Source organism: Pontibacter brevis (assembly GCF_054779655.1).
Map to the genome: position 1 here is coordinate 1 of NZ_BAAGXV010000083.1, position 56,647 is coordinate 56,647.

Below are 56,647 nucleotides of genomic sequence, written 5' to 3' on the forward strand. Positions count from 1 at the left end.
GCACAAGGTCTTTTACCCTTTCCCATTGCTCGTTTGTCAACTCCATGAGAAACCAACATATTAACTCAAGCTGGGATTCCCATTTTTGAGATAGCCTCTAGTGTTGGTTTGCCTGCCCCGGCAGCGGCACAAACAAAACTGAAGATGCAGGCTGTGCGCTTTAGTAGCCTGTGCCGGGGAAATAAGTTTACCAGATAGTCTGTAATGGTTTATGTATAACAGGCAAAGCTAATGTTATAGAGGGAGTAAAACCAGAATAAGCTTCGGAGAAGGCTGTTCGATGAAGCGGCCTGTCTGCGGTATGGACGGGAAACACAGCTGGAATCAGTTGTGTGAAGGCAGCCAGTTGATATATTCTGCTAGCTGCTATAAACCTTTTTTTCTGCTTCGTTACGTATATGAGAAACCAACATTTACATAAAACTCAGCACCCCATGATAGAAGACCTTTGGTATAAGAATGCAATTATCTACAGCCTGGACCTGGAGACCTTTATGGACCTGAACGGGGACGGCGTCGGCGACTTTGAAGGGCTTGCCCGCCGCCTCGATTATCTCCATGCCATGGGCATAGATACCATCTGGCTGGCACCATTTCAGCCCACACCTAATCAGGATAACGGCTATGATATCCGCGATTATTATGGTGTAGACCCGCGGCATGGCTCCAGCGGTAACTTTGTAGAGTTTATGCACCAGGCCAAAAAACGCGGTATCAAAGTTCTCATCGACCTGGTGGTGAACCACACTTCTGATCAACATCCCTGGTTTCAGGATGCACGGAGCAGCAAAGATGCAAAACACCGCGAGTGGTACGTGTGGTCTGAAAAAAAACCGTCTGACTGGGATGAGGGCATGGTGTTTCCGGGCGTGCAGGAAGCTACCTGGACCTACGATAAAAAAGCCAAAGCCTATTATTTCCACCGCTTTTATGAGTTTCAGCCCGATCTGAATATAGATAACCCTGAAGTGCGCGCCGAGATCCGCCGGATTATGGGCTATTGGCTGGAGTTAGGAGTGGCAGGTTTTCGTGTAGATGCAGTACCTTTTATGCTGGAAACACAGATTCCCGGCAAAACAGAGCGTAAGATCAGGTTTGAATACCTGCAGGAGATGCGTAAGTTCCTGCAATGGCGAAGGGGGGATGCCATTCTGTTAGGCGAAGCCAACGTGGCACCCGATGAAAGCCAGCAGTACTTTGGCGAAGATGGAGATGGCATTCACCTGATGTTTAATTTTTATGTGAACCAGTACATGTTTTACGCCCTGGCCTCCGGCGACACTGAGCCCCTGGCTGAGGCACTGGAGGCTACACGAAATAAATTACATATAACCCAATGGGCCCAGTTTCTCCGCAACCACGACGAGCTGGACCTGGGGCGCCTTACGGAGGAGCAAAGGCAAAAGGTGTTTGCCCGTTTCGCCCCCGAAAAGCACATGCAGTTATATGACCGCGGCATTCGCCGGCGGCTGTCTACTATGCTCGGCAACCGGAAGCAGTCTGAGTTGGCCTATAGCCTGATGTTCTCACTGCCCGGCACACCCGTTATCCGTTATGGCGACGAGATAGGCATGGGAGATAACCTTGAGCTGGAGGAGCGGAATGCAGTACGCACGCCTATGCAGTGGTCAGGTGATGCACAGGCGGGCTTCTCTAAAGCAGAAAAGCTGGTGCATCCTGTAGTTGACGAAGGGCCTTATGCTTATCAACATGTAAACGTGGAAACCCAGCGTCGCGAGCCAAATTCCATGCTTAACTGGATGACATCGCTGATCCGCCTGCGCCAGGAGTGCACAGAGATAGGGTGGGGCCAGTGGCAGATACTGAAGACAGGGCTTACCCAGGTGTTAGGAATGCACTACAGCTGGGAGGGCAGTTCCCTGGTGATACTCCACAACTTTGACGAAAAAGCCCACGAGGTGACCCTGGATCTGAAGCAGGAGAAAGAATCAAAGCTGGTTGACCTGATGGCCAACGACGAAAGCGAGGCCGATGAGAAAGGCATTCATCATATTATGCTGGATGCATACGGCTACCGCTGGTTTCGTGCCGGGGACCTCAGCCACATGTTTCGGAAGGGCTAAAGAACAGTTCAGGGCCTAACCTAATCAAGAAATAAATAAACCGGAAGCGCCTGCTGCAATTTGCAGCGGGCGCTTCCGGTTTTACTGTGGGAAAAACTTCCCTATCTTTTTTTAGAGAGTGCCGGAAACTTCATTTTATAGTCAGCGTCCACGTCTCCCTTCGAAATTTTAGCCAGCTTGTTCTTGATAAGCCGCTTCTTCAGGCTGTTCAGGTGGTCCGTGAACAGGATACCTTCAATATGGTCGTACTCATGCTGGATCACGCGGGCCGTCATGCCATCGTAAGTGTCTTCGTGCTCATTCCACTCTTCGTCAAAGTAGCGGATCACGATGCGCTCGGGGCGGTATACAACCTCCCGCACACCCGGTATGCTCAGGCAGCCTTCCTCAAAGCCCCATTCCTCTCCGTCTTCTTCTACAATCTCAGGGTTGATAAAGGCTTTTTTCACACCTTTTCCTTTGTCCTCGTCGTCCATCATAGGCTCGGAGTCGATCACGAAAAGGCGGATGCTCTTGCTGATTTGCGGAGCAGCCAGGCCTACGCCATGTGCGTAGTACATGGTCGAGAACATGTCTTCGATAAGTTCCTTCAAGTCCGGGTAATCCTGAGGGATATCTTGTGCTTCTTCTTTTAAAACTGGATCGCCGTAAGCGGTAATCGGGTAAATCATATAGTTCTGCTTTCTAAATACGATTGTAAAATAATGGCTGCACTCACACGGTCTACCGTGCCTTTGTCCTGGCGGTCTTTCTTCTTCAGTCCACCAGCCAGCATGGCTGCCTGGGCCATTTTAGATGTAAAGCGCTCGTCCACGGTATGTACTGGTATGGCCGGGAATTCCTTCTGCAGCTTCCGTACAAAACCCACTACATGCTGGGTAGCCTCGGTGTCCTCGCCAGAGAGGCGGCGCGGCATTCCCACCACAATGGCCTCTACCGGCTCGCGCTGTACATAGGCCTTCAGGTAGGACAACACATCTTTGGCATGAACGGTTTCTAAAGGGCTGGCGATTAGCTGCAGCAGGTCGGTAACTGCTATACCCACGCGCTTTGTCCCGTAATCAATTGCCATTATTCTGCCCATTTGTCTGTTCTTAAGCCACAAAGGTAGGGAATTTTATCTTTTCTTACAGGTGGCCGTGTGGCTTCCTCTGTGCCTTGGCTCCCTGCACAGCCCCGCTGTCCGCCCTGATGCCGCAGCAGGGTGGGTGGCAAAGAGGTGGTAGACGATTACCTGGTTCCGTGGAAGGAAGCACCGACGAGCAGGGGCGGCATGCCAAAACAGCGGTATTCAGGGGGAAGGGGAGGAGGAAGTATTAATTAAATTATTTTAAATTAGATGGTGTTATAGTTACAGAGGAGGTATAACATAGCCGTAAAACTGCGCAACTTTCGCAACTTGTACTTGTATAGCTATATACCCCCTCGGTATAATGATTAACTTGTGGCACTAATATATAACAGTAGCACCGGCTGCTGTAGTGTTTCTGTGAAGACAGGTATAGGCACTTTAAACTTAGAAGATTATGAATAACATGGAGCATGGGGAAGAAAAGAGAAACATCCGGAACTCTCAATTTCAGATAAAGCTGCCGCTGTTTATTGCAATAGCACTGGTTGTAGGGGTGCTGATAGGGGCTACGAATTTCTCGCCTTCCACCAATAATCCGCAGGGTACCGCTAAAAGCTATCTGAAGTTCCGGGATATCCTGAGCTATATAGACCGCGACTACGTGGACACAGTGGATATAGAAGAGCTCTCGGACTTTGCCATCACCAAAATGCTGGAGAAACTGGACCCGCATACGGCCTACATCCCGGCAGATGAAATTGCCATGGCCCGCTCTTACCTGGAGGGCGACTTTGAAGGCATTGGGGTGGAGTTCAATATCATCAAGGATACTATTTATGTGATTACGCCCCTGAGCGGAGGCCCTTCAGAAGCAGCAGGCATACAGCCTGGTGATAAAATAATTGAAGTAGACGGTGAAAGTGTGGCCGGCATCGGCATCAACAACGAGGGCGTATTCCAGCGGTTGCGCGGACCGAAAGGCTCAAAAGTAGATCTCACTATCAAACGGGAGGGAACAAAGAAGCCGCTGAATTTCACCATACAACGCAGCAAAATCCCGACACACTCTGTGGATGTGAACTACATGGTGGATGATAAAACGGGTTATATAAAAGTGAGCCGGTTCTCGGCTAACACATACGAAGAATTCAAGCAGGCGCTGACCGAGTTGAAGCGCAAAGGCATGCAGCGCCTTATGCTGGACCTGCGCGGCAACCCAGGCGGCTATATGGACCATGCTATCCGGATGGCGGATGAGTTTATCTCAGGAGAAAAAATGATTGTGTATACCGACGGCAAAGGCAACAAGTACGACTCCAAGACTTATGCCCGCACCAAAGGAGAGTTCGAGAATGGGCCGCTCATCGTGCTGCTCGACGAAGGTAGTGCCTCCGCCGCCGAGATTGTAGCCGGAGCGCTGCAGGATAATGACCGTGCCCTGATAGTAGGGCGCCGTTCCTTTGGCAAAGGCCTGGTGCAGATGCCTATTCCGCTGAGCGATGGCTCCGAATTGCGCCTCACCATATCCCGTTACTATACACCGAGTGGCCGCTCTATCCAGAAACCCTACACAGCCGGGGCGCAGGAGTACGAAATGGACATCCTGCACCGCTTTGAGAACGGTGAGTACTTCCACCCGGACAGCAGCCTTTTTGTGGATTCGCTGAAATACCATACGCTGCGCGGGCGCGACGTGTATGGCGGCGGCGGCATTATGCCGGATGTGTTTGTGGCCCGTGATACCATGGAGCTTTCACCTTACCTGAGCGAGTTGTACAACAAGAACATCATTCGGGAATACACCCTCGAGTACTACCGGGATCACCGCAAAGAACTGGACAAGATGCCGTTTGAGAAGTTTAACAGGAACTTCCAGGTAACAGACAAAATGCTGCAGGAGGTAGTGCAGATGGCGAATGCCGCAAAGGTGGAGTATAAGGAGGAGGAGTTTAAACGGTCAAAAAACCTGCTGCGCAACAACATAAAAGCGTTTATTGCCCGCAGTATATATGGCAACACCGGATTCTTCCCGGTGCTGCACGAGTCGGATGAGGAGTTTCAGCAGGCGCTGAAGCACTTTAGCCAGGCCATGAGCTTGGCTAAAGGCGGAGCTTAAAGTAACGGGTTCCTGCGGGTAATGCCGGAAAGAGTCTGGCTTTCTGCCTTTACTTTTAGGGGAGGGCAAAGCTTCCTGTTGTGTATCAGGGGAAACTGAGTTTGCTGAGGCGGGAGCATGTAAACCGGCAGGCAAAGCAGGCGTTGTCTATGAGCAGCACAGCATGGCTTGGTAGCCAAATGCGAAAAAATGCATTTGTGCACTCCGGCAGGTTTAGAGTAAAGTCTTAACAGCAACCACATAGCACTACCGTATGGCTTACTACTATAGGTTAGGAGAAATTCCCCCTAAAAGACACACCCAGTTCCGGCAGCCGGATGGCAGCCTCTATGCGGAGCAACTGGTCGGGACGCTTGGCTTCAGTGGCGTTTCCTCTTTGCTCTACCACATTCACCCGCCTACACAAATCAGCCGCATCGGAGAGCCTAAACCCTATGCCCCTAAAAAGGCAGAAGGCATTAAGCTGGCGCCGCACCACCTGCGCACCCTTCATATGAAGACAACAGGCCCGGACTACCTCAGCGCCCGAAAAACCATGCTGTTCAACAACGACGTGGCCATCAGTATCTGCAATCCATCAGAAAATGAAATGGATTATTACTACAAGAATGCGCAGGCCGATGAGGTGGTGTTTGTGCACGACGGTAGCGGAGACTTGCTCACGCAAATGGGGCGTATTCCGTTCAGGGCCGGCGACTACCTGGTGATTCCGCGCACTGTTATTCATAAATTCCGGTTCGATGCAGGGCAGGTGCGCCTGCTGGTTATAGAGTCTTTCAGCCCGGTGGAAACGCCGCGCCGCTATCGCAACCACTTTGGGCAGTTGCTGGAACACTCGCCATTCAGCGAGCGCGACATCCGGCCTCCTGTGGAGCTGATTACAGAATCAGATCGTGGTGAGAGGCTGGTACAGATTAAGAAAGAGGGGGAGCTGCATCAGTATTACTACGACTTCAGTCCTTTTGATGCTGTAGGCTGGGACGGGTACTTCTACCCTTATGCGTTTTCCATCTATGATTTTGAACCGATAACAGGCCGCATACACCAGCCACCACCGGTGCATCAAACCTTTGAGGCGCATAATTTTGTTATCTGCTCTTTTGTGCCGCGCCTCTTCGATTACCACCCTCTTTCTATTCCGGCTCCTTACAACCACTCCAACGTAGATTCTGATGAGGTGCTGTATTATGTGGAGGGTAATTTTATGAGCCGGAAAGGGGTAGACAGAGCTTCTTTCACCATCCATCCGGGTGGTATCCCGCACGGTCCGCACCCGGGCACGGTGGAGGCAAGCATTGGTAAGAAAGAAACAAATGAATACGCTGTGATGGTGGATACTTTCAAGCCCCTGTATCTGACAGAGGAAGCAGTGCAGCACATGGACCAGAACTACCCGATGAGCTGGAACGAGCACAACGAGGGGTGAGCACATAAAAGAGATAAGATAGAGTAAAATGCGCAGGCATTTGTAAATTAGCGGCAGGGATGCCCGGTGAAAACCGTTATTCCTGCCGCTAATTGTATTTTACTACTTACATCTCACCCTTATTTTATGAAAAGAATAGTTTTAGTACTAGTAGTTCTGCTTTCCTTCTGGGCTATGGCCTGCGAGAAAGTGGATGATTTACTAACCTTCTACATTGAAGAAGAGGAGACAATCACCATTGAATCCTGGTTCCCGGTGGGGGCGCTGGTACCGCTCACACCCATCACCGTTACTACTAACTCAGAAGAAACTTTCAGGAACAACAAGACCCGTGCAGAGCTGGTAAAAGACGTTACATTAAACAGGCTGAACCTGACAATTACAGACCCGCAGGGAGAGAATTTCGACTTCCTGAAAAAGATTGAGATTTACATCTCCAGCGAAGACAAAGCCGAAGTAATGATTGCGTACTTAGAGGAGGTGCCAGCGAATGTAACTTCGCTGAACCTGAAGTCAACCAATGCCGAGCTAGATGAGTTTATAAAAGGAGAGACATACAGCATCCGTACAAAGGCGGTGCTGGCTAAGCCTGTTTCAAGGAATATAACCATCAAAGCTGACATGCGCTTTAAAGTGACAGCGGACCCATTATAAAATGCATACTTTACCGATGAGGATTTCTGAGAAGAATAAGTTAGAGAAGATCATTATTGTTGGCGATCGTGTCCTGATTAAGCCAAAGACTGTTCGCGACCAGACAAAGAGTGGCCTGTACCTGCCACCCGGTGTGCAGCAAAAGGAAAAGGTGCAGGAAGGCTACATTATGAAGGTTGGCCCGGGCTACCCCATTCCGGCGGACTATGGCTACGAGGATGAGTCGTGGGGGCAGGAAGAAGAGGAGGTGCGCTACATTCCGCTACAGGCCAAAGAAGGCGACCTCGCCATTTACCTGCAGCGCGACGCCATCGAGATCAGCTATTTAGACGAGCGCTATTTTATTGTACCACAGTCGGCGGTGCTGATGCTGGTGCGTGAAGAGGATTTGTAGCGTCATTTGTGCCATACATGAATCAAAGGGCCATGCTTTTCTAAAAGGCGCGGCCCTTTTCTGTTGCTCCGGATTTCTCTTATCCTCCATCAACCTCTATTTGAATCTTGCTGTACTAAAACTTCGGTAGCATACCCACTGTGGCCTGTACACTGAGCAGGTATCTTTTATAAAATCTTTCATATCTTGGCAATACAACTCTAAGCAAACCTCTTTTATATGACAAACTACCGGCAGCTACTCTCAACTTTCCTTCTGGCGTTTATTACCGTCAGCACCTTTGCCCAAGGTGCCACCAGTGTAAAGTTAGAACCGCAGCAGTACCAGGACAGCCTGTACCTGGCGCAAAACTACGAGCACCGCAAAGAGATGATCCCAATGCGTGACGGCACGAAGCTTTACACCGAAATCTTTGCGCCCAAAGATGCTTCCAAGGCAAAGAAGTACCCTTTCCTGATGACCCGGACCCCCTACAATGCAACGAGGGTTCATGGACGCCTGTACAGCAATGCTTCTTTTGCCAGGTTAGTCCGGGAAGGCTTCATATTTGTGGAGCAGGACGTGCGCGGCCGCTGGCGCTCGGAGGGCGAGTTCTCGCACGAAAGGCCATTAGTGGCCAATAGCAATAAGAAAAAGCAAAAGCAGCCAGACGAAGCCACAGACACCTATGATGCCATTGACTGGCTGCTGAAAAATATAAAGGGCAACAATGGCAATGTAGGTATACACGGAGTATCCTATCCGGGCTTTTACAGCACTACTGCCGCCATCAGCAACCACCCGGCTTTGAAGGCTGTGTCGCCACAGGCCCCGGTTACGGATTGGTTTATTGGCGATGATGTCCACCACAAAGGGGCTTTTTTCTGGATGGACTTCTTTGACTTTCTGCCCCGTTTTGACCAGGACGAGCCGGACAAGCCCGCAACCCGTACGTTTGGTGTCACAGACAGTAAGAACCGCGACAATTATGATTACTTTCTCAACACGATAAAAACACCGAAGCGCGCCAATACAGAGTTCTTCAAAGACAGCATACCGTTCTGGAACGACATCCTGGCGCATCCCGATTACGATTCCTATTGGAAAAGCCGTAACCCACTCTCGCATGCAAACAACCTGAAGCCAGCCATTCTAACAGTTGGCGGTTGGTATGATGCCGAAGATTTGTTCGGGGCGCTGGAAACTTACCAGAGAATAGAAAAGCAAAACCCGGGAGCCACTAATAAGCTGGTGATGGGCCCATGGTGCCATGGGTGCTGGTGGTCAGAGGCTGAATCGTTGGGTGACATTAGCTTTGAGCAGCCGACAGGACAGTATTACCTCGAGCACATATTCCTCCCTTTTATGAATTTGCATTTAAAAGGGCAGGGCAACACACCAAAACTAGCTGAGGCCACCGTATTTGAGACCGGTACTAACCAATGGCGCACTTTTGATGTATGGCCACCAAAGGCTACCCAAGACAGAACAATGTACCTGCTTCCGGATGGCAAAATCGGGTTTACAGCGCCAACCGCAAGTAATTCGTTTGATGAATATGTTTCTGATCCGGCAAACCCGGTTCCGTACCAGGGGCAAATACATCGCCGCCGCACCCGGGAATACATGCTCGACGACCAGCGCTTTGCTTCCAGGCGACCTGACGTGCTCACGTACACCTCTGATGTCTTAACGGAGGATCTGACCCTGGCCGGGCCTGTGTTAGCCGACCTGGTGGCCAGCCTTTCTACCACTGATGCGGACTTTGTAGTGAAACTGATTGATGTATACCCCGAAGACACTCCTGATTCTGTTGCCGCTGAAGGAAGCAATGCAGTGATGGGTGGCTACCAGCAATTGGTGCGGGCGGAGATTCTCCGGGGCCGGTACCGCAACAGCTTTGAAAAGCCGGAGGCATTCAAGCCAAATGAACCAACCCCTGTTAAGTTTGAAATACCAGATTTGCTGCACACCTTCAAAAAAGGTCATAAATTAATGGTGCAAATCCAGAGTTCCTGGTTCCCGCTTGCCGACCGCAATCCGCAGCAGTTTATCAACATCTATGAGGCCGAACCAGAAGATTACATCAAATCCACCATTCGGGTGTACCATGATGCTCAGCGGCCTTCCAGGTTACAGGTTAAAGTACTGCCTTAACTATTAAAAGCGTCTAAAGCCGGAGAAGGGACTAAACAAATACTAAGACCCATAAACTAAAAAGAGCAGCCCTACATGTAGGGCTGCTCTTTTTAGTTTATGGGTCAAGGCTTAGCGGCGTATCAACAGCTTCCTTGTTTGCAGTGTGTCGCCGTGCTGCACACGCAGCATGTACATGCCGGAGAAGTGTGTTTTCAGGTCGATTTCGCCCCTGTACTGGCCATTGAACTGTTTAACCTCCCCTTTATACACCTGTCTGCCCATCAGGTCCACTACCTCAATAAAGATGTCCTGTGTGCCCTCGGTCTCCAGGGTCAGCTTAAATTTGCCGTCCTTGCTTGGATTCGGGAACGCCATCAGATCGGCGCTTATACCTCGCTCCGAAGTATCAAAATCGAAACGCAGGGCAGCAGAAGCTTCCGAGACACAACCGTCTTTTGTCACTATTACGGTATAGTTTCCGGTAGACAAAGGCGTAAATTCTTTGCCTGTGGCGCCTTCTATCGCCCTGCCATCCACAAACCACTGGTTGCCTGCTGGCGCACTTGATACCAGTGTCAGGCCATTACGTGAAACTACTGGCTGTGCCAGGGGCGCTCCGATAACCATTGGCACCTCTGCACGCTCGCTGCTGCAACCCAGGCCACGCACCTTCAGGTCGTAGAAATAGTAGTAGTAGTCCAGTGGCGTGGTTGTAGCCGTGTTGCCTGTAATGGAAAGCACGTTCGGTATTTCAAACGGATAACCTGTTACACCTGTATTGTTCCGGAAGATGGTAGCACCTTCTTCGTAGGAGATAGCAATTCTATAGTTGCCAGCCTCCGGCAGTTCCAGCCCCAGGTAATAAACAGCGCCCTCGTCAGCCGGGTCATCTGGTTGCGCACCTGCAGCAGGCGTGGTGCGTGTAGGGGAAACTGCCAACGTGCGCGAAGATACTGGAGAGCCATCTGAATCATAAGCCGTGAAAGTTATCCTGCCGCCATGGCCAATATACAACCGGGCTGTTTCGAGCACCATGGGAGCTTTGGTGTTGATAGTCACATCCGGAGAAAACTGATTATAACCACCACCTGAGGCAAATGACTTATTTGGTGCTCCTATGGTTCCTCTAAAGTCGTTATAAGCCGCATAAAGCTTGCCGTTTACCTGGCTGGCTGGTAACTGTAACTGGTTGCCTGCTGCCAATGGCTGTGTGGCTGTAAGAGAGTTGTACCAAAAAATCGTGCCTGCACCCTCGTGTGTTAGGGTATAATGCGGGGCATCGCCACAGCGTGCCGCCAATACGTTAACCGGTGCTGCCATATTCTCCGCCACATTAAAGGTGCGCTGCATGCGGTTGTTTGCCGTTACAGCATCGCCCTGTAGGTTTGATAGCGCAACCAACTCATATGTTTTGCCTGCTGTTGTGGCAAAGCTGCCATTCAATAGCAATTCTGCTTTTGCAAATGGCTCCAGCCGCCCGGTATAAGTGCCTGTTAGTTGCTGCACCTCCGTTCCGTTTTCACGCACACTGATAGTGACAGGTATGTTGGTTTGTGCCACGCTGCCTAAGTTACGGATAATCACCGCCACCGTTTGAGCCGGGCTGGCGCAAAGGGAAGAACCGCCGAGCGGTGTGATGGCGGTTACGCTGATGTCTTTGCCTGGCTGCGAGAACTGCACCAGGTAGTCCTGTGTTTCGCCGCGGCTATAGGTACCACAAGGTGTTACGCTGGCAGCCTGCTGTGTCTCCTGCAACACCACACGCAGGCGCACTTTATTTCCGATTACAGCACTGGAAGGTGCTTTGATGGTTCCTGTAAAGGTAGCTGCGCCATTCAGCACACCGGAGGTGGCTACCGTTTCACCGGCATCTTCATAATCCCCGTCCCCGTTCCAGTCAGCAAATACCTTGGCTATCTTGGGTGCGTCTGTAGTGCAGGTGCCTGTGGCGATGCTGAATGTGCTGCTCTGGTCCGGCTCCAGTGTAAAGACATTACTGGTCAGGTCCCGGTAGGTTGTGCAGGCAGTATTAGAAGCCACTGTTTTAGTGCCGATGGCAAACTGGGTTATCTTAGCGCCTGTGTCGGAGGTGGGTGCACTGGCGCAGACTGCTGTACCACCCACACCGCTTACAAGTACGGAGTATGCCTGCGGGCCTTTCTGTAAAGTGCCTTTATGGCTAACCGTAATAGTATACACTTTACCGGGTACAGCATTTTCAACCAGGATCTGCTCTACATTGTCCCGCACGTTATCGCCTGCTACAGCGGCAGCGTCGGGTGTGGCGGGGTCTAGTGTCCAGGGCATGTGGGTGGTGCCTGCACCGCTTACCCGTACGTCCAGGTCACTCACCAGGCGTGGCGTACGGTTGTTCAGTGCATTGACACTTGCCGGTGTCACGCTGCCTTCGGGGTCAGTCCAGGAAACAGTTACCTTTAAAGGACCTGCGCCGGAGGCACGCACCTCTATTGTTTGCGGCTGCCCCTGCTCCAGTGATTTTTCCTGTAAAAGGTGGGTGCCGTTGCTATTAGAGAGCAGCGATGCTGCCCGCTCGGCATTGAGGAGCCCCCAGCCATAGACATAGTCCGGGCCTTTGGTTGCGCCTGCCTCATCTGCGGTGTGTATGGCCAGTCCTTTTAGTGTGGCGGCACGCATCACCTTGCCGCTGTTCAGGTTGGCATAATGCTCCTGTAAAAGTAGTAGGGTTCCGGCAACATTGGGTGCTGCCATGGAAGTGCCGCTCAGGGTTTTATAATCGCGGTCGCTGTTAGAAGAACTGGACAGTACCGCTACGCCGTTGCCTACTATGTCTGGCTTTATGCGGCCGTCATCCGTCGGGCCATAGCTGCTGAAGGAAGATATCCGCACATCTTCAGCCCTGGTGTAGCCATCAGAGAGAGGGGAGACTGCACCTACGGCAAGTATGTTCTTCGCATTTCCGGCTGTGGAAATTACATCATAGCCGTCGTTGCTGCTCATCTTAGAGGACCGTGAGCTTACCAATGTAAATTTCCCATCGCTTTTGCGCTGAAAGTATGGCTTGCCACTTTCCGGGCCCCGCTCGCCGCGGTTGTTGCCAACGGATTTCACGATCAGGTAATAGGGGGCATTATAGGCAATCTTATCCCAGCTGGCAGCCTGCTTATCGTAGTAGCCAAACCGGTAGTCTTCTGTCTTGCTTATGTCTGTATCGCCCCACCACTCCCAGTAAGGGTCCTCTTCGGTGCCCTGGCGGTCGGAGTTGTAGCGCCAGCCGGCAATGGAGCCGTACGAATGATTGGACACGAGGAGTTTTTGGGCAGCCTTGGCCATCTCCGCCTCATCATTGTCAAAATCATAGGCCTGCAGGTTAGCGCCATAGGCCATTCCTCTTGACATGGCATTAAAGCCACTGGCTATCAAAGTGCCGGCCACATGCGTGGCATGCTCACTTGTTTCAGAGGCTTCGTCTTTAAACTGTACGCGTTCTCTCAGTTCCTGGTGCGATGCCCTGATGCGCCCTCCATCCCACATGGCAAGTTTCGAGACTACAGAACTGCTGGCCCCGCTCAGGCTCAGGCCAAGCGAGCCACCTGCCCAAAGCTGGTCTGTTTTGGTAGTAGCGGCTGCTCGTGAGTTGTTATAGGTAATGTAGTAAATGGGCACGCCTCTGGAGTCAAGGCCTTGCAATGATATGTACGTACCGTCTTTGTAAGTCTTTTCAATAACCCAACCGTTTTCCTTTGCCAGTTTAATTGCCCTGGTCCGGTCAGATTTGTAATCTTTTTCTGCGGATACCGCTATTCGTTGTAACGCCTCAATGTTGGTTTTAATAGGGGTAATATCCTGCTGTGCCAGCGCCGGAGTAGCAGCAGCCAGCCCAAGGGCAGCAAGCCAAAGGCTCAGTCTTTTCATAAACAAAGGGTTGGGTAGAGTTTTACTATGCTCAAGTTACATCAAAAGCGCGATAATGGCAAAGTCGTTCCATTGCAGGCAGATATTTTACAGCCTTGAGAGAAAGGCAATTAGAGCCTTATGTTTCCTGCGGAACCTGTACCTGAAGTCCAGCAAAAGAATCATAAAAGGGTCGGGTTACAGTTTAAAAAGAAGGGTGCAGTTGTAGGAATAAACTTATTGATTGGCAGCTTAAAACCATTGGAAGCGAAAATAAACCTGCTGATTTTAAAAAATTACTCAATTGCACATACTTAGGCTGATGCCTGTCGTAATTACCACTATTGTAGGCGTTTTTGCTGGAGTTCCGGTTTAAATTAACCGGAGAAGGCAAAACACCTGATCCTAACCTGTAACCCTTTTACTTTACAGCCATCTTCCAACTTCAGAACAAAGTGGTAGATGGTGAATTTTAATATGAAGACTTTCTTAACCCACCTCTTATTATTTGTCAGCGTTTCTGCCTGGTGCCAAAAGCAAATGGTCATTACATTTGATGATCTGCCAATGGCTACCCCAAAGATTTCCTTGGAACATGCTGTTGAAATAAATAAAAAAATACTGGCTCAGTTAAAGAGGTACAAGGTGCCTGCGATAGGCTTTGTGAACGAATCCAAAATCAACGTTACAGGAGAGGTTGATGAACGCATCGATATCCTGAGGTTATGGGTGAATCAGGGCCTGGAACTGGGTAACCATACCTACAGTCACAGAGATTACGCGAACACACCCTTTGAAGTATATACAGAGGATATAAATAAAGGGGAGGTTTACACGAAGTCGGTACTACAGGAAAAGAATAAGGAAATAAGGTATTTAAGGCCTCCTTACCTGAACACCGGGAATACAGAAAGTGATAGAAACAGGCTCGAACTATTCCTCAAAGAAAAAGGATATGCTATAGCACCTGCTACTATTGAAAACTCAGACTTTATTTTCAATCTGATTTACTTGAAAGCTAAAGTTGAAAGCGATTCTACTCTAATGCGAAGTACTATTGCAGATTACCTGGACTTTACGGCTCAGCGACTGCAGTTCTATGAGGATGTTGCTTTGGAGGTGACAGGGACTCTAGCTGTGCCCCAGATATTTCTCTGCCATGTTAACGCTTTGAACGCAGACTGCCTGAGCCAACTTCTGGACTTGTTTCAGACAAGAGGATACACCTTTGTTTCCCTGGACGAAGCATTGAAGGATACTATCTATAGCAGTGCTAACACTTATGCAGGTGACAGGGGTATATCGTGGCTCCTGAGATGGGATGACACGAGCCGGGAAAATCTCCTGGCTGAAGAACCAAAAGTGAATAGTGCTACATTGGCAAGTTACAAGGAAGTAGGAGAGAGTCAGTTTTGGATTTTCTTAAAGCCCCGGATCCTGGGATATAATCCAAAAATTTTAATTTTAGGAGGGGCTTTCATCTTTATGGCATTTCTCTTTATGCTGTGGCTGCTTTCCTTCAGGAGCAGTTCGCGATCTGTATAAGTTTCATGCTCCGGAAAATCCTGACCGAACTATTGGGGTATAGGTTCTGCTGTTAAAAACAAAAGCACACCAGCGGGGGCTGATGTGCTTCTTGTAATGTACTGTATCTATAGATTATTTCTTCAGGTACTGGGCGTATTCTTTGGCAAAATAAGAGAGAATCACGTCAGCGCCTGCCCGCTTAATGCTGATGAGTGTCTCGATCATTGCCTTCTCGCCATCTATCCATCCTCTTTCGGCAGCGGCTTTTACCATGGCGTACTCTCCACTCACGTTATAAGCAGCAATAGGCAGGTGTGAGTTTTCGCGCAGCAGCTTAATGATATCTAAGTAAGCGAGGGCCGGCTTCACCATCAGGTAGTCAGCGCCCTCGGCTGTGTCCAGTTCTGCCTCAATCAGAGCCTCGCGGCTGTTGGCCGGGTTCATCTGGTAGGTTTTCTTGTCGCCCATTTTAGGGGCAGAGTCCAGGGCGTCGCGGAAGGGGCCGTAAAAAGCGCCCGCATACTTTGCCGTATAGCTCATGATAGCCACTTTCTGAAAGCCGTTCTCATCGAGCACGCGGCGAATGTGGCCCACGCGGCCATCCATCATATCCGACGGTGCCACGATGTCGGCGCCAGCCTGTGCCTGCGTCAGGGCCATTTTACCCAATACCTCCAGTGTCTCGTCGTTCAGGATCTCGCCGTTCTCCACAATTCCGTCGTGGCCGTCGGAGCTGTAAGGGTCCATGGCCACGTCTGTTACCAATACCACATCCGGAAAGTTCTTCTTTACCTCCCGGATGGCCCTGGCAAAAAGGTTATCGGGGTCATAGCTTTGTGTGGCATACTTATCCTTTAGTTTATCCGGCATACCCGGGAACGGCGCAAAAGCTTTCAGCCCCAAGTCTACGCAGGCACCTATCTCCTCCAGCAGAGTATCGATGGAGAAGCGGGAGATGCCCGGCATAGAGTGGATGGGAACGCGCTGGTTCTGACCTTCTATGATAAAGAGCGGGAAAATAAAGTCGTGGAGGCTCAGGGTCGTTTCCTGCACCATATTGCGAATTACTTCGTTCTGGCGGTTACGTCTTGGTCTTCTGTTCATAAGTATATTTTTTACAGAAACGTTTTCAAAATCAAACTAGGCAAAGGTACGGGTTAATTGTTGATTGTTAAATTGCCTGGTTGCTGGCCTGCCATGCTATACCTCTCTCATGGATGTTAGGCAAGGGCAATGCTTACAACTCTTAATTCCGACGGAATGCCCCATGTTTTAGCAGGTGCTTTTTAGCCCTAACCTCAAGGGGAGCATCTATCCGGTTTATTTTTACAGGCCGCTCCTCTGGTGCTTTTTCTTGAAATCAGCTATTCATAGCTATACGCGGAGGCAGTAGTTCTCTTCTGTTAAAGTATAAAAGGCGACACTGTTTGTAGCAGCATCGCCTTTTATATTATTCAGCTTATGAAGCCAGCTTTTAAAAACCCAGAATCACTTCCTCAATAATATCGCAGCAGTCCTGCAGTTGCTCTTCTGTCATCACCAGCGGCGGTGCAAAGCGGATGATGTCGCCGTGGGTTGGCTTTGCCAGCAGGCCATTGTCTTTCAGGGCCACACACACATCCCAGGCTGTACGGCCGTCGGCAGTTGGTTGCACTATAATGGCGTTAAGTAAACCCCTGCCGCGTACGAGCGTTACCAGCTCAGGGCGTTTCGTCATCAGGCGGTGCATGCGCTCGCGGAATATCTCGCCCAGCCTGTTTGCATTTTCTGTCAGATTTTCTTCCTTGATCACTTCCAGTGCGGCAATGGCCACTACGGCAGCCAGCGGGTTACCGCCAAAAGTAGAGCCATGCTCCCCAGGTTGGATGCAGAGCATTATTTCATCGTCGGCCAGCACGCAGGAAACAGGCAGCACACCGCCGGAAAGTGCTTTGCCGAGTATCAGGATATCGGCTTTTACATCGTCATAATAGCTGGCCAGGAGTTTACCCGTACGTCCAATGCCTGTTTGAATCTCATCCGTAATCAGGAGCACGTTATATTCTTTGCACAGGGCATGCGCTTTTGCCAGGTAACCTTTATCCGGGACTACTACGCCAGCCTCACCCTGAATAGGCTCTACCATAAAGGCGCAGATGTTCGGGTTCTCTTTAAACGTCTGCTCCAGTGCCTCCACATCGTTGTAAGGAATTACTTTGTAGCCCGGCATATAAGGGCCAAAGCCTTTGGTAGAGTCAGGGTCCGTAGAGAAGGAGATGATACCGGTGGTGCGGCCATGGAAGTTATGGTCTACTACCACAATCTCGGCTTTGTGCGGCGCAATGCCTTTTTTCATATAGCCCCACTTGCGTGCCAGCTTAATGGCTGTTTCCACAGCTTCGGCACCAGAGTTCATGTACAGCGCCTTATCGTAATTAAAGTACTCGCAGATGTATTTCTCAGCGGCACCTAATTTATCATTGTAAAAAGCGCGTGAGGTGAGGGTGAGTTGCTGTGCCTGCTCTATCAGTGCGTTGATGATTCTAGGATGGCAGTGGCCCTGGTTCACGGCACTGTACGCTGAGAGAAAGTCATAATAGCGGTTCCCTTCCACATCCCAAAGGTATACGCCTTCACCACGGTTCAACACCACAGGTAGCGGGTGATAATTATGCGCACCATACTGATGCTCGATGTCAATGGCTTGTTGGCTGGAGGTTATTGTTAGCGTGTTCATAGTTTTAGGTTTTCGTTTCTTCCGAGTCTTCAGGTGCAGGTCTAGTTGAGAGCCCGCCGCTTTTTTTACTACAGATTCTATCATTTATTGTTGTAAAAGTAGCGATTTTGGGGCTGGTTTAAAACTAAGCAGGCGGGGCTGGCTCAGGTGCTTTTTCCTTTTGCTGTTTTAAAACGCCTGAACACCGCCTCAAAGCCTTCCGGGTCATACTCGCCATAGGTGCTTGTCATCAGGCCTAGTGTCAGGTCACCGGCACGTAAGCCGTAGACCTCGCGAGTGCCGGATATGGTATCGGGGGAGGGCACCTGGTGGCTCTCTACCAGCGTGAGTTGCTCGGGAGGAACAGTTGTGCTGAGCTCCGGGCAGAAAAGCTGGCCATTCTGGATGGTAAAGGTATGGATGTAGCCCCGGTCGCGCATGGCGCCTATGGCTTCGCTGAAAGTTTTGTACTGAGGCATAGACATATTCAACAATGAGGTGCGCGTTCGATTAGTGGCAGCCAGGGCCATAGCACTTTAACGTACGGACAGCGGTATGTGGTGTTGGGAAGGCAGGTTTTGGCATAAGCTTTATTATTATCCATATTTGTATGCTAAACCAGCTTACAGATTTGAGCCAGAAACTAACAGAAGGAGAAGACTATTACCTGAATGAGCAGGGCCTGATGGTGTTTACAGCAAAGTACCACCTCAGGCGCGGCTACTGCTGCCAGAACGGGTGCAGGCACTGCCCTTACGGCTTTCGGAAGCAGCAGCAGGAGGCGGGGAAGCAGAAAAAAGTATAAAATCTGTTACCTTTATCTGCCCTCCTGCGGTTGTATACACAATTTCAGGAAAAATATTTTCTATCCCCTTGAATTTCTGTATCCTTTTTAGGATATTTGCACCCCTATTGAAATAAATTAGAAGAAAATACAAGATGGCACGAGTTTGCGACATAACAGGAAAAAGACCACGCGTAGGTAACAACGTATCACACGCGAACAATAAGACGAAGCGTAAGTTCTATCCAAACCTTCAGAAGAAGCGTTTCTACATCCCTGAAGAGGATGCATGGGTAACTCTTAAAGTTTCTACATCTGCAATCAGAACAATCAACAAGAACGGTATTTCTGCCGTGTTGAAGAAAGCAGTAGAGCAAGGCCATATCCTGTTCTAGCATTTAGGCCGAACTCCGGCAGTGTAGTGTCCGCTTCTCAGCCTTTGGGGCACAGCAGGCAGCATGCATCCGGAAAGCCATCTGATACTTTAGATAAATTTCACCGGCAACGGAGAGAGGTGATACGGCAATAGCTGCACCCCGCTCCGTTGCCGTTTTATCTCTTACAAAACACAGGCCCCCGTTTCAGCATGAACGCAATGCGGTGATGGAGGTGAGGTTGGTTTAGAGGATACGGCGGCAGCTGCAATAAGTCATAAATGTACGTGTGGCTTTCCGCTGAAACTAAGCAAAACCTGTTCGTGTTACAGATGTATGTAAAACATGTGAAGCGGCTGCAAAGTCTTTCACAATAAATATTTTACATTGTTTGTAATTAGAGATTTAAGCTTTTATATTTGCAGTCCCAAATAAAAAATTACACATAGAGATGGCTAAAAAAGCAAAAGGTAATAGAATCCAGGTTATTATGGAGTGTACAGAGCAGAAGACTACTGACATACCTGGAACTTCAAGGTACATCACTACCAAGAACAGAAAGAATACGACTGAGCGTTTAGAGCTTAAGAAGTATAACCCGAATTTGAAGAAAGTAACTGTACATAAAGAAATTAAATAACCATGGCTAAGAAGGTAGTTGCAACCCTAAAAACCGCTACAGGTAAAGACTGGGCAAAAGTGATCAAGGCTGTGAAGTCTCCAAAAACTGGTGCTTATAGCTTTAAGGAAGAAATGGTACCTGTAGACAAAGTACAAGATTACTTGAAGAAGTAATAAGCCTACTCTACTATATAGATAGATTACATGAAGAAGTCCCATTATTGGGACTTTTTTAGTATATTGGCACTTTCGCAAAACGCTCCTGCTGCATCTTTTCACCAACAATCACTGGCAGAAAGATGCAGCAGGAGCGGCGCGCATTCAAGCTAATGCAGCATTGCTCCGTGAAAATGCGTAAGACTGAGTATTACCGTTTCACCGAAAGCTTTTCATCCTTACAAAATCATCGGAATGGGCATTTTTGATTTTTTCAGCAAAGAGAAGAAAAAAGAATCGCTGGACAAAGGGTTAGAGAAAACTAAGACCAGTTTCTTTGGTCAGCTAAGCAAAGCAGTTGTAGGTAAATCTACGGTAGACGTAGAGGTGCTCGACGAGCTAGAGGAAATCTTGGTGCATGCTGACGTAGGAGTAGGTACAACGGTGAAAATCATCAACCGCATCGAGAAGCGTGTGGCCCGCGATAAGTACGTCAATACTGAGGAACTGGACCGCATCCTGCGCGAGGAGATCGCGGCGCTGCTGGAGGAAAACAACTCCGGCGACGGCACCGACTTTGACCTTCCGGAAGGCATAAAGCCTTACGTAATCATGGTGGTGGGCGTAAACGGTGTAGGTAAAACCACTACGATTGGAAAGCTTGCCGCGCAATTCCACAAAGCAGGCAAAAAGGTGGTGCTTGGCGCTGCCGATACCTTCCGTGCCGCCGCTGTAGACCAGCTGATTATCTGGGGAGAGCGTGTGGGCGTACCGGTAATATCGCATGGCATGAATACTGACCCTGCCTCCGTAGCCTACGATGCGGTGAAGAAAGGGGTGGAGATGAATGCCGATGTGGTGATCATCGATACAGCCGGACGACTGCACAACAAAGTAGGCCTGATGAACGAGCTTGCTAAGATCAAGCGCGTGATGCAGAAGGTAACAGAGGATACCCCACACGAGGTACTACTGGTGCTGGATGGCAGCACTGGTCAAAACGCCCTGTTGCAGGCCCGTGAGTTTACCAAAGCCACAGACGTAACAGCCCTTGCTATTACGAAGCTGGATGGCACAGCCAAAGGCGGTGTGGTGATTGGAATTTCAGATGAATTTAAAATTCCGGTGAAGTATATAGGAGTTGGCGAGAAAATTGAGGACCTGCAACTATTCGACAAGCACGAATTTGTAGAGTCTTTCTTTTCACGCTAATACTTAGCCACATGTTTAAGCTTCTGTTGCTGCCACTAACGCTGTTGCTCTCTTTCTGCAACGGCACGAATCACACTAACCAAACATCCGCTACGCAGGAACAGATGGAGCAACCCAGCACACAGAAGCAAACGGCAGGTGCCGCCGCGCAGGAGCAACAGGCACCTATTGAACAAGGCATAGCCGGTAAAGTAGTATGGAAATCTGGTAACCAGATGCCCTCACCGGATGCGCTGCCAAGCAAAGGCAGAGGTGTGCAGCGCACCCTTTATGTCTATGAACTCACCAACGGCAGCCAGGCCAAAACCACAGACGGTGTTTTTCACACCAATATCCAAACAAATTTAATAACTCAGGTTGAAACAGATGCTGACGGCAACTTTGCGGTTAGCCTGAAGCCTGGCAGGTATAGCCTGTTTACTAAAGAAGAGCAAGGCCTGTACGCCAACCACTTCGACGGAGAGATGAATATCTTTCCAGTAGAGGTACAGGAGGGGCAGGTAACAGACGTAGAGTTTATTATCAATTACGCTGCAAGTTATTAAAGTAGTTTAGCCAGCATATAGCGTGTTGCAGCTGAGGTCTTCGTTTCTAAACGAAGTGCTATCAGACGCAGAATCTCAGGTTTGATTCATATCCGCGCACATATGCTTTCCTGTCGTTCAGGTGCCATGTATAGCCCTTCTCCGGTTTCATGCTATTTCTGCAAATATTCCCTTTTTACCTTCTGTGCTAGCCAATCCTGTAATACGCAGTTGCTGTGCGGTTTTTCCTTTATTAACCAAACATATTGTACCTTTGCAGGCTGATTGTCAAAACGAACCATTCTTGTCTGAGAAAGGTTTTCAATCATTGTAGCGTATCTCATAAACATATACATAAGTGAAAGTAAGATCACTCAAAAAAGATAAAGTAAACGTCATTACCCTGGGTTGCTCTAAAAACCTGGTGGATTCTGAAGTGCTGATGGGGCAGCTGCGCGCCAACGAGTTCGATGTGGCGCACGAGTCTGACAAAGACGATTCCAACATCATCATCGTAAATACCTGCGGCTTTATCGATAATGCCAAGCAGGAGTCTATCGACACCATTCTGCGTTACGCCGATGCCAAAGAGGCCGGCCAGATAGATAAGCTTTACGTAACAGGCTGCCTTTCGCAGCGCTACAAGGATTCCCTGGAGGCAGAGATTCCGCAGGTGGATGCTTATTTCGGTACCCTGGAGCTCCCGCAGCTGCTTAAGAAGCTGGAGGCTGACTACAAGCATGAATTGATAGGAGAGCGCCTGCTCACGACGCCTTCTCACTACGCCTACTTCAAAATTGCGGAAGGCTGTAACCGCCCCTGCTCTTTCTGTGCCATTCCGCTGATGCGCGGTAAGCACGTAGACCGCCCGATTGAGGACCTGGTGAAAGAGGCAAAGCGCCTGGCCAGCATGGGCACCAAAGAACTGGTGTTGATTGCGCAGGATTTGACTTACTACGGACTGCAGCACTACGGTGAGCGCAAATTGGCCGACCTGCTCCGCAACCTGTCAGATGTAGACGGCATTGAGTGGATCAGAATGCAGTATGCATACCCCTCGCAGTTCCCGATGGAGGTGTTCGACGTGATGAACGAGCGCGAGAACATCTGCAAATACCTCGACATGCCACTGCAGCACATCTCAGACAACATGCTGAAGACGATGCGCCGTGGTATCAGCAAGCGCCGCACCATCGAACTGGTAGATTCTATCCGCCAGCGCGTACCGGACATTGCCCTGAGAACGACCCTGATTGCCGGTCACCCAGGTGAGACAGACAAAGATTTCCAGGAGTTGTATGACTGGGTAGAAGAAACACGATTCGACAGGCTCGGTATCTTTACTTACTCCCATGAAGACAATACCCACTCCTTTACCTTAGAAGATAACGTGCCGGAAGAGGTGAAGCAGGACCGTGCAGACGCCATTATGGAGTTGCAGCAGGGCATTTCTGTAGAACTGAACGAAGAGAAAATCGGCAATACCTATAAAGTGCTTTTCGACCGCAAAGAAAGCGGCTATTTCGTGGGCCGTACACAGTACGACTCCCCGGAAGTAGACAACGAAGTACTCGTGCCCGCCGACAGCAACTACGTTCGCTTGGGAGATTTCGCCCACGTGAAGATTACGGATGCCTCTGACTTCGACCTGTACGGTGAAGTGGTGGCTACCGCTGGACATTAGAATTTAAAGATACAGTTTAAGTCATAGAAGCCCTGCAAGTTTAGCTTGCGGGGCTTTTTACCTCCCCCTGCCCCCTCCTAAAAACAGGAGGGGTTCTTTATATTTTCTTGGTGGCTGCAGCTATTCGTTTTAGAACAAATTCTGGCGTATCAAATACTTCGCTGTTTCTGATGCGGATGATTTTATAGCCTAGATGTTGCAGTGTCTCATCGCGTACTTTATCGTTGGCAATAGCTTCTGCTGTGTCATGTACAGCGCCGTCTACCTCAATCACCAGTTTTTCAGATGCGCAGTAGAAGTCAACGATATAACTGCCTATGCTGTGCTGCCTTCTGAACTTGAGCCCGTTCAGTTTGTGCTTCCGTAGGAGCTTCCAGAGTTCTTCCTCTGCGGGTATCATATTGCTTCGCAACACTGCCCGCTGCTCTTTTAGATTCTGAATGCTATGCAACTGGTCCTTTCTCATTTGCAGTTATATAAATTTTGTGCAGGAGGAACGGCGCAAGCCAAGCCGTTCCTAAAAGAAACCCCCTCCTGTTTTTAGGAGGGGGCAGGGGGAGGTCATTTCAGCACATATTTACTCAACACCCTATACGCCTCGTTGATGTTGTCGCCTTTGCGGAAATCCTGCTTGATGGTGGGTGCGGTTTCGCCGGTTAGCCATATCTTCAACTCTGCATCCAGGTCGCCGATGCCGGCGCTTTCCATGGAGAACGTTTTGATGCTGTCGTAGGGGATGCTCTGGTAATCGGTTTTAGAACCTGTTAGCCCTTGCCTGTTCACCAGAATCAGGCGCTTGTTTGTGAATACCAGCATGTCCCGAATCAACTTGTAGGCTCGCTCAATGCGCTCATCGTTTACCAGAATCGGTTGAAATTCTTTCGTTATCTTCTCGATGGACACCTCCGAGGCATGACCCATCATTCCACTTAATAATCCCATATGTTTCTTTGTTGATTTTTGAAGTTGTACACATTGTTTACGTTTAGCTGTGGATATGTTTCTGTAGCATCTTACTTCATACGTTTTGCACCAGCTTAACCCCTTACATCAGGCAGAGAGTAAAGTTGCTGCTCCTTTTCACTGTCTCCTGCATATCCTTTAATCGTCTGAATCCTGAACCTGATGCCCCTGCGCCTGCTTTCTATCGGAACATCTGCAATTCAGAAAATAAAGCCGTTACTTTGTGCGGTAGCTGGCAGAACAAAAGCCAGGCTGCAACACATTCCGGGGTTTTCTGTTAAAGGAGCTATACCCCATGCAAATGCAGATGGAAATATCTACTATGAAAGTCACTAAGATGGACTACGCCGCGACCGGCGCCTTCTCTCAAACTATAGCCGATTACCTTTCTCGCAGCGAATCGCTGCAAGCTTTTTACAACCGTTTCCCGACCGCGGAGGCCTTTGAAGCCCAGATAAAGGAAAAAGACAAGGACTTCAGCGAACAACAGCGTCAGATACTGTACCAGGCCTTGCAGGAACAGTATACCTCTGTTTCCGAAGTAAACCCGAAGGTGCAGCAAAACATCGACCTGCTGCAGCAGCCTAACACCTATACCATTACCACGGGGCACCAGCTGAACATCTTCACTGGCCCATTGTACATTGTATACAAAATCATCACGGCCATTAACACCTGTAAGCAACTGCAGGAGAAGTACCCGAATTACAATTTTGTGCCGGTGTACTGGATGGCAACGGAAGACCATGACTTTGCTGAGATTAACCACTTTAACCTCTTCGGGAAGAACTACACCTGGGAGACAGAGCAAGCAGGCGCTGTAGGCCGATTCACTACGGAAGGTTTAGAGAAGCTGATGGAGGAGTTGCCAGAGCGGTACCCTGTTTTTGAGGAAGCTTACCGTAACAGCAAGAACCTGGCAGATGCTACCCGTGCCATTACCCACGCTTTGTTTGGGGAGTATGGGCTGGTAAGCATAGACGGCGACCATGCAGGCTTAAAGCAGGCACTGATACCGGTGGTGGAGAAGGAGCTAACCGAGCAACTATCAAACAAGCTGGTGGAAGAGGTGAATGCCCAGCTGGAGGAGCTGGATTACAAGCAGCAGGTATACTCCCGCGACATTAACCTGTTTTACCTGAAAGACGGGCTGCGCGAGCGCATTGTGCAGGAAGAGGATGCGTACAAAGTGCTGAACACCGACATCAGCTTTAGCCGGGAGGCCATACTGCAGGAGGCAAAAGAACACCCGGAGCGCTTTAGCCCAAACGTGATCCTGCGCCCGCTGTTTGAAGAACTTGTGCTTCCGAACCTTGCTTACATTGGTGGTGGCGCAGAAGTAGCCTATTGGTTCCAGCTGAAGCGGCTGTTTGAGGCGTATGAGGTGGCTTTTCCGGTGCTGATGCTGCGCAACTCGGCGCTGTACATTACCCGCGGCAATGCCAGCCGCATGCACAAACTGGGGCTCAAGCCGGAAGAGATGTTCATGGACTACCAGGAGCTGAAGAAGTACCTGTCGGACCAATTGCATGAGGAGGAGATAAACCTGGAAGCACAGCGTGATACAGTAGCCGCCGCCTTTGCTGAAGTAGAAAAGCTGGCGCAGGACATTGACCCAACACTGGTAAAAGCAGTAGGAGCCGAGGCACAGAAGGCGCACAATGCGCTGCAAATGCTGGAGAAGAAAATATCCAAGGCCCGCGACAGCAAGCATGAGCAAACTTTTAAGCAGCTCGAGAACCTGAAGGACAAGCTATTCCCGAATGGTACGCTGCAGGAGCGCTACGATAACATGCTTACCTACAAAACCAATAATCCTGATTTTATACCTGCCCTCGTGGATGCCTTCGACCCACTGGAGTTTAAGTTCACGATACTGGAGGAAGAGTAATGCGGAAGGCGGAGCTACGCAGGCAGATGCTGCAAAAGCGGCGGGCGCTGACTGCCGAAGAGGTAGAGGACAGTAGCCAGCGCATTGCAAACTTGTTCTTCCGGCACTTCCCGCTGCAGGCGGGGCAAACAGTGCATGTGTTTCTGCCCATTCTCAAAAACAAAGAGGTAAATACCTGGCTCATTATACGGCAACTACGGCAGGAGCACCCGGAGGTACGGGTGGCCGTACCGGTAACAGACGTAGCGCAGCATGTACTGACGCACCATGAGCTGACGGAGGAGGCAGTGCTGATAGAAAATGCCTGGGGAATACCAGAGCCGCAGAATGCCCGCATTGTACATGCCCGGGAGGTAGATGTGGTGCTGCTGCCCCTGCTGGCCTTCGACAAAGCCGGCCACCGCGTAGGCTACGGGAAAGGCTTTTATGACCGCTTCCTCGCCGATTGCCGCCCTGATGTGCTGAAGGTAGGGCTATCATTAGAACCGCCTGTGGAAAATATAGCGGATGCAAATCAATTTGATGTGCCGCTGAATGCGGTGGTAATGCCGGAGGGAATTTGGCGTAGAAATGAATAACAGCATCACTGGAGTAATATGAGCCTCCGCTCAACCTAAAAAAGAAAGCAAAACCTTATGCCGTCACATCAGGCTTCACCAGTTCCAGTTTATTCAGCTCATCAGTGATAAAGCGGATTTCGTCCTGCGTCAGCTTTACGTGAAGGGCTTTGGCATTTTGTATGGCCTGCTCTGCGTTTCGGGCACCTACTAGCGCAATGGTAATGCCAGGCTGCTCTACAGTCCAGCGGATGACTAGTTGGGCTAGTGTAGCGTTCTTTTCGTCAGCCAGCGGCTTTATCTTTTGCAGGAATTCGTTTGTGCGTTTCAGGTTCTGCTCATTAAAGAAATAGATGTTTGCTCTGTGGTCACCTTCGCTGAACTGGTGGCCGGGCTTCATTTTACCCGTCAGCAGGCCCCGCTCCAGCGGGCTGTAAGCCAGTATGGATTTATTGTTTTCGATGCAGTAGGACACTACGTCTGCCTCAATGTTGCGCTTCACCATGCTGTAAGGCACCTGATTCGATACCAACTGCACATACTTTTCAGCCTCCTGCATCTGGGCTACATCATAGTTGCAGACCCCGGCATGCCGCACCTTGCCTTCTTTTATCAGCTGCGCCACTGCTTCCATTGTCTCCTGAATAGGTGTCGTCGGGTCGGGCCAGTGAATCTGGTAAAGGTCAATGTAATCTGTGCCCAGGCGGCGAAGGCTGTCTTCGCATTCTTTGATGATGCTTTCGCGGCCAGCATATTTGTAGATGTCAATGTCTTTGCCTTCGTTGTCCTGGCTCTTCATGGCAAGTTGGCCTTTGTCTAAATCCCAGCGCATGCCATACTTGGTCAGGATCTGCACTTTGTCGCGAGGCAGTCCTTTGATGGCTTCGCCTACGATTTCTTCGCTGGTGCCCTGGCCATAGATGGGAGCTGTATCAATGGAGGTAACGCCGAGGTCATAAGCTGCCCTGATGGCTTCTACAGCGTCTTTGCGTTCGGTGCCGCCCCACATCCAGCCTCCTGCTGCCCAGGCGCCAAAGGTTACCACTGATACTTCTAAATCTGATGTGCCTAATTTTCTGAATTCCATGTTTGCTTCGTCGTTAATGCTGTCATTTTACTTTGGCTTTCCTTGTCGGGGAAGTGTACCTGTTTTAGAACGCCCACCAAAGCAATAGGTTTAGAGCAGGTGACGCTTAAGGAGGCAAAATGAAGGATAAATGCAGGGAACGGCATTCTGGGGCTTTTGTACCGGCTCGCTGCGGCAAGTCAAAAAAATAAGCCTCTTCCGATTGCCGGAAGAGGCTTGCAAAACTGCTTATTTGTTGTAAACAATCTTAAATTTCTTGAGGTCATCCACAGGTCCGAACTGGGCCTTTTCTATGGTTTTTCCTCTCAGGTAAATCTTACGGAGGTGTACTTCCGCAGGAGCCAGATTTCTTGTGAAGTCAGAAGAGATAACCTTACCGTAAAATTCTCTGGCTTCTGTGGACTCGCCCCTGCCAAAAGCGTGCTTCGACTCATTCCTGTTTACCGGCAGGCCAGGGATAATCTGATAGGTCGTGCACACTACTTCATACTTTGGCTGGCATGCTTTAATTACTTTTTTAAGCAGCGTTTTCATATAGAGTTTTATTTAATTGAATACTTTATCTACCGTAAATAAACTGATTTATTTATAATCATCATAATATATTAATGCATGAATATCATCGGATGAGGGAATTCATTATAGTATATAAAGGCTTATGCGTTTTGTTATGCATCGCTCTCTTCCAGGAAAGTAAAATAGGTGTTGGCTGTTGGCAAAATACTATTGAAGCCAAAGCTGTACAGGTGCTGTAAGCAGATACGCTTTTGTTTCTGAAGCCAGAGCCTTCACGTTGTTGCCTCTACATAACTTCTATGTTTCAAGCGCCATTTAGGCGCGGCAACTCAGGGAACAGCAAAGCCTGAATCAGCTCAGTCAGGCACTCTTGCTTTTAAATCTGCTCATGCAGCTGTTCATCAGAAACAATCAGCTAATCTTTACTTTCCTTGTCCCTGTTCGACCTTCCGGCTTCATTTTCAAGGCTCTTGTTGAAGGCATCGATATAAGCATGCCGTAGAACGTTCAGGAAAGTCTTCCAAGGATTTGTTTCAGGGTTATTCACATCACCTGAAATTGGTACCTGGGTTGCTATCTGGTCTCGCTTCTGGTTTTCTGCTGCTTCTGTAAACAGCCCAATCACGGCTTCCTTGGCGGCATGAAGGAAACCACCTTCTTTCTTATCCTTCTTCCAGTCTAACACTTTCACATTCTCCAGGAAGGGCTTCATGTAGCCATCCAGCTGGCCGTCTGTCAGCTTTACTTTGCTGTACATGTCCAGCCGGCCCCTCTCCACATCAAAACCGCCGTTCGCCTTTATGACATTATTCAGGCTTGTGAGGTCAACTTGGGTCAGCTTAAGGTTCATGTCAAGGTCCGGCATTTCTTTGATAAAATTCCCCTTCATATCAGCCTCCAGCAGCCCGCCGCCAACAGATTTGCCAGATAGCTTTACAGTAGAGGGAAGCGCATTAGTAGAGTCCTCTACATTGGCCAGGTTCAGGGCCACCAGTTGCATATTATTTACATGCATATCTACATTAGGCTCAGCATTGAAATCAAGATAAGTTACTCTGCCGCTGTTTACTTCGAAGCGGTTGATAGTGATGGGCATCAGGTCCTTAACAACCTGTGTCCAGTCGTCTTGTGTTGCTTCCTGCGTGGTGTCAGCTGTTGCAGTGGAGGCCACTATGTTCATAACGGGGCGCTCCATTTTGACCTCCCCAACAAGTTTACCTTTGATAAGCGACTTCCATTCTATAGAAAGATCCGTTAGGGGTATCTGCAGAAATGGATAGTTAGGGTTTCCTCTTTCTTCTAACAATACCAGGTTTTTGATGGTATAGGCTCCCCGGTACAGGTGGAGGTCCACATCACTTACATGCCCGGTGTAGCCCGGCAGTTCATCCAGTGTTTTGTTTACGTAATTCTTCACGATAGAAGGCAACGCTATTCTGACTGCAATCAGCAGCAGGATAACAGCAGCTACCAGTATGTATGGCTTTTTATAACGCATGGCACCACAGGTAAAATAACTGGCTAAAAGGCGCACGCTGTACAGCCTTTAAAACTTAGTCATTTTACGTAAGGCAGGTGTTGAGGGAGGTACTGACAGATGAAAATGTCTTGCCAAGTGAGGCAAGACAGGTACCATGCTTAGTTGCGCCTCTGCGCCAGCAACTCTTCTACATAAGGCACAATATTTTCTGGCTTGGTGATGGGGGCGAAGCGCTTTACAGGTCTGCCGTTCGCATCAATGAGGAACTTTGTGAAGTTCCACTTAATGCGGCTGCCCAGGAAACCGCCCAACTTTGATTTCAGGTATTTGAACAGAGGATGGGTGTTGTTGCCATTCACATCTACTTTATCGAACATCGGAAAACTGACGCCATAGTTAATCAGGCAGCCTTCCTCAATTTCCTTTTTCCCGCCCGGCTCCTGGTTGCCAAATTGGTTGCAGGGGAAGCCAAGTATAACCAACCCATTGTCTTTATGCTTGCGGTAGAGTTCTTCCAGCCCCTCATACTGCGGTGTAAAGCCGCACTTGCTGGCTGTGTTTACCACCAACACTACTTTGTCCTTGAATTCCTCCATCGGTATTTCTTTTCCCTGAAGAGAGGTTGCCGATAGTTGATAAAATGCTGATGCCATGAATATGGGTCTGACTGAATGTTCTAAAGTAAGAGACGAAGCATGTGTGGGTAAGGTTCCCTACCCCTGTTCCGGCAGGGAACTTCTGTTTTTGTTGCGGGTAAGGATTAAGCCTGTGGCTGTATCTGTTCCTTCATCTGGAAAGATAGGAGCTAAGCCTTGAGCAGGAAACTAGTAAACCACCGGTTTTACACCACGTGTCATCTCGCGCTTGCCCGGAGGACCTGGCAAAGCCTCTACTTCGAACCCGGCGGCTTTCAAGCTGCGCTTAAAAGAACCTTTGGCACAGTAGGTTACCAGCACGCCTCCCGGACGGGTAGCTTTGTAAAGCTTTTCAAACATCGCGTCAGACCATAGTTCCGGTTGCTTCTCGGGGGCAAAGGCATCAAAATAAATCACGTCGTAGTAAGAGCTCGGCACAATGAACTCCTCCAGTGTCTCGTGTATCTTCTGCAGTGTGAAGTACGGAATAACGTCCACCGGCTCATTCCAGGGGCAGGAGTGCAACTGCTGGAAATAATCGAACAGCTCTGGGTTCAGGATAAACTGCTCAAAATGGAGCTGCTTCACTACTTCCTCGCTCAGGGGGTGCTTCTCCAGTGTATCGTACTGAATAAAGGCTTTCTGCGCCAGTGCAACCGGGAAAGTCAGGATGGCGTTGAGACCAGTGCCGAAACCAACTTCCAGGATTTTTATATCCTTTTTTTGCTCCAGTATGTGCTCCATGCCGTGCTTGATAAACACATGCTGCGACTCCTGCAGTGCCCCATGCACCGAATGGTAATGCTCGTTCAGGTCCGGCACATAAAGGGTATTAGAGCCGTCTTTTGTCTGTCGTATTTCGAGGTGCATCTTTTTTGCGTTACTTTACAAAGTTAAGCATTGTAAGACACAGCCTGCAATAACTTGCAGCGGAATATGGTGCTAATTTTAAATGCTGATGTGCCAAATACTAACCCTTGCATAATTGAATAGCAGGAAAACATTTAAACCATCATCAAAAGCCATCTTGCAGCTCAACCAATTTACTAGCAACCTTAAGTAAACAACCAGATAATGGTAAGAGTACAGGTCAATATACCCGCGCATGCACATTTCGAGGCAAGCATCCCTGTTCGTATTACTGATTTAAATTATGGCGCTCACCTCGGCAACGATGCCCTGCTGTCCATCCTGCACGAGGCACGGCTACAACTGCTAAAACACTTCGGCTATAACGAAATGGATATAGGCGGTGCCAGCCTGATTATGGCCGATGTAGCCATCAGCTACAAAGCCGAAAGCTTCTACGGCGATATCCTGACTATCAGAATGGCCTTCGACGATTTAAACAAGTACGGCTTTGATATTACTTACCATGTCCTAAACCAGGAGGGCAAAGAAGTGGCGCGCGCCAAAACAGGTATGCTGTGTTTCAATTACAAAGCCCGCAAGCTTGTATCGCTGCCCGAAGAAGTAAAGGCGAAAATTGAAACTAAAGCCTGAGGATTTTTGTAATTTTGCAGTATGACTTTGATTGCAGATATAAATATTCTTAATAAGAAAGATATCCGGAAGCTGTCTTTGGACGATCTGAAGGCATGGCTGGTGGAGCAGGGGGAGAAGCCTTTCCGTGCCAAGCAGGTATATGAGTGGCTCTGGAAGCACTCTGCCCAGTCTTTTTCGGAAATGAATAACGTGAGCCTGGCGCTACGCGAGAAGCTGGAGCAGCATTTCGCGATTAACGGCGTGCAGGTGGCTACGCAGCAGCTGAGCTCAGACGGCACCATAAAGTCTGCTTTCAAGCTTTACGATGCCAATATAGTAGAGGGTGTGCTGATTCCGCACAACGAGCGCAAGACCGCCTGTGTGTCGAGCCAGGTAGGCTGCTCGCTTACCTGTAAGTTCTGCGCTACCGGCTACATGGACCGTGTCCGTAACCTGGATGCCGCCGAGATCTACGACCAGGTGGTGCGCATCAACGAGCAAAGCATGAAGCAGTACGGCGAGCCGCTCAGTAACATTGTGTACATGGGTATGGGCGAACCGTTACTGAACTATGCCAACGTGATGAAGAGCATTGAGCGCATCACGGCGCACGATGGCCTGGGCATGGCTGCCCGCCGCATTACGGTGAGCACGGCAGGTATTGCCAAAATGATCAAGAAGATGGCGGATGACGGTGTGAAAGCCAATCTTGCTTTGTCGCTGCACGCGGCAAACGACGAGAAGCGGAACCAGATCATGCCGATCAACGAGACGAACTCGCTGGAGGCCCTGACAGATGCGCTGAAGTATTACCATGAGGTGACCGGCCGAAAGGTAACGTACGAGTACATTGTGTTTGAAAACTTTAACGATACCCTGCAGGATGCAGAGGAGCTGTTGCGCTTCTCTAAAATCATTCCGTGCAAGATCAACCTCATCGAGTATAACCCGATTGAGAACGCTGACTTCCAGAACACAAATGACGACCGCTGGCAGGATTTTATTTACTACCTCGCCGACCGTGGCGTGCAGGTGAATGTACGCCGCAGCCGTGGTAAAGACATCGACGCCGCCTGCGGACAGCTAGCTGTAAAAGAGAAGCAAACAGCGTAAAGCTAAAAGCATATAAAAAACGGAGGCCCCTGCTATGGATGTAGCAGGGGCCTCCGTTTTTATATGCTCCAATTCCTGAATGATAGCTTACTTTGCCTCAAACCGTCCCTCTGGCTGAGGTCTGCCGCTCGCTATGTCATCCTTGCTTTTTGTTACCTCACGCTCCTCTACAAAAACAGCAAAATGCTTGGGCCTGATGCGCTGCCCAAATGCTTCCGCATACTGTTGCGTAAACTCTGCCCCAAACAGCACAATCAAAGAAGTATAGTAAATCCAAACAAGGATTACGATCATAGAGCCCGCTGCCCCATAGGCAGAGCCGGGGTCGCTGGTGCCAATAAACCACCCAATCAAGACTTTACCTATTGTGAAGAGTACAGCTGTAATGAAAGCACCTACCCAAACGTCTCTCCAACGGATAATGGCATCTGGCAGGTAGTGAAAGACAAGTCCGAAAAGCGCTGTAATAATGCCAACGGAAAGCACAATGTCCACCAACTGGATAACAAAAACCCCTATGTCAGGGAAAATGCTGGACAGATAATCGCTCAGGATGGAGATGACGGTGCTGAGCAGCAGCGACACGAGCATAAGCAGCGCAATACTCAACACAATACCGAATGAAAAAAGGCGGACCTTCAGCATGTTCAGGATACCGCTCGTTGGTTTGGGCTTCAGGTTCCAAACCATGTTAAGCGACTGCTGCAGTGTGGCAAAGAAAGTAGTAGAGGCAAAAATCAGTGTGCCAAGCCCTATCCAGAAAGCCAGTCCGGAAGACTCGCTTTGATGTGCGTTCTGTATAATGGTTTCTATTTCCCGGGCAGCGTTGGGCCCAATGGCGCTCGATATCTGGTTCGACAACTCGCCCGATACCGCCTGCTCCCCCAGGAAGAAGCCTGCTGCCCGGATGATAATCACCAGCAGTGGTGGAATAGAGAAGATAGCGTTAAAAGCCAGCGCTGCGGCCAAAAGCAGCGAGTTGTTGTCTATGAACTCTGAGGCAGAGGTTTTGAACAAAGATAAGGTACTCTTGGCAGTATACTCAGCCATAGGCTTTTTCAATATATTGATGCGTTAATCCTTTTGTGATACGACAGCAGCCTGTTTAGGTTAAATTAAGGGTAGGGTGCTAAATAAGCGGGATCAGGAGCGGATTTAGAGCAGGTGCACTTTTAAAGCAGAATGCGTATATTCAACCCAAGCTGCCGTATTAACGATGTTTTTTAGAGAAACAGTGAGAATAATAATATTGTTTTGCCTGGCTGTCCTGCCGCTTTTAGCTGTGGGGGGTACAGCGCCTTTACCAACAGCAGTGCAAACTGACCCAAGGGTGCAGGCGCTGGCTCAAAAGGTAATAGATAGTATGGGCGGCCGGGAAGCCTGGAATGATACCCGCTACCTTGCCTGGGCGTTCAATGATCAGTTCCAGATTTGGGACAAGAAGAAGAACCGCTTCCGCTGGGAAATGAACGATATTGTGGCCATCATAGATACGCAGACCAAGGCCGGCAAAGTGTACGTAGAGGGAAAAGAGCTACAAGACCCGGAGGAGAAGCAAAAGCTGCTGAAACGGGTCTATTCGCGCTATATTAACAACTCCTATTGGCTCGTGATGCCATTTAAACTGCTGGACCCGGGCGTGACGCTGAAGTATGTTGGAGAGGAGACAACGATGGATGGTGTACGGGCCGATGTGCTGGAAATGACATTTGATGAAGTAGGCCTGACACCTCAAAACAAATACCACGTCTGGATAGACCAGAAAGAGGAGCTTGTTACGCAGTGGGCTTTCTTCCGGAACTACACCGATGAAGCGCCTACCTTTACCCGCCGCTGGTCAGCTTATAAAGACTATGGGAAAATTAAACTGGCCAGTGACCGCAGCAACCCACAAAGTGATTTTGAATTGTTTCATATTTCCTCCCCGTCCTGGGTGCCGAACAGGGTTTTTAACAGCCCCACACCAATTGGGAAACTGTAAGTTTGGCAAAGGGTATAGGTAGAACGCTTTGTGCCTGTTCAGGCAGGAGACAAATTGAGCATAAACAGTAAGGGCAGCTACCTGGTAGCTGCCCTTACTGTTTTGTAGCAAAGGAGACACAACTCTCTTGCGTCTTCATGATGCTGTTTCCCCAGGCGCCTGCGGCTATAGTTTATCCACCGTAGCTGTCAGGCTGCCTTTTGCATTCACAACAGCTTTTATGCCGTCCGGGGCCAGGTATATGTTTTCAGGAGCAATTTGCTGAATGTTGCCCCGAAGCAGCAGCGACTCATGCACTCTGCCTTGCTTATCCAAGGTGGCTTGCAGCATCTTTTTGGCTTCGTCTATCTGGCTTTGCACCGGTATGCTTACCTGCTGCTCAATCATGTCCTTGAACTTGTTTTTGGCAAGCCAGCTGGCGGTATTCAGTAGCTTGTCTTTTGTGTCGAGGTCGTAGTCCACGTCGCGCACTTTAATGGAAGCCGTGGCCGCATCGTAGTAAGGAGTGCCGCGCAGGTACACCTTGCCCACAATTTTCTTGGTGAATAAACCGGCCTTGGTCTTTCCGTCTACATCCAGCATCAGCACCAGTTGCTCTCCACCTGGCGTAATGGCGGCATCTTTTACTGTAATCTGACTTTTGCCCTCATCAAATTTATAGGTCTGGTTTGCTACCTGGTCATGCACCATTTTGCTGGCGTGGGTGTAGGGGATACTCGCTGTTAAGCCGACCTGTATAGCATCACCCATGCGGCTGTCAACAATCAGCTTCGGCAGGTTTTTGTTCTGCTTCACCTGCGGTTTTCCATCGGTGGTAACTGTGATATAAGAAGTAATGCCAAGGCGGGTGTTGAGGGTGCCGTTTTTACCCTGCAACGGCGCCATACGTACTTCTTTAGGCACTACCGTTAACCACGCATTGGTTGCATCGTCCAGTTTCACGGGCTCCTGCAGCATCAGCCAGGCATCGGCCACATATTTCTTTAAGTCAAGGTGGTTCTGCAGCTCCTTGTCCAGCTGTTTGGAGAGGGTGCTCATTTGCTGGCGCAGGGCAGGCTCCACGAAGCGGGCAAGGCCAATCTTCAGCGGCCCCAGTTCTATGGTGGGTTTTGTGTTTCCCCACTCAAAGTCGCCACTCGTAATGGTGTTGATACGGTAGTCTTCTGTCAGTCCGATGCGGCTTTCGGTCTTGATGACCATATCAAAGCTGGTATCCTCTGTTTTGTCGATGGCGGGGCAGAACTTACACGGGTCCCATTTCCAGCGGCCTTTGGCATAGATGTGCAGCGGTATGCTGAAGTACACTTTGTCCTGCTCGGCCCGCACCGTCATCTTCCCTTTCTTGGTAACAGTAACGGCCACATTGTCATCGTTCAGGTTTTCGTCTTTGTAAAGTACACCGGCCACCTCCTGGTTCAGTCTGCTTTCCATGGCGGCGATGGAGATAGAAACAGGCACTGTAATAGACGACAGTTGCGGCTTATACACGGGTGCAGCCTGGGCCGTGGTTGCAGGTGCCGCCGTATTGAGCTTATTTGTACTGGAGCAGCTTTGCAGGATAAAGCCAGTCAGGGCTGTAAACAGCAGTATGGCAATGGTTTGTAGAGTTAACTTGTTCACAGAAGTAGCTGATTTTAAAAAAGTGGCGCAAGTTAATACACCTTTTTCATATTCAGCTACAAGCAGGCAATAGACGTGCCGTAAATTTTTAACTTACAATTACTTTAGCGCATCAAGCAGCGCTTTTATTTCTGCCTCTGTAGCTACCACGCCACATTCTTTCAACGTGCCTTTGCGATAAGTGGCGAAGAAGGGGGTACCGGTCAGCCTTACCTCCTGGCTTGATACCGGGTTTTCGGAGGCATCCATGCGCACAAATGTAACATCGCTGTAGGTGGGGTCGGAAGAGAAGCTGCTGAAAGAGGGAGCCAGTTGTTTGCATACCTCGCAAGCCTCGTCTATGAACTTTACAATTACTTTTTCCTTCTCAAATATCAGTTGCCTCAGGTGGTCGTCGTTAGACTCAATAATTGTCATAATTAAGAACGTTACGTTGGCGTTGGTTACATAAGGTATAGACGGTATTTTTAACTGATGGGTTAAAAAAGCAGATCCAGGCGCGCAAAGGCAGCCTGTTTACCCGTTTTTTAGTTGCCATTCTTTATTTTTTACCGCTGCCTGGTGCAGTGCATTTGCCAGTTCTTCATCGTTTTTAAACTGTAGTTGCTCGAGCACACGGTACTCTACCTGTATCTGCAGTTGCGTTGCTGCAAAAGGCCATGGCTCCACATGTAGGGTATTGTCTTTTAGCTGCCTTACAAAGTAAGCTTTTCCGTCCGGCCCTTTTGTTATTTCAAGTGCGCGTTCATCAGCGGGTAATTCGTGGCGGCAGAGAATGAGCGAGAAACGGTCGCACCACTGCAGAACAGCATAGGCCTTCTCTGCTTCTTCCTGGCGGATGCCAAGGCTCTGGCGGCATTTTTTCTGTAGGGCCAGCTGCTCATCCAGAAACTCGTTCATGTTCTTTTGCTGCCCGCGCTGGCTTTCGTAGAGATAGCTCATGTGCATGGAGGTGAGCAAGGTTACCCAGCGGCTCTGAAACCGCACCGCATCCATTAAAGCATGCGCCTGCTCCAGGGTAGTGGGTAGTAACGTAAAATCGGCAGGAGCTCCTGCTTTTGTGATTCCATCTTTTCCGCGCCATGGTTTCTGCCGGTTATCGTGGTTGGCAATGGCGATGATGGTTTCTATCCAATGCTGGCTCTGCAGCTCCGGCTTCAGATTATACGCCAGCTGTGCCGCCAGCACCCCGTGCGCCTGTTGATAGATAATCTCCCAACCTTCTGGTATTGCGTTTACAATCATGATCAGGATTTACGGGATTAAAGGATGAACAGGATAACTACGATTGAAATATAGCTATGATGTGCAGCGTGTGGTCAGGCGCCATGCCACTACTTTTATCTGTAGCCGTTCATGAGGTTTCGTTTCCTCTTCAGGCTTTGAGCGTCCTGGTTAATACAGAATCACCAAGCCCATCCTGTTTATCTTTCAATCCTGATTCAGCATCAAAAAGGGCGATGCCGTGACATCGCCTTTATACTTGCTTCGAATTTGACATACAACTCTATACCGCCTGTGCGGCCTTTTGCCTCTTCAGGTTCTGGAGCATGTCTGCTGTCATGGCATCTAAGTCATAGGCAGGCTGCCAGCCCCAATCCTGCCGGGCAGCACTGTCGTCTATGGTCTGAGGCCAGGAGGCGGCAATTTGCTGGCGGGCGTCCGGCCTGTAAACAGTTTTGAAATCAGGAATAAACTTCTGGATAGAGGCTGTGATTTCTTCAGGCGAAAAACTCATCGCACCCAGGTTGTAGGAGTCCCGCACTTTTATGTTATCTGCAGGCGCATGCATCAGGTCCAGCGTCGCTTTGAGGGCATCAGGCATATACATCATCGGCAGTCGGGTGTTCTCGCTCAGGAAGCACTCAAAAGTTTCCCCTTCCAGCGCCTTATGGTAGATGTCCACGGCATAATCAGTGGTGCCGCCGCCCGGTAAAGCTTTGTAGCCAATCAGGCCGGGATAGCGGAGGCTGCGCACATCCAGCCCATGTTTCTGAAAGTAATATTCACACCAGCGCTCACCAGCCTGCTTGCTGATGCCGTACACGGTGTTCGGGTCCATAATCGTTTGTTGTGGGGTGTTATGGCGGGGAGTGCCCGGGCCAAAAACGGCAATAGAGCTGGGCCAGTAAACCCGCTCCACTTTCTGCTCGAGCGCCAGGTCCAGCACGTTAAAAAGGCCTTCCATGTTCAGGCGCCAGGCAAACTTTGGGTTCTTCTCGCCGGTTGCGGACAATACTGCAGCCAGGTGATAAATCTGCCTGAATTTATACTTTGCGGCTAACTCTCCCAGCATGTTAGCATCCAGCACATCCACTTTCTCGAACGGGCCTGAGTCGCGCAGATCAGCTTGCTTTGGTGCTGCCACATCTGCTGCCACAACATTTGCTCCGCCATAGATGTCGCGGAGTGCAAGAGTCAACTCTGAGCCAAGCTGCCCGCAGGCTCCTATTACTAATACTGTGTCAGGTGTGTTTGCCATTCTGAAGATAAATTTTGTACAAAGTAACCCAATTCAGAGCAATCCTAAAAGGACACTCTCCGGGAGGGCGGCTGTGTGCAGGTGTGTTTGTAAAGCGCTAGCATAGCGATTTGGCAATGGGTAAGTCTGCGCTTAAAATTCATTTAATAAAATATAATAAGCCTTGCAACAAAAGGAAAAAGCAGGCATTTAAGTTGAAGAATAAGTAAATGCTGGTTTCTTGAAGAAAATATTTGGCAGGACCAGGGCTAAGAACCGGCCTATGGCACCCAATGGATTTTCTTATCTTTGTAGAGGGGGAACGCCTGTAATCTAAAAAAATGCGCCCCGTTTACACCCGAAGCCTGTAAATTGCAAGGCAAGAGCAGGTAGGCAAAGCCTTTACAGCATGACGTTCGAAGAATACCTGATAAAGAAGCGGATAAACAAATCAGCCTTTGAAGCTGGCGAACCGGCCCGGTACATGGCATGGCAGGAGATGTACAGCCAAATGCATCCGAACAGCTTTTATATAGCTGTGAAGATGCAAATGAACAACGTGCGCCTGCGGTATCATCTGGCAGAGGAGGACATTCCGAAGCCAGCACCGGCTACAGCTGCTGCCTCAGAAAAACCGCGGTCTGCTGCCCGGAGAGCTGCTCCTGCACAGCCAGCGGCCAGTGCCCCGGCAGCCGCTTCAGGAGAACCGGATAAACCAGGTGTTCCACAGGAAACGGCTGGAGAAAAAGCAGCTGAAGCCGCACCCAAGCCAAGACCGGTTGTGCGAAGGCCAGCCGTGCTTCAAAAGCCGGCTGCTGAAGGGGATGCGGCAGAGAAGCCAGCGGAAGAGCAGGCAAGTCCTGCTGCCAAGCCACGACCTGTTATCAAGCGGCCAGTGATAAAAAAGCCAGCGGCAGAAGGAGAAGCACCGGCAGGAGAAAGCACAGAAAAGCCTGCAGCAGAGGGAGCAAAGCCCGCCCGCCCGAGGCCCGTTATCAAAAGACCGGCCGCACTTCAGAAACCAAAGCAGGAAGAAAAAGCGGAAGAGACAAAAACGCCTGCTACAGAACAGCCCGCTACAGAAGAAACGCCGGCTGCCAGACCTCCGCGCCCGAGACCTGTTATCAAGCGGCCAGCCGCTTTGCAGAAACCACCGAAGGAAAAAGAGGAGACAGCAGAAGAAGAGGCTTCAGCTGCACCTTCTGCTGAGGAGAAACCAACGCCGCCTCGTCCACGACCTGTGATAAAACGACCAACGGCGTTGCAAAAGCCTTCCCCGGAAACTGAAAAAGAAGCATCGCAGCAGGGTGCTACAGCAGCCCCTGCACCGGAAGAGGCACCGAAACCACCGCGCCCAAGGCCAGTAATAAAACGGCCGGTAGCCTTGCAAAAGCCACCTGCCGCAGCACCTGAGCCGGAGGCAGAAGCGAAGGCTTCATCTGAGGTGCCCGCTGCGCCTGCCCCAACAGAGGAAAAGCCGAAGCCGCCAAGACCGCGCCCTGTTATAAAGCGCCCTGCACCACCCGCCCCGCCAGCCGATGAAGAGGCAAAGCCGGCGGAGCAGGAACCGCCGAAACCGGAACTGCCGGAAGAGCAGCCAAAGCCAAAGCCGCCGCGCCCAAGGCCCATCATGCGACGCCCGCCTCCAAAGCCAGACAAAGGGGAGGGTACCGGCGTATAGTGAAAAAAATACGTTAAACGAGAAACAAGAAACGACTATGTACGAAACGCTAAAAGCAGATTTAGAACAGCAGCTTGCCGAGATAAAAGAGGCGGGCCTATATAAGCAGGAACGGGTTATCACCACGCCTCAGGGGGCTGACATAGATACCACAAAACAGCAGCATGTGCTTAACTTCTGTGCCAACAATTACCTGGGGCTTTCGGCACACCCGCGCGTTATTGAAGCTGCTAAAGAAGCTATTGATACGCATGGTTATGGCATGAGCTCTGTGCGCTTTATCTGCGGTACACAAGACATTCACAAAGAGCTGGAGCGTAAACTGTCGGAGTTTCTGGGTACCGAAGATACCATCCTGTATGCTGCTGCTTTTGATGCGAACGGCGGGGTGTTTGAGCCTTTGTTCGATGCGGAGTCGGCCATTATTTCGGATGCCCTGAACCATGCGTCTATCATTGACGGCATTCGGTTGTGCAAGGCGCAGCGCTTCCGCTATGAGCACAACAACATGGCTGACCTGGAGGCCAAGCTACAGGAGGCGAAAGGTGCCAAGCACCGTGTCATCGTAACCGACGGTGCTTTTTCTATGGACGGTACCATCGCACAGCTGAATGTTATTGCAGAGCTGGCAGAGAAGTACAATGCGGTGCTGTTGGTAGACGATTCCCACTCCACCGGCTTTATGGGCAGGACAGGCCGCGGCACCCACGAATACCACAACGTAATGGACAAAGTAGACATCATTACGGGTACGCTGGGTAAAGCACTTGGTGGCGCCATGGGCGGTTTTACTTCCGGTCGCAAAGAAATAATTGATATGCTACGCCAGCGTTCACGTCCTTACTTGTTCTCTAACTCCCTGGCTCCGGCCATCGTGGGAGCCTCCATCGCCGTGCTCGATACGTTGAGCGCCACCACTGAACTACGGGATAAGCTGGAGTGGAACACCCGTTATTTCCGGGAGAATATTGCGAAGGCAGGTTTCGACATCAAGCCCGGTGACCACCCGATTGTGCCTGTCATGCTGTATGATGCCCCGCTGGCGCAGGAGTTTGCCGCGCGCATGCTGGACAAAGGCATCTATGTGATTGGGTTTTATTACCCGGTAGTGCCGAAAGGGCAGGCACGTATCCGGGTGCAGCTTTCAGCGGTGCACGACAGGGTACACCTCGACAAATGCATTGCAGCCTTCACGGAAGTAGGTAAAGAGCTGGGCGTAATTAAATAGCCTGGCGATACAGCAAAATACAGAAAAGCCACTCTAGGTGCGGGAGTGGCTTTTCTTTTTTATATCTTCAAAGGATAAAAGGTAAAGAAGAGAAGATGAACAATATAAAAATAAAGCCGGGGCAAATGCTGTTAGGCACAGTGCTGTCGTGGTTAGTGGTATCGTTTTTGGCCTACTCTACGGCGGGTATCCGTGGAGATGAAGCAAATGTGATGGCTACCTTGTTGCAGATTGCCTTTTATTTCTCTCTGTTGTTATCGGCGGAAGCTTACATTAGTATGCTGTTTAACCCGCAGTGGACGCGTGTGAATATCGGGATGATCCTGCTGCTTTGCGCTCCCGCCCTGCTGTACCTGGTGTGGTTCGTTAGTGAAATGCTTTTTTAACAGTCTAAATCAGCCTGACAAAGTATGGACCTGTTTGCGCGATACCCCTTTATCTTTTTGATTGTAGCACTCAACTATGCCCTGGTTGTAGTGTCGCTGGTGCACCTTATTTTCAGGACACATTACACAGTAACCCAGCGCCTGGTTTGGATGGTGGTGCTATGGGTGGTGCCGGTGCTGGGGCCGGTAAGCTACTGGCTCTTCCGGCTGAGGAGAGGCTAACAGGCTTTCAGCTTCGTGCGGTTAAAAATTTGCATTCCTGTGCTTTCTTAGGCCGCACTAACAGATTTTTCAGAGGTTGCCGTTGCCGGTTTCTGGTCAGTATCAAACAGGAACTGATTGAGCTTTATGCGCAGGTCAGCAGAAGAAAGGTTGCGGTAAGCCTCGCCGTTACGCACCAGTGCTATCTGTCCTGTCTCTTCCGATACCACCAGTACAATACTGTCTGTTATCTCTGTCAGGCCAATGGCAGCACGGTGGCGCAGACCCATGGATGCCGGGATATCCTGGTTTTCAGAAACAGGTAGAATACAGCGTGCAGCTTTGATGCGGTTGCCGGAAATGATAACGGCGCCATCGTGCAGCGGGCTATTCTTGTTAAAGATAGACATGAGCAGGCGCTTGGAGATAACAGCATCAATCAAATCGCCGGACTCGGCATAATATTTCAATTCAGAACTTTTCGAGAACACAATCAGGGCACCGGTGTTTTTGCCGGCTAGGGTTTTGGCCGCTTCTATAAAGGGTGTCAGGCTGAGCTTTTCACTCTGCTCGCGGCGCCACGGGAAGCCCCGGAAAAAGCGGTCGTTGTTGAAGGCTGTGGTTTTGCCTATCAGCAGCAGGAAGCGCCGTATTTCGGGCTGGAATACAATAATGGCCGCCAGCACACCCACTCCCATAAACTGGCCCAGGATAATGGTGAGCAGTTCCATGCCAGCGGCACGCACTACCAGGTATAGCAGGTAAATAGAGAGCAGGCCCAGGAAAATTTTCAGCGCCACACTGCCTGTCAGGAGCTTATACAGCTGGTACAGCAGTACTGTCACCAGCAGGATATCAATGATATCGAGCAGCTCTATCTCTAAAAATCCTATGCTAAATAAAAAAATCAAAGTTTTGTTTTCTTGAAAAGTTCTACTGTCTGCTTCGTTTCTTTTACGTCGTGCACCCGCAAAATGGCTGCACCCTTCATCAACGCCATCGTGTTTAAGGCTATTGTGCCCGTTAAAGCATCAGCCTGCTCAATGCCCAGTGTTTTATACACCATCGATTTGCGCGAGAGCCCCGCCAGGATCGGGAGTTCAAATATATGAAGTTCATCGAAGCGGCGCAGCAATTCAAAGTTATGACTTATAGTTTTTGCAAACCCAAAGCCAGGGTCAAGAATAATGTCTTTCACACCTGACTGCCTGAGCCTGGCAACCTGTTCCTGCAGTTCATCAACTACTTCCACTACAACATCCTCATACTTAGCCAACGTTGTCATGGTTTGCGGTGTTCCGCGCATGTGCATCAGGATGTAGGGCACCTGCAGTTTTGCCGCTGTTTTGAACATCGCCTCATCCAGCTTACCGCCCGAAATATCGTTGATAATAGCAGCGCCTGCGCATACGGATGCTTCGGCCACGGCTGCGCGAAACGTGTCTACGGAAATAACTGCTTCCGGGAAATGTTGCATGATGGCCTCAATGGCCGGTACTACTCTGTCCAGTTCTTCCTGCACCGGTATATCTGTGGCGCCGGGGCGCGAGGAATAGCCGCCAATGTCCAGTATGTCAGCACCATCTGCCAGCATGGTGCCAGCTTTCTGAAGCACTTCATCCGTGGAGCTGAGGCGGCTGCCTGCGTAAAAAGAATCGGGGGTAACATTCAGAATGCCCATTACCTGCGGGGTGTCCAGGGGCAGGAGCTTTCCGCGGCAGTTCACTGTGGTTTTTGTGCTAAAAAGCGTATCTTTCGCTTCCAAAGTTGGCATGTAAGTCTGTTGATTTTAAAATTAAAGCTAAAAAGTTGATTAATCAAACACTTCAGGAATATGATCAGGTAGTGAGCCGCTGCAAAGACACCTTCGTGAAGAAAACGAGGGATTACGGTACTGCCTGGCGCGTACTGCGGCTGCCCTCTATCACCGATCAGATTTTCATCAAAGCACAGCGCATCCGCTCCATCCAGGAGAAGGGAAAACAGCTGGTAGAGGACGATATAAATGGTGAGTTTGTAGGCATTATCAACTACTGCGTTATAGCGCTGATACAGCTGCACTTACCGGCTGATGCTGACATGAATTTGCCTGCTGAGGAAGTGGAGCGCCTGTACACCTATCATATTGAGGAGAACGTGAAGCTGCTGAAAGCCAAAAACCACGACTACGGCGAGGCCTGGCGCGACATGCGCGTGAGCTCCATCACCGATATTATTCTGATGAAGCTGTACCGCACCAAGCAGATAGAAGACAACGAGGGGCAGACGCTGATCTCCGAAGGAGTTGACGCTAACTACCGCGACATGATCAACTATGCTGTGTTTGCATTGATCAAGTCGGGCTTCGCAGGGTGAAAAATCCAGCCACCCCTGCCCCTCCTTGTCTAAGGAGGGGAGCCTGCTTTCAAGTTAGCCACTTATGAGTTCTATAGTTGAAGTACACCATCGTTGATCGAAGCTTAAAGCAACGCTGTAGTTAAAAACCTACAGGAGGAAGGGAGGTAACTGCCTCTCCTGTTCTCTGGGAGAGGCAGTTGCCCCTTAGACAAGGAGGGGCAGCGGTGACCGGCTCTGGAGTTGTAAACATAAAATTGTATTGAAGTAATAATGAAATATATAAGCAAATTCTGCTGGCTGTTTGTAGGGCTGCTTTTCATATTCTCGGGCCTGATTAAGATAAACGACCCTGTAGGCACCGCCATTAAACTGGAGGAGTATTTCGAGGTGTTCGCTACAGACATCTCGCCCATCTTTAAATCATTTGAACCTTATTCCCTGTTTCTGTCCATCTTCCTGAGTGCGGCAGAGATTGTGTTGGGGGTGGCCTTGCTGGTGCGCTGGAAGCTGAAGACCGTGCTCGTGCTCTTGCTGCTGATGATTGTCTTCTTCTCTTTCCTGACGTTCTACTCAGCCTTCTATGACAAAGTAACGGACTGCGGCTGCTTCGGCGATGCCATCGTGCTTACTCCCTGGGAGTCGTTTACCAAAGACCTGGTGCTGCTGGTTATGATCATTATTCTGCTGTTTACGCAGCAGTATCTCCAGCCTATCATGCGGCCTGCCACTGGAGCTGTTATTACCATCATAACGGCTGCTATTTCAGTGATGGTAGGATGGTATGCGTACGAGCACCTGCCTTACATCGACTTCCGGGCCTATAAGGAGGGCAACAACATACCAGCCCTCATGAAGCCCTCCGCTCCACTGCGCTATAAGTACATTATGACAAAAGATGGCCAGGAACAGGAGTTCGAGGAGTACCCAACCGACCAGAGCTACACCTTTAAGCAAATGGTGGCCGTTAACCCGGAGGATGGGCCGAAAATTACAGACTTCAACGTCTGGAACGACGAAGGAGACTTTACGCAGGAGGTGCTGCAAGGCAACAAACTGCTGATTCTGGTGCAGGATGTAAGCAAGGCAGAACAGGCTAACTTTAAGCAAATTAACAAGCTGGTGAAGGCGGCAGAGCAGCAGGGTATTACACCGATGGCTATCACGAGCAGCAGCGGTGCTGAGTTCGAAGCTTTCCGCCACGAGGTGAACCTTGCTGTGCCGTATTTTTATGGCGATGGCACCGTGCTTAAAACCATTATCCGCTCTAACCCAGGTATTATGCTCCTGCAGGACGGCACCGTGAAAGGGAAATGGCACCACAACGATACTCCGGATATAGAAGAAGTGCAGGAAGCACTGGCAGAGGAGTAACGAACAACGGGCGCAGCTTGCTGCGCCCGTTGTTTATATAATTCTGATTCAGAATCCATAATCCAAAAACAGTATGCGGGTATTTCTTCTTGGTATGATGGGTAGTGGCAAAACCACCTTAGGCAGGCAGCTGGCAGAGCGGCTTGCTTGTGCCTTTGTGGATTTGGATGAGTACCTGGAGAAGAGGCAGGGCCGCAGTATAGCACAGTTGTTTGAGCAGGAAGGGCAGGAGCGGTTTCGGGAGCTGGAGCGGGAGGCATTGGAGGCGGTGGTGCTCGAATATGATGCTGCTGTCATATCCACGGGAGGCGGCGCGCCCTGCTTTTTCGATAACATCAGATTTATAAACCGGCAGGGGAAAAGCTGCTTTTTAGATGTGCCGGTTGAAGAATTATCCAGAAGGTTGCTGGCCTCTGATTTACATGTGCGGCCACTGCTGGCAGGCAAGTCTGAAGAGGAGGTTAAGTCTTTTTTAGCCAAAACATTAAGCCAAAGAAGGGAGTTCTATGAACAGGCCAGCATCAAATTACAGGGGGCGGCAATTGCAGTTGAGCAGTTGCAAAAATCGCTCAACAATAACTGAGTAGGTTCGTTAAACTGTTTTACAGGATGCTGGCTTAGCATCGTGTAAAATAAAATTTAAGTAATTTTGCCGCATTACGAAAGTTTAGCAAAATCTAACTATGAGACCTAACCACAAAGGACGAGCTCAGATTTTTGAGAATCCCTTTCTTGAGAGACTGACCCGAACACACATAGCCCTTCCCATTTCAATATTCGTCATCTTTGCTATCGGGCTGATTTACTATGGTATTACCTACAGCTTTATTAATGTGATAGAAGCTGTCGGATTGTTTTTTGCCGGCTGGTTACTCTTTTCGCTGCTTGAGTATGCCGCTCACCGTTTCATTTTCCACATGGAAACGGACACACCCACAAAAGCACGCATACAGTATACCTTCCATGGTAACCACCATGAGTACCCGAAAGACAAAGAGCGGCTGGCCATGCCGCCGATTGTAAGCGTTTTTGTGTCGTCTTTGCTGTTCTTTGTCTTTAAGCTGATTTTCGGGCAGTTTGTTTTCGGGGTGTTAGCCGGCTTGTTGTTTGGCTACGCGATGTACCTTTTTGTGCATTATGCTGTGCATGCTTATGCGCCACCTAAAAACTTCCTGAAAACACTTTGGGTGCATCACAGCATCCATCATTACAAGGATCCCTCTGTGGCTTATGGTGTATCGTCTCCTCTCTGGGACTATATTCTTGGTACTATGCCGAAGAGGTCAAAATAAGATAAGTATAAAATAGAGACAGGTAGAGAGGGAACTGGGAACGGCTCCCTTTTTATTTTCAGTTCCCTGGTAAAGAGTAACAGAAGGAGGCGTTGCTTTCCATTGGCTTTATGCGATTTGGTTTGAATATTAAAAGGCAAATGGCAGTAGTGTACCAGCGGACTTGAACGCAGAATACCTCAGCAACAGGATTTGAAAAAGAGGTAGAAAGAAGAAAGGAGCCTTACGGGCTCCTTTCTTCTTTTTTATCTTCTGCCAGTGATTCTATCTTCTGCCAGTGAATTTTCGGAAAATCCAGACAACAATCAGCACAATGATAACAATGATGATGAGTGCCGTCCACATACCAGCTTTAAAAATATCGCCAATCACTTCACAGCTACTGAGTGTAAAGGTCAGCAATATGAGTAGGGTCATAAAGTAGACTCTTATGTTTTTCATAGTTTTATACATTTAGATTCCAAGCTGTTCTTTTTACATAGGTGGCAAAGCATAGTCAGCCGTTTATATGATAGTTTTGCCATGTTAATCTTACTGAAACAGAAGCCAAAAGGTTGTTTTGGGCAAAACACAGTGAAAGCATGTTTCAACTTTATCCTTTGGAAGCAAAGCAGACTTGGAGTGCCTGCCTGAAGGAGGCACAACTTTATTATCAGGCGTGGGAGCCGTTTCTAAGAGCATGAAAAAATGGCAGATACTCTATGCTCTTGTACAACTATTTTAAGGCAAGTGAAGTAGCTTTATAGCAGAAAGGGTTGCGATGGCTGTGCAAGGCTATGCTTTTTCCAACTAAATTGGATAAAAAATCTGCTTCTTTTTTTAATATTAGATAATTTTGCTGCTATAATACTGCGGAAATTACAAGCAAGCACGTTTTTTGCTGCCTTCTTTCTCCGTAATTTGTCTGCAATAAGAGTGATTTTAGTGTCATAATTGGATAAAAACCGTATCCTTCATTAGGCAAAGATCCCTTTAGAAACAGAATGTTCTTTTGTAACTACTTATATATATGATTAAGCGTAAAAATACTGCAGAAGCAGGTCCTGATGTGGTTCTGATTGGTGCGGGCATCATGAGTGCCACACTGGGTGTATTGCTTAAAGAACTGCAACCTGATATAACAATGGAAGTTTTTGAGCGGTTGGATGTAGCAGCGGCAGAAAGTTCTGACGCATGGAACAATGCCGGAACGGGCCACTCTGCTTTCTGTGAACTGAACTATACACCGGAGCTTCCCGATGGCTCTATCGAAACCTCTAAGGCTGTTAAAATTGCAGAGCATTTCGAAATATCGAAGCAGTTCTGGGCTTACCTGATAGAAAATGATCTTATCCGGATTCCAGAGTCCTTTATCAGAAGCACACCCCACATGAGTTTTGTATGGGGCGAAAAGAATGTTGATTTTCTGAGCAAGCGCTATGCTGCCCTTACCACCTGCCATCTCTTTAAAGGGATGGAGTATTCTGAGGACCCTGGGCAGTTGCAGGAGTGGATGCCCCTCATTATGGAGGGCCGCGATAAATCACAAAAAGTGGCGGCTACCCGCATGGATATCGGTACCGATGTAAACTTTGGGCAGCTGACGCGGTGCATGTTCAACCACTTGCAGGAAATGGAGGGCGTAACCATGCATTTCAATCACGAAGTGCGCAAGCTGCGCCGGGAACCTGGCGGTACTTGGCGATTAAAGGTAAAGGACAGAGCCTCCGGGGCGAAGCGAAAGGTTTATGCAAAATTTGTTTTCATAGGGGCAGGAGGCGGCTCCCTGTCTTTGCTTGAGAAGTCCGGTATACCGGAAGGCAAAGGCTATGGCGGCTTCCCGGTAAGTGGCCAGTGGCTGAAGTGCACAAACCCTGATGTGATAAAGAAGCACCAGGCAAAAGTGTACGGAAAGGCTGCAGTAGGTTCACCGCCTATGTCTGTGCCGCACCTGGATACCAGGATGATCAATGGCAGGCAGGAATTGCTGTTCGGCCCTTACGCCGGGTTCTCGACGAAGTTCCTGAAAAGCGGTTCTTACCTTGACCTGCCCAAATCTATCAAGTTTGGTAACCTGCGCCCCATGATGGCAGCCGGTATCAAGAATATACCGCTTACCAAGTACCTCATTAACCAAGTGCGTCAGTCTCCTGAAGATCGCCTGGCAGCCCTACGGGAGTATTACCCGGAGGCCAGGAGAGAAGACTGGGAACTGGAGGTGGCCGGGCAGCGTGTCCAGGTTATTAAGAAAGACCCGAAGCACGGTGGTGTGCTTGAGTTTGGAACAGAAGTAGTGAGTGCAGCAGACGGCTCTATCGCTGCCTTGCTGGGCGCTTCGCCAGGGGCCTCTACCGCAGTTTCCATTATGCTCACGCTCCTGGAGCGTTGCTTTAAAAATGAGATGAACAGCAGCGAGTGGCAGGCTAAGCTGAAGCAGATGATACCGTCTTTTGGTGAATCACTTGGTGATAATGCCCAACTGCTGGAGGAGGTAAGAGAGCACACCAGCGAGGTGCTGGGGCTGAATAATATAGAGCAAATTCAGAAGTAAGCAGCAGTGTTTTAAATGCCGGTGGCCCACCAATGGGAGTCATGTTTTACCATGTGCTCCTGTTGGTGGGCCACTTTGTTTTGCCCCGACACCGCTCAGGCCGGAAAAACGCTGCAGGTACAGATGCGCAGAAGCTAAGGTTTCTGCATTTGGTTAAAAGATATAGCGGATAGCGCACCAGGGAATAACCTCCTGCTGTAACTGCCTGAACTCGCTTATCCAGCGTGCCTTTAACTGGTGGCGGTAACGTACATTGATGCCTCCAAACTGGCTTTGCTTTGTCTCCTGTATAGCCGGGTACCATATCAGTTCCTCTGCTTTCGGGTTGATAGACATATTGAGCTCATGCTGCCACTGGTTATGCGTCAGGAAAATCACTTCGCAGTTCATGCTCTCCTTCAGTTTCGGGTGCACCACCTGATTCAGCTGTTCAAACAGTTCTCTGTAGTCCTCCAGCCAGCCTTCATACACAATAACCGGCGAAAAGTTAACATGCACCTCATAGCCTGCCTGATAAAAGTCGTTGATGGCAGCCAGCCGCTTCTCCAGCGAGTCTGTTCGCACATCTACCAGCTTACTTATTTTCTGGGGCAATAAGCTAAACCGAATGCGGGCTTTGCCCTGCGGGTCATATGTCAGCATTTCCGGGTTAACAAACTTAGTGGCAAAAGTGGCAAATGCCTTTGGGTGCTGCCTGAAAAACGCCACCGTTTCCGCTACGCTGTCAGACAGGGTGGCATCTACCGAGACATCAGAATTACAGCCAATGTCATAAGTGTAGTAGTGGGCATGCGTTTGATTTGGCACCTTAGGCCACGGCTGCTTCTGCACGTGTTTGTTTATGGCTGCCAGTATTTCCTCTGTGTTCGTGAAAAGCGTGACAGGGTTTACAGGCTTGTTCCGGTCTACGTAACAGTAGGCGCAGGCACCAAGACAGCCATTGGCAAGACTGGGTGCTATAAAATCTGAGCTGCGGCCGCTTTCACGGCACACCAGGGTTTTCAGGCGCCCCAGTACCAGCACATTCGATTTTACCTGGTAATGATTCCCCTCAAGTTCAGGCAGCCGGTTATGCTGTTTTACCTCTTGGTGAACTGCTTCAGGATAAGCGAGTAAAGCCTTTTTTCCACGCTCATTCAGCGCGTCAGGCGTGTAAAAAACAGTAGATGGATTGAGTTTCTGCATACGTTTTTATAACAGCTAATCCACCTTAAATGTTTATTTAAATCAATATTTAATGTACTGATAATCAAGTGGTTAAAAATAAAGTGTGGGGCTGAATTCTGAATCAAAGAGGAGGTGGATATGTTTAGTTAGTAGCACCATATGAACCAGTTGCAGGGGTTGTTTGCGTGCTTACAGATACTTAAACGGAAAAGAATTTTGATGGAAGCAGTTCAGGAAAAAGCAGTTGTAAAATTAAGTAAAGGTACCGCAAAGTTATGGATGCCCAGGCAGGTGCTTATTACGCCAGCTGCGATGGAGGAGTCCTGGGGCAGGCAGATGTACGAGCGTGTAAAGGCGCTGGGGCTGCCTGTGCAGGAGTTAAAGCAGAACAGGCTGACAGGGCTTCGGGGCGAAGACGAACGGGAAACTTACCGGAAGGCCAAGAATACGCTGGCCATTGTAACAGCACCGCCAAGCGCATTAAAACTGCAACCAATTCCGCCCTCGGCCGACTGGCAGTTCCATCTGGCGGAAGGGTGCCCCGCCCACTGCCAGTATTGCTACCTGGCGGGTAGCTTGCAGGGGCCGCCCGTTATCAGGGCTTTTGCCAATTTGCCTGCCATACTGCAGAACCTGCGCCAGTATAAGAAAACAAACCAGGTTACTACCTTCGAGGCAAGTTGTTATACAGACCCGCTGGGTATCGAGCACCTGACAGGAAGCCTGGCAGAAACCATACGTTTCTTTGGTGAGCAGGAAGATATGAACCTGCGCTGGGTCTCTAAGTTCGACCAGGTAGGCGGGCTGCTGGCTTTGCCTCATAACGGCAACACGCACCCCCGTATCAGTATCAACACAGACTTTATCGCCAGAAGAATGGAAGGAGGCACAGCTTCTTTGGAGGCCCGCCTGGCAGCCGTAAGAAAACTGGCTTTGCCGAAGTCAGAAGGAGGAGGTGGTTATAAAGTAGGCCTGGTAATTGCGCCTATAATGCCTGTCCCGGATTGGGAGGCGCGGTATTCAGATTTGCTGGACAGGCTGGAGCAGGCACTGGACTTTACCTGTAATATAACTTTTGAGCTCATCAGCCACCGGTTTACAGCTGGCTCCAAGGCCATCCTTCAGGAGTGGTACCCTAATACAAGCATAGACTTTGACGAAAGCAACCGTGCCATGAAGTTCAATAAGTTTGGCGGCAAAAAGTATGTATACCCGGCAGTAACCATGAGCATGCTGCGTAGCTTTTTCCAGAGCGAGTTGAAAAAACGCTTCCCGGATGCACCTGTTCTGTACTGGACCTGATATCTGCTGAACCAGAACACAGAAGCCACTCTTAAGAGTAGCTTCTGTGTTCTCTGCACGTGCGCGTTACATTATCATATCTGCAGCCAGGATTTTCCTTCCTTGATTTTGCGATAAGTTCAGTAACACAGTTTTATGCGCGGCATGTATGCTATCAGTTAGCGCTTACACGTATGTTTGCCGGAGATGGATTGGAAATAAAGAGGCTTAAAAAGTCGGCTGGGGTTGCCTCGTAAAATTCTTCCTTTAAGTTGTGGACAGCCTTTACATGCCTGCAAATTCTCATGTTGTTGGCAAAGGGCAGTTGAAACCTGATCACATGCTTATCGTCCACCAACGTGGAGCTCACCATAAACACTGCGTTGTTCTTGTACCAGTGCTTTTTACTGATGGCAAACTTTACATTGTTCAGAAAGTGCTGGTTAATCTCAACCCTGTCTCTGGCATTGTAAACCTCGAAAAAGTTAGTGACCTCCAGATAGTGTGTCTTCCCGTCTTTGGCTGCAACAATAGCCTGGATTGCCTCAAGCTGTTTCTGTGAAAAGTGTATCACCTGCTTTTCATCAGGTACATCCACCACCATCAAAAACCAGGGCGAGTCTTTATACTTTACCGTGACCGGTTGGATGGAGTTGAAAATGACATGACTTTTTTGGCTGCTCGCTGCCACCACAAAGTTAGCTGCAGTAGCTGTTTCCCCTACCGTTTCCAGTGACGCAGTAATGTTGCTGAATTTTTCCTGTGAGAATGCTGTCGTTGCTGTAAAAAGCAAAACAAGCAGGTGAAATAAGTAAGTTTTCATATGTAAAACAGGTCTGATGGCTTAGGTTATGGGCAAGCAAAATCCATGACATGCGAAGGATAAGTCCTTGAGATAAGACAAATCATCCTTTGTATATCATAATGCAAATATATAGTATATTATATATTTATAGGTATTCTCCTGGGATTATATTTGCGTTTCCTTTAGCGGAACTGTTACTTTCAAAGCTTTTTCCGGTGCCTGTTGTTACATACCGCCTGAGCAGCCAAACGCAGACTATATTGGCTATTCAGCTTTGCCTGCTCAGGTAGTCCTGTTCATCTTTTGGGAAGGATAAGGCTATGCCAGAGGATATTTAAGAAGCAAGCTCGAGGGTATTGTGGAGGGGTTCTTCATTGTGCACGGGTTCAGGCTTAGACTGAAGTATTGCCTTCAGGTGATCAGCAAGCTTTAGAGCCTGTGCCACAACCGTAACAGTAGGATTGGCATGCCCTCCTGTTGTAAAAGTGGAGGAGCCGGCAACAAACAGGTTGTCTATATCATATACTTTTGCATGCTTGTCAACCACTCCTGTTCTGGGGTCTGCTGACATGCGTGTTGTGCCCATGTGGTGTGCATAGGAGTTATAGTTGGCCAGCTTGTTTTTAAGATACTCCCGGAAGCCTTCCTCACTGTAGATAATTTCTCCAACACCGCTTTCTTCATACCTTTTTGCGAAAAGGTTATGGGCTGTTACCAGCGATTCAATATCAATATCCTGAAAGGCCACGTGAACCTCTACCCTGGGTACCCCGAAAGCATCTTTGTGTGTTGGAGACAATGTGATTCTGCTTTCCCGGTTCGGCACCTGCTCCGCCTGGAAGAAAAGCCCCCAGTACCTGCTCGTTCTGGATGGAAGCAAAGCCGGAAGCCCCAGTTTATAGATTCCGCCCAGGAGGACAGGGGCCTGACAGGTTTTTTGAACAATCTTCCGGAGTGCTTTCCTGGCACCTGTCAGATCTACCAAAGTTTTTGCTGCCTTGTACAGAGCAGAAAATACGGCACCCCGGTTTTCAGTCAGGCTTTTAGAGTAGGACAGGTAGAAAATAGTATTCAGCAACTTCCTGTTTTCCTGAGTGGCTTCCGGCATCCACCAGCGCCTGCGGCAAAAAACACCGTCCCTGTCTTTTTCAAAGTCAAGCAGTACCTTGTCCCTGTTGTAGGGGTTGAGTTTGGCATAAGTGCCGGCTATATGTGTCATATAATACCTGCCCACATTGTCGTGTTGGTTGCCCAGTCCTGTAGGAAAGTATTCGTTAGCGGAAGCTAAAAGCAGCCTGGCATTTTCGATTCCACCAGTTGCCAGCACAAAGAAATCGGCTGAGATACTCATCCTCCTTTCTCCTGCCGCCACTTCTATATGTGTCACCTTACCATTGCCTTGCATCATTTTCAAAGACAAAGCATGCGCATCCAGCAGCACCTGTATATTCGTGCTGTTCTCTAAAACGGCTTTATAAGTTTTAGCAAAGTGAACAGGCGGACTCCACCTTTCCAGGCACGTGGAAGTGAAGTCAACAGAATCAAGTCCGGGTATAATCTCCTGCTGCTTTCCAGGGAAAACAGTGTGCGTGTCAAAATCAAAGTTCCCGATCTGGCAGACGTCACAAGCCTTCTGGAAGTATGGCAGCATTTGCTCATAGGAAACAGGCCACCCGCTTTCACGCACCCAGGGGCGTGGCCGGAAGTCAATGGCATCGAAAGGCACGCAGCGCCCTGCCCACACTGCAGAGCCCCCTCCAAACTGCCGTCTTCGCATCTGCTCCGGTGGCTCATGAGAGCCCTTTTGCGTGACGACACCTTTATACAAGTCGCGGTTTGCCAGAGTTTGCGTCCAGCCACCCCCTGGAATCAGGATGACCTTGTGCCTTGTGGAAGAAAAGCTAAGTGCCACCGAAATAGCTGCCGGGCCTCCACCAATGATACAAATTTCTGAGGATAGCTCCTGGGTTTCAGCTAAGTCCCCTTTAGATAGAATCATAAGAACAAGATATAGGTAATTCCTTCAATACATGTTGTGCAGGAGAATGGCTTAAGCCACCTGGTTTAGGTGTGCCTGGTCTTCAGCACCTGCATTTGTATGGCTCTGTGTGTCTTGGCAATGGTAAAAAGTAGCTTCTCCTAACACATGCTTCAGTATCAGGAAAAAGCTTCGAGAGTATTATCTACTTATTTATATATTAAAATGTTTTACTACAGTGGATTTTTAATAATATATATGGCAGGTCTGAATCAGGAATGAGGTTTTTTGGACTGATTCATTGACAGAGATGGTGCCTCAGAAGCTATACCCAGGGAGGCAGACTGGCTTTTGGAGTATACTTTATACCTACAGCAACGAAAATCAAGCTTACATTATCTATAATGTAATCTCAGGGGAAAAGAGAAGAGAGTATGATGGCTGGACAGATAGTAGAATGAACGCTGCCTGTAGTCCCCAATCAAACTGCTCCTGATTTTGGCTATTCAGAATTAACAAACGAAGCCCTTTTCAGTCCGCACAATATCATCCATCGTGAATAAGTGTACAGTGAATCAAGGGTAGGGAGTCATGATTACGAGTGCCATTATATTCACAACGAGGCAGGGTATCCGGTAGCATGATTAATATTATTTGCAGAAGGTTCTGTTGAGAGAATTACCTACGTTTACTCTGTCAAATAATTACCGATACGGTACAAACTGAAAAAGTCCCCAAAGCTTTTCCGGGTTAGAAGGCTTTGGGGACTTTTTCAGCTTACCCCAGGCAAAATGCCTGCAAACAAAAAAGCCACTCATGATTTTTCGTAAGTGGCTTTTGCTCCCCCTCCTGGGCTCGAACCAGGGACCCCATGATTAACAGTCATGTGCTCTAACCAACTGAGCTAAGGAGGAATTTTATTTGTTTTCAGCAGCTTTCCCGCTGATTGATGGTGCAATATTACGGCGGTTTTCCTTAGCACGCAAGTGTAGGTCAAAAAAAACTTTTACATCTTCTGTTAATTTCCTGTAAATCAGAAGAAAAAAAATTAGTTTGAAATATACAGCAGGGAGCCGGCAAGGGCAGTTCGGTACTGCCGGAGGCCGTATACCGCCGGTCCGCCTGTTACATTGCCCTGCAGGTTGAACTGTGAGCCGCAGCAGGCATCTACAATAAAGAGATTAGAGGCGTCTACTTCTACCCCGGAGCAGGTGGAAGTAGGGTCGTAGGTGCAGGCGCGCTCAAAAGCAAGATACTGCCCTGCATGCTGGCGCACCACCAGGATGC

At 49.3% G+C, this 56,647-nt stretch carries 54 protein-coding genes and 1 tRNA gene (1 of these 55 cut by a window edge); 29 read left to right on the forward strand and 26 right to left on the reverse strand.

The genetic code is table 11. The annotated features are described in order from the left end of the window. Positions 1–434 precede the first annotated feature (434 nt). Positions 435–2,084, forward strand: coding sequence for an alpha-amylase family protein (locus tag ACYVB1_RS17345; protein WP_460925060.1), 1,650 nt, complete (start codon positions 435–437; stop codon positions 2,082–2,084). 101 nt (positions 2,085–2,185) lie between these two features. On the opposite strand, the gene def is transcribed toward ACYVB1_RS17345, so the two are convergent. Next, positions 2,186–2,755, reverse strand: a complete 570-nt coding sequence (gene def, locus ACYVB1_RS17350) for a peptide deformylase (RefSeq protein ID WP_460925061.1) — start codon at positions 2,753–2,755, stop codon at positions 2,186–2,188. Further along, a complete protein-coding gene (gene ruvX, locus ACYVB1_RS17355) occupies positions 2,752–3,168 on the reverse strand; it encodes a Holliday junction resolvase RuvX (RefSeq protein ID WP_460925062.1) in 417 nt (138 codons plus the stop codon). Before ruvX ends, def begins: the two co-directional genes overlap by 4 nt. A 442-nt stretch (positions 3,169–3,610) precedes the next feature. On the opposite strand from ruvX, the gene ACYVB1_RS17360 reads away from it, so the two are divergent. The 5 genes from ACYVB1_RS17360 (at position 3,611) to ACYVB1_RS17380 (ending at position 9,882) form a co-directional block, all read left to right on the forward strand. Beyond that, positions 3,611–5,272, forward strand: coding sequence for a S41 family peptidase (locus ACYVB1_RS17360; RefSeq protein ID WP_460925063.1), 1,662 nt, complete (start codon positions 3,611–3,613; stop codon positions 5,270–5,272). 253 nt (positions 5,273–5,525) lie between these two features. After that, a complete protein-coding gene (locus ACYVB1_RS17365; protein ID WP_460925064.1) occupies positions 5,526–6,698 on the forward strand; it encodes a homogentisate 1,2-dioxygenase in 1,173 nt (390 codons plus the stop codon). 126 nt (positions 6,699–6,824) lie between these two features. Next, a complete protein-coding gene (locus ACYVB1_RS17370) occupies positions 6,825–7,352 on the forward strand; it encodes a hypothetical protein (RefSeq protein ID WP_460925065.1) in 528 nt (175 codons plus the stop codon). A gap of 16 nt (positions 7,353–7,368) precedes the next feature. After that, on the forward strand, positions 7,369–7,746 hold the full coding sequence (locus ACYVB1_RS17375; protein WP_460925066.1) for a co-chaperone GroES: 378 nt from the start codon (positions 7,369–7,371) through the stop codon (positions 7,744–7,746). Between the two features lie 219 nt (positions 7,747–7,965). After that, positions 7,966–9,882 carry a CocE/NonD family hydrolase gene (locus ACYVB1_RS17380; RefSeq protein WP_460925067.1) on the forward strand — a complete coding sequence of 639 codons (1,917 nt, stop codon included), beginning with the start codon at positions 7,966–7,968 and terminating at the stop codon, positions 9,880–9,882. 111 nt (positions 9,883–9,993) lie between these two features. On the opposite strand, the gene ACYVB1_RS17385 is transcribed toward ACYVB1_RS17380, so the two are convergent. Continuing rightward, positions 9,994–13,758, reverse strand: coding sequence for a S8 family serine peptidase (locus ACYVB1_RS17385; protein WP_460925068.1), 3,765 nt, complete (start codon positions 13,756–13,758; stop codon positions 9,994–9,996). Positions 13,759–14,277: 519 nt separating this feature from the next. Between ACYVB1_RS17385 and ACYVB1_RS17390 the strand changes: the two genes are divergently transcribed. Next, complete coding sequence (locus ACYVB1_RS17390; RefSeq protein ID WP_460925069.1) at positions 14,278–15,282, forward strand: polysaccharide deacetylase family protein; 1,005 nt, start codon at positions 14,278–14,280, stop codon at positions 15,280–15,282. Between the two features lie 114 nt (positions 15,283–15,396). Here ACYVB1_RS17390 and hemB read toward each other — a convergent pair whose 3' ends face one another. From hemB to ACYVB1_RS17405, 3 genes are all read right to left on the reverse strand, one after another. Then, entirely contained in the window at positions 15,397–16,368 is a 972-nt protein-coding gene (hemB, locus tag ACYVB1_RS17395) for a porphobilinogen synthase (protein ID WP_460925070.1), read from the reverse strand. 370 nt (positions 16,369–16,738) lie between these two features. Further along, positions 16,739–17,980, reverse strand: coding sequence for an ornithine--oxo-acid transaminase (gene rocD / locus ACYVB1_RS17400; RefSeq protein WP_460925071.1), 1,242 nt, complete (start codon positions 17,978–17,980; stop codon positions 16,739–16,741). Positions 17,981–18,123: 143 nt separating this feature from the next. Further along, positions 18,124–18,438, reverse strand: coding sequence for a hypothetical protein (locus tag ACYVB1_RS17405; RefSeq protein WP_460925072.1), 315 nt, complete (start codon positions 18,436–18,438; stop codon positions 18,124–18,126). Positions 18,439–18,590: 152 nt separating this feature from the next. Between ACYVB1_RS17405 and ACYVB1_RS17410 the strand changes: the two genes are divergently transcribed. From ACYVB1_RS17410 to rimO, 7 genes are all read left to right on the forward strand, one after another. Further along, positions 18,591–18,764, forward strand: coding sequence for a DUF5522 domain-containing protein (locus ACYVB1_RS17410; protein ID WP_460925073.1), 174 nt, complete (start codon positions 18,591–18,593; stop codon positions 18,762–18,764). Positions 18,765–18,898: 134 nt separating this feature from the next. Further along, a complete protein-coding gene (gene rpmB / locus ACYVB1_RS17415; RefSeq protein WP_115566929.1) occupies positions 18,899–19,138 on the forward strand; it encodes a 50S ribosomal protein L28 in 240 nt (79 codons plus the stop codon). Between the two features lie 430 nt (positions 19,139–19,568). Continuing rightward, positions 19,569–19,757 carry a 50S ribosomal protein L33 gene (rpmG, locus tag ACYVB1_RS17420; protein ID WP_115566930.1) on the forward strand — a complete coding sequence of 63 codons (189 nt, stop codon included), beginning with the start codon at positions 19,569–19,571 and terminating at the stop codon, positions 19,755–19,757. 2 nt (positions 19,758–19,759) lie between these two features. Beyond that, positions 19,760–19,912 (forward strand): DUF4295 domain-containing protein, encoded by a 153-nt coding sequence (locus ACYVB1_RS17425; RefSeq protein WP_460925074.1) that lies wholly within the window; start codon positions 19,760–19,762, stop codon positions 19,910–19,912. A 237-nt stretch (positions 19,913–20,149) separates the two neighbouring features. Next, positions 20,150–21,106: a signal recognition particle-docking protein FtsY gene (gene ftsY / locus ACYVB1_RS17430; RefSeq protein ID WP_460925075.1), complete on the forward strand. Its 957-nt coding sequence runs from the start codon at positions 20,150–20,152 to the stop codon at positions 21,104–21,106. Between the two features lie 11 nt (positions 21,107–21,117). Next, positions 21,118–21,651 carry a carboxypeptidase-like regulatory domain-containing protein gene (locus ACYVB1_RS17435; protein WP_460925076.1) on the forward strand — a complete coding sequence of 178 codons (534 nt, stop codon included), beginning with the start codon at positions 21,118–21,120 and terminating at the stop codon, positions 21,649–21,651. Positions 21,652–21,988: 337 nt separating this feature from the next. Then, positions 21,989–23,314: a 30S ribosomal protein S12 methylthiotransferase RimO gene (gene rimO / locus ACYVB1_RS17440; protein WP_460925077.1), complete on the forward strand. Its 1,326-nt coding sequence runs from the start codon at positions 21,989–21,991 to the stop codon at positions 23,312–23,314. A 97-nt stretch (positions 23,315–23,411) separates the two neighbouring features. Here rimO and ACYVB1_RS17445 read toward each other — a convergent pair whose 3' ends face one another. Both ACYVB1_RS17445 and ACYVB1_RS17450 read right to left on the reverse strand, forming a co-directional pair. Beyond that, on the reverse strand, positions 23,412–23,780 hold the full coding sequence (locus tag ACYVB1_RS17445; RefSeq protein WP_460925078.1) for an endonuclease domain-containing protein: 369 nt from the start codon (positions 23,778–23,780) through the stop codon (positions 23,412–23,414). 95 nt (positions 23,781–23,875) lie between these two features. Continuing rightward, positions 23,876–24,256 carry a PH domain-containing protein gene (locus tag ACYVB1_RS17450; RefSeq protein ID WP_460925079.1) on the reverse strand — a complete coding sequence of 127 codons (381 nt, stop codon included), beginning with the start codon at positions 24,254–24,256 and terminating at the stop codon, positions 23,876–23,878. A 343-nt stretch (positions 24,257–24,599) separates the two neighbouring features. Here ACYVB1_RS17450 and bshC point away from each other — a divergent pair, with 343 nt between their 5' ends. After that, positions 24,600–26,168: a bacillithiol biosynthesis cysteine-adding enzyme BshC gene (gene bshC / locus ACYVB1_RS17455; RefSeq protein ID WP_460925080.1), complete on the forward strand. Its 1,569-nt coding sequence runs from the start codon at positions 24,600–24,602 to the stop codon at positions 26,166–26,168. Next, positions 26,168–26,746, forward strand: coding sequence for a 5-formyltetrahydrofolate cyclo-ligase (locus ACYVB1_RS17460; protein WP_460925081.1), 579 nt, complete (start codon positions 26,168–26,170; stop codon positions 26,744–26,746). The genes bshC and ACYVB1_RS17460 overlap by 1 nt, the downstream gene beginning before the upstream one ends. A gap of 55 nt (positions 26,747–26,801) precedes the next feature. Here ACYVB1_RS17460 and ACYVB1_RS17465 read toward each other — a convergent pair whose 3' ends face one another. The 5 genes from ACYVB1_RS17465 to mnmC2 form a co-directional block, all read right to left on the reverse strand. Continuing rightward, positions 26,802–27,812, reverse strand: a complete 1,011-nt coding sequence (locus tag ACYVB1_RS17465) for an aldo/keto reductase (protein ID WP_460925082.1) — start codon at positions 27,810–27,812, stop codon at positions 26,802–26,804. Positions 27,813–28,040: 228 nt separating this feature from the next. Beyond that, a complete protein-coding gene (locus ACYVB1_RS17470) occupies positions 28,041–28,346 on the reverse strand; it encodes a hypothetical protein (RefSeq protein WP_460925083.1) in 306 nt (101 codons plus the stop codon). Between the two features lie 397 nt (positions 28,347–28,743). Then, a complete protein-coding gene (locus ACYVB1_RS17475; RefSeq protein ID WP_460925084.1) occupies positions 28,744–29,826 on the reverse strand; it encodes a DUF748 domain-containing protein in 1,083 nt (360 codons plus the stop codon). A gap of 140 nt (positions 29,827–29,966) precedes the next feature. Further along, positions 29,967–30,461: a glutathione peroxidase gene (locus ACYVB1_RS17480; protein WP_460925085.1), complete on the reverse strand. Its 495-nt coding sequence runs from the start codon at positions 30,459–30,461 to the stop codon at positions 29,967–29,969. A 171-nt stretch (positions 30,462–30,632) separates the two neighbouring features. After that, positions 30,633–31,313 carry a tRNA (5-methylaminomethyl-2-thiouridine)(34)-methyltransferase MnmC2 gene (gene mnmC2 / locus ACYVB1_RS17485; RefSeq protein ID WP_460925086.1) on the reverse strand — a complete coding sequence of 227 codons (681 nt, stop codon included), beginning with the start codon at positions 31,311–31,313 and terminating at the stop codon, positions 30,633–30,635. A 204-nt stretch (positions 31,314–31,517) separates the two neighbouring features. Between mnmC2 and ACYVB1_RS17490 the strand changes: the two genes are divergently transcribed. Further along, the gene (locus tag ACYVB1_RS17490) at positions 31,518–31,946 is read left to right on the forward strand and encodes an acyl-CoA thioesterase (protein WP_460925087.1); all 429 of its coding nucleotides are present in this window, start codon (positions 31,518–31,520) and stop codon (positions 31,944–31,946) included. Positions 31,947–31,967: 21 nt separating this feature from the next. Then, complete coding sequence (rlmN, locus tag ACYVB1_RS17495) at positions 31,968–33,041, forward strand: dual-specificity RNA methyltransferase RlmN (RefSeq protein WP_460925088.1); 1,074 nt, start codon at positions 31,968–31,970, stop codon at positions 33,039–33,041. Positions 33,042–33,128: 87 nt separating this feature from the next. Here rlmN and ACYVB1_RS17500 read toward each other — a convergent pair whose 3' ends face one another. Beyond that, positions 33,129–34,091 (reverse strand): YihY/virulence factor BrkB family protein, encoded by a 963-nt coding sequence (locus ACYVB1_RS17500; protein WP_460925089.1) that lies wholly within the window; start codon positions 34,089–34,091, stop codon positions 33,129–33,131. 184 nt (positions 34,092–34,275) lie between these two features. Here ACYVB1_RS17500 and ACYVB1_RS17505 point away from each other — a divergent pair, with 184 nt between their 5' ends. After that, the gene (locus tag ACYVB1_RS17505) at positions 34,276–35,022 is read left to right on the forward strand and encodes a DUF6503 family protein (RefSeq protein WP_460925090.1); all 747 of its coding nucleotides are present in this window, start codon (positions 34,276–34,278) and stop codon (positions 35,020–35,022) included. 165 nt (positions 35,023–35,187) lie between these two features. On the opposite strand, the gene ACYVB1_RS17510 is transcribed toward ACYVB1_RS17505, so the two are convergent. From ACYVB1_RS17510 to ACYVB1_RS17525, 4 genes are all read right to left on the reverse strand, one after another. After that, positions 35,188–36,642, reverse strand: coding sequence for a DUF4403 family protein (locus ACYVB1_RS17510; protein WP_460925091.1), 1,455 nt, complete (start codon positions 36,640–36,642; stop codon positions 35,188–35,190). 99 nt (positions 36,643–36,741) lie between these two features. Beyond that, a complete protein-coding gene (locus ACYVB1_RS17515) occupies positions 36,742–37,059 on the reverse strand; it encodes a thioredoxin domain-containing protein (RefSeq protein ID WP_460925092.1) in 318 nt (105 codons plus the stop codon). A gap of 99 nt (positions 37,060–37,158) precedes the next feature. Then, on the reverse strand, positions 37,159–37,887 hold the full coding sequence (locus tag ACYVB1_RS17520; RefSeq protein WP_460925093.1) for a DUF3891 family protein: 729 nt from the start codon (positions 37,885–37,887) through the stop codon (positions 37,159–37,161). 262 nt (positions 37,888–38,149) lie between these two features. After that, positions 38,150–39,124, reverse strand: coding sequence for an NAD-dependent epimerase/dehydratase family protein (locus ACYVB1_RS17525; RefSeq protein ID WP_460925094.1), 975 nt, complete (start codon positions 39,122–39,124; stop codon positions 38,150–38,152). 388 nt (positions 39,125–39,512) lie between these two features. Between ACYVB1_RS17525 and ACYVB1_RS17530 the strand changes: the two genes are divergently transcribed. The 4 genes from ACYVB1_RS17530 to ACYVB1_RS17545 all read left to right on the forward strand — a co-directional run bounded on the left by ACYVB1_RS17530 (position 39,513) and on the right by ACYVB1_RS17545 (position 42,620). Continuing rightward, positions 39,513–40,784, forward strand: coding sequence for a hypothetical protein (locus ACYVB1_RS17530; RefSeq protein WP_460925095.1), 1,272 nt, complete (start codon positions 39,513–39,515; stop codon positions 40,782–40,784). Between the two features lie 37 nt (positions 40,785–40,821). Continuing rightward, positions 40,822–42,012, forward strand: coding sequence for a glycine C-acetyltransferase (gene kbl / locus ACYVB1_RS17535; RefSeq protein WP_460925096.1), 1,191 nt, complete (start codon positions 40,822–40,824; stop codon positions 42,010–42,012). Positions 42,013–42,107: 95 nt separating this feature from the next. Further along, positions 42,108–42,398, forward strand: coding sequence for a hypothetical protein (locus ACYVB1_RS17540; protein ID WP_460925097.1), 291 nt, complete (start codon positions 42,108–42,110; stop codon positions 42,396–42,398). Positions 42,399–42,422: 24 nt separating this feature from the next. Next, on the forward strand, positions 42,423–42,620 hold the full coding sequence (locus ACYVB1_RS17545) for a PLDc N-terminal domain-containing protein (RefSeq protein ID WP_460925098.1): 198 nt from the start codon (positions 42,423–42,425) through the stop codon (positions 42,618–42,620). A gap of 47 nt (positions 42,621–42,667) precedes the next feature. Here ACYVB1_RS17545 and cdaA read toward each other — a convergent pair whose 3' ends face one another. Then, positions 42,668–43,510: a diadenylate cyclase CdaA gene (cdaA, locus tag ACYVB1_RS17550; RefSeq protein ID WP_460925099.1), complete on the reverse strand. Its 843-nt coding sequence runs from the start codon at positions 43,508–43,510 to the stop codon at positions 42,668–42,670. Continuing rightward, positions 43,507–44,373, reverse strand: coding sequence for a dihydropteroate synthase (gene folP / locus ACYVB1_RS17555; protein ID WP_460925100.1), 867 nt, complete (start codon positions 44,371–44,373; stop codon positions 43,507–43,509). Before folP ends, cdaA begins: the two co-directional genes overlap by 4 nt. Positions 44,374–44,408: 35 nt before the next feature. Between folP and ACYVB1_RS17560 the strand changes: the two genes are divergently transcribed. The 4 genes from ACYVB1_RS17560 (at position 44,409) to ACYVB1_RS17575 (ending at position 47,599) form a co-directional block, all read left to right on the forward strand. Beyond that, positions 44,409–44,954 carry a DUF1599 domain-containing protein gene (locus ACYVB1_RS17560; protein ID WP_460925101.1) on the forward strand — a complete coding sequence of 182 codons (546 nt, stop codon included), beginning with the start codon at positions 44,409–44,411 and terminating at the stop codon, positions 44,952–44,954. A 252-nt stretch (positions 44,955–45,206) separates the two neighbouring features. Then, on the forward strand, positions 45,207–46,307 hold the full coding sequence (locus ACYVB1_RS17565) for a BT_3928 family protein (RefSeq protein ID WP_460925102.1): 1,101 nt from the start codon (positions 45,207–45,209) through the stop codon (positions 46,305–46,307). A gap of 73 nt (positions 46,308–46,380) precedes the next feature. After that, the gene (locus ACYVB1_RS17570) at positions 46,381–46,890 is read left to right on the forward strand and encodes a shikimate kinase (protein ID WP_460925103.1); all 510 of its coding nucleotides are present in this window, start codon (positions 46,381–46,383) and stop codon (positions 46,888–46,890) included. A 100-nt stretch (positions 46,891–46,990) separates the two neighbouring features. Further along, positions 46,991–47,599 (forward strand): sterol desaturase family protein, encoded by a 609-nt coding sequence (locus tag ACYVB1_RS17575; protein ID WP_460925104.1) that lies wholly within the window; start codon positions 46,991–46,993, stop codon positions 47,597–47,599. 264 nt (positions 47,600–47,863) lie between these two features. Here the strand turns inward: ACYVB1_RS17575 and ACYVB1_RS17580 are convergent, their stop codons facing one another. Continuing rightward, a complete protein-coding gene (locus ACYVB1_RS17580) occupies positions 47,864–48,040 on the reverse strand; it encodes a hypothetical protein (RefSeq protein ID WP_460925105.1) in 177 nt (58 codons plus the stop codon). Between the two features lie 568 nt (positions 48,041–48,608). Here ACYVB1_RS17580 and ACYVB1_RS17585 point away from each other — a divergent pair. Continuing rightward, entirely contained in the window at positions 48,609–50,129 is a 1,521-nt protein-coding gene (locus ACYVB1_RS17585; RefSeq protein ID WP_460925106.1) for a malate:quinone oxidoreductase, read from the forward strand. Positions 50,130–50,282: 153 nt separating this feature from the next. Here ACYVB1_RS17585 and ACYVB1_RS17590 read toward each other — a convergent pair whose 3' ends face one another. Continuing rightward, positions 50,283–51,314, reverse strand: a complete 1,032-nt coding sequence (locus ACYVB1_RS17590; RefSeq protein WP_460925107.1) for a spore photoproduct lyase family protein — start codon at positions 51,312–51,314, stop codon at positions 50,283–50,285. Positions 51,315–51,515: 201 nt separating this feature from the next. Here ACYVB1_RS17590 and ACYVB1_RS17595 point away from each other — a divergent pair, with 201 nt between their 5' ends. Next, positions 51,516–52,598: a spore photoproduct lyase family protein gene (locus tag ACYVB1_RS17595; protein WP_460925108.1), complete on the forward strand. Its 1,083-nt coding sequence runs from the start codon at positions 51,516–51,518 to the stop codon at positions 52,596–52,598. 154 nt (positions 52,599–52,752) lie between these two features. On the opposite strand, the gene ACYVB1_RS17600 is transcribed toward ACYVB1_RS17595, so the two are convergent. From ACYVB1_RS17600 to ACYVB1_RS17615, 4 genes are all read right to left on the reverse strand, one after another. Then, on the reverse strand, positions 52,753–53,400 hold the full coding sequence (locus ACYVB1_RS17600; RefSeq protein ID WP_460925109.1) for a hypothetical protein: 648 nt from the start codon (positions 53,398–53,400) through the stop codon (positions 52,753–52,755). Positions 53,401–53,716: 316 nt separating this feature from the next. Then, positions 53,717–55,381, reverse strand: a complete 1,665-nt coding sequence (locus ACYVB1_RS17605) for a GMC oxidoreductase (RefSeq protein WP_460925110.1) — start codon at positions 55,379–55,381, stop codon at positions 53,717–53,719. Positions 55,382–56,200: 819 nt separating this feature from the next. After that, a tRNA-Asn gene (locus ACYVB1_RS17610) sits at positions 56,201–56,274 on the reverse strand. A gap of 134 nt (positions 56,275–56,408) precedes the next feature. Next, positions 56,409–56,647, reverse strand: the 3' portion of a protein-coding gene (locus ACYVB1_RS17615) for a Rieske (2Fe-2S) protein (RefSeq protein WP_460925111.1). Its footprint extends 217 nt past the window's final position; the window shows 239 of its 456 coding nt (coding positions 218–456); its start codon lies beyond the right edge, outside the window — the gene reads right to left on this strand; the stop codon is at positions 56,409–56,411.

What these genes read in the sequence shown, in the direction of transcription:
- ACYVB1_RS17345 (WP_460925060.1), top strand. Translation starts at nt 435, where the DNA reads ATGATAGAAGACCTTTGGTATAAGAATGCAATTATCTACAGCCTGGAC.
- def (WP_460925061.1), bottom strand. Translation starts at nt 2,755, where the DNA reads ATGATTTACCCGATTACCGCTTACGGCGATCCAGTTTTAAAAGAAGAA.
- ruvX (WP_460925062.1), bottom strand. Translation starts at nt 3,168, where the DNA reads ATGGGCAGAATAATGGCAATTGATTACGGGACAAAGCGCGTGGGTATA.
- ACYVB1_RS17360 (WP_460925063.1), top strand. Translation starts at nt 3,611, where the DNA reads ATGAATAACATGGAGCATGGGGAAGAAAAGAGAAACATCCGGAACTCT.
- ACYVB1_RS17365 (WP_460925064.1), top strand. Translation starts at nt 5,526, where the DNA reads ATGGCTTACTACTATAGGTTAGGAGAAATTCCCCCTAAAAGACACACC.
- ACYVB1_RS17370 (WP_460925065.1), top strand. Translation starts at nt 6,825, where the DNA reads ATGAAAAGAATAGTTTTAGTACTAGTAGTTCTGCTTTCCTTCTGGGCT.
- ACYVB1_RS17375 (WP_460925066.1), top strand. Translation starts at nt 7,369, where the DNA reads ATGAGGATTTCTGAGAAGAATAAGTTAGAGAAGATCATTATTGTTGGC.
- ACYVB1_RS17380 (WP_460925067.1), top strand. Translation starts at nt 7,966, where the DNA reads ATGACAAACTACCGGCAGCTACTCTCAACTTTCCTTCTGGCGTTTATT.
- ACYVB1_RS17385 (WP_460925068.1), bottom strand. Translation starts at nt 13,758, where the DNA reads ATGAAAAGACTGAGCCTTTGGCTTGCTGCCCTTGGGCTGGCTGCTGCT.
- ACYVB1_RS17390 (WP_460925069.1), top strand. Translation starts at nt 14,278, where the DNA reads ATGGTCATTACATTTGATGATCTGCCAATGGCTACCCCAAAGATTTCC.
- hemB (WP_460925070.1), bottom strand. Translation starts at nt 16,368, where the DNA reads ATGAACAGAAGACCAAGACGTAACCGCCAGAACGAAGTAATTCGCAAT.
- rocD (WP_460925071.1), bottom strand. Translation starts at nt 17,980, where the DNA reads ATGAACACGCTAACAATAACCTCCAGCCAACAAGCCATTGACATCGAG.
- ACYVB1_RS17405 (WP_460925072.1), bottom strand. Translation starts at nt 18,438, where the DNA reads ATGCCTCAGTACAAAACTTTCAGCGAAGCCATAGGCGCCATGCGCGAC.
- rpmB (WP_115566929.1), top strand. Translation starts at nt 18,899, where the DNA reads ATGGCACGAGTTTGCGACATAACAGGAAAAAGACCACGCGTAGGTAAC.
- rpmG (WP_115566930.1), top strand. Translation starts at nt 19,569, where the DNA reads ATGGCTAAAAAAGCAAAAGGTAATAGAATCCAGGTTATTATGGAGTGT.
- ACYVB1_RS17425 (WP_460925074.1), top strand. Translation starts at nt 19,760, where the DNA reads ATGGCTAAGAAGGTAGTTGCAACCCTAAAAACCGCTACAGGTAAAGAC.
- ftsY (WP_460925075.1), top strand. Translation starts at nt 20,150, where the DNA reads ATGGGCATTTTTGATTTTTTCAGCAAAGAGAAGAAAAAAGAATCGCTG.
- ACYVB1_RS17435 (WP_460925076.1), top strand. Translation starts at nt 21,118, where the DNA reads ATGTTTAAGCTTCTGTTGCTGCCACTAACGCTGTTGCTCTCTTTCTGC.
- ACYVB1_RS17445 (WP_460925078.1), bottom strand. Translation starts at nt 23,780, where the DNA reads ATGAGAAAGGACCAGTTGCATAGCATTCAGAATCTAAAAGAGCAGCGG.
- ACYVB1_RS17450 (WP_460925079.1), bottom strand. Translation starts at nt 24,256, where the DNA reads ATGGGATTATTAAGTGGAATGATGGGTCATGCCTCGGAGGTGTCCATC.
- bshC (WP_460925080.1), top strand. Translation starts at nt 24,600, where the DNA reads ATGAAAGTCACTAAGATGGACTACGCCGCGACCGGCGCCTTCTCTCAA.
- ACYVB1_RS17460 (WP_460925081.1), top strand. Translation starts at nt 26,168, where the DNA reads ATGCGGAAGGCGGAGCTACGCAGGCAGATGCTGCAAAAGCGGCGGGCG.
- ACYVB1_RS17465 (WP_460925082.1), bottom strand. Translation starts at nt 27,812, where the DNA reads ATGGAATTCAGAAAATTAGGCACATCAGATTTAGAAGTATCAGTGGTA.
- ACYVB1_RS17470 (WP_460925083.1), bottom strand. Translation starts at nt 28,346, where the DNA reads ATGAAAACGCTGCTTAAAAAAGTAATTAAAGCATGCCAGCCAAAGTAT.
- ACYVB1_RS17475 (WP_460925084.1), bottom strand. Translation starts at nt 29,826, where the DNA reads ATGCGTTATAAAAAGCCATACATACTGGTAGCTGCTGTTATCCTGCTG.
- ACYVB1_RS17480 (WP_460925085.1), bottom strand. Translation starts at nt 30,461, where the DNA reads ATGGCATCAGCATTTTATCAACTATCGGCAACCTCTCTTCAGGGAAAA.
- mnmC2 (WP_460925086.1), bottom strand. Translation starts at nt 31,313, where the DNA reads ATGCACCTCGAAATACGACAGACAAAAGACGGCTCTAATACCCTTTAT.
- ACYVB1_RS17490 (WP_460925087.1), top strand. Translation starts at nt 31,518, where the DNA reads ATGGTAAGAGTACAGGTCAATATACCCGCGCATGCACATTTCGAGGCA.
- rlmN (WP_460925088.1), top strand. Translation starts at nt 31,968, where the DNA reads ATGACTTTGATTGCAGATATAAATATTCTTAATAAGAAAGATATCCGG.
- ACYVB1_RS17500 (WP_460925089.1), bottom strand. Translation starts at nt 34,091, where the DNA reads ATGGCTGAGTATACTGCCAAGAGTACCTTATCTTTGTTCAAAACCTCT.
- ACYVB1_RS17515 (WP_460925092.1), bottom strand. Translation starts at nt 37,059, where the DNA reads ATGACAATTATTGAGTCTAACGACGACCACCTGAGGCAACTGATATTT.
- ACYVB1_RS17520 (WP_460925093.1), bottom strand. Translation starts at nt 37,887, where the DNA reads ATGATTGTAAACGCAATACCAGAAGGTTGGGAGATTATCTATCAACAG.
- ACYVB1_RS17525 (WP_460925094.1), bottom strand. Translation starts at nt 39,124, where the DNA reads ATGGCAAACACACCTGACACAGTATTAGTAATAGGAGCCTGCGGGCAG.
- ACYVB1_RS17530 (WP_460925095.1), top strand. Translation starts at nt 39,513, where the DNA reads ATGACGTTCGAAGAATACCTGATAAAGAAGCGGATAAACAAATCAGCC.
- kbl (WP_460925096.1), top strand. Translation starts at nt 40,822, where the DNA reads ATGTACGAAACGCTAAAAGCAGATTTAGAACAGCAGCTTGCCGAGATA.
- ACYVB1_RS17540 (WP_460925097.1), top strand. Translation starts at nt 42,108, where the DNA reads ATGAACAATATAAAAATAAAGCCGGGGCAAATGCTGTTAGGCACAGTG.
- ACYVB1_RS17545 (WP_460925098.1), top strand. Translation starts at nt 42,423, where the DNA reads ATGGACCTGTTTGCGCGATACCCCTTTATCTTTTTGATTGTAGCACTC.
- folP (WP_460925100.1), bottom strand. Translation starts at nt 44,373, where the DNA reads ATGCCAACTTTGGAAGCGAAAGATACGCTTTTTAGCACAAAAACCACA.
- ACYVB1_RS17565 (WP_460925102.1), top strand. Translation starts at nt 45,207, where the DNA reads ATGAAATATATAAGCAAATTCTGCTGGCTGTTTGTAGGGCTGCTTTTC.
- ACYVB1_RS17570 (WP_460925103.1), top strand. Translation starts at nt 46,381, where the DNA reads ATGCGGGTATTTCTTCTTGGTATGATGGGTAGTGGCAAAACCACCTTA.
- ACYVB1_RS17575 (WP_460925104.1), top strand. Translation starts at nt 46,991, where the DNA reads ATGAGACCTAACCACAAAGGACGAGCTCAGATTTTTGAGAATCCCTTT.
- ACYVB1_RS17580 (WP_460925105.1), bottom strand. Translation starts at nt 48,040, where the DNA reads ATGAAAAACATAAGAGTCTACTTTATGACCCTACTCATATTGCTGACC.
- ACYVB1_RS17585 (WP_460925106.1), top strand. Translation starts at nt 48,609, where the DNA reads ATGATTAAGCGTAAAAATACTGCAGAAGCAGGTCCTGATGTGGTTCTG.
- ACYVB1_RS17590 (WP_460925107.1), bottom strand. Translation starts at nt 51,314, where the DNA reads ATGCAGAAACTCAATCCATCTACTGTTTTTTACACGCCTGACGCGCTG.
- ACYVB1_RS17595 (WP_460925108.1), top strand. Translation starts at nt 51,516, where the DNA reads ATGGAAGCAGTTCAGGAAAAAGCAGTTGTAAAATTAAGTAAAGGTACC.
- ACYVB1_RS17600 (WP_460925109.1), bottom strand. Translation starts at nt 53,400, where the DNA reads ATGAAAACTTACTTATTTCACCTGCTTGTTTTGCTTTTTACAGCAACG.
- ACYVB1_RS17605 (WP_460925110.1), bottom strand. Translation starts at nt 55,381, where the DNA reads ATGATTCTATCTAAAGGGGACTTAGCTGAAACCCAGGAGCTATCCTCA.